Here is a 56,259-nt window from a genome sequence, read left to right as displayed (position 1 = left end):
GGTCAGGGCGACTGCGGCCCGTCCGGCGATTCGGAAAGTGTTCATGGTTGGTCGCCTTTCTCGGATATCTGTTGGTGGCCATCTGGTGTTCGAACCGAGGCGGATCGGGCATATGCCTCGCGCACGGCGGGGACTAGTCGGATGGCGTCAGACGGCGCGGAACATTCCTCGACGAGTTTGAGTATGTTGCCGCTCCGCCGGTCAGTAGGCACGTCGCCTCCGCGCGCGGTGATCAGCGCGTGAAAGTGCCTGTGGTTTTCACCGAACACCATCAGATAGGTGGCGGGGGCGCCAGTGACCTCGGTGACCGCCGCGATTAGGTCGCGAGCGCGCCGTGCAAAGGTGTCGACTTCGGTATCGTCAAGGCCGACAAGGAGTTCGGCGTGCCGGCGGGTGCGCAACACGAACCAGCCGGGCACTTCCATCCCGGTAACGACCTCACCTGCCCACACGTCATCACGAAACACTGTGCGGGACTCATCAGCGTCCTCCATCGCGCACATCAGACAGGGCCGAACAACTGCGTCAGGCATCACGGAGCTCCTAGGGCAAAGCGGGGGCGACAGAGGCGGACTCTCAGGGCATGACGTGATCTGATCTCACGGCCAAGGAGGCTGCGCCGCAGACGCGCAGTCGACGACACGTGGCGGTCGGCGGCATCGATGGTGAATTCGGTCGAACATTGATGGAAGCATCGGTACCGTGGCCGCGTCGATACCAATCGGCCTCCCCGAAGCATTCAGCGGGCGGAACTATTCAGTGCGTACCGACGAGAACGGACATCGGGTCCGGAAGCCGAGCTTTCATAGACCATGCACGGTTGGTGAGTTCTTCGACGGGCATGCCGGCGCGACGGGCGGCAAGCATGACCTCGGGGTCGAAGGCAGGCCCGACTGCGTCTGCGGCGTACTCCGGCCCGAGCATGTAGTCGGTGGCCTGCTGGGGTTCGGCGAAATTGTCGATCTGCATCTCTACGAATGTGCCATCCGGGTCCCGATAGTAGAGCGAGGTCGTCACGCCGTGCGCGATGCAGACCGCGGGCACCAGGCCTTTGTCACGAAGCTGTTCGTACCGCGACAGGAGATCGTCCAAGTGATCGAAGGTGTAGGCGACGTGATGCACGCCTGCAGTGGTGGGTGTCTTACGCTCAGGTGCGTTGGGCGGCCTCAGCAGGGCGACGCGATGATGCTCGTCGTCGAAGGTGATGAAGCACAACGCCTGGTCCTGGTAGACGACATGGCCGTCGAGAACTGAGCAGTACCAATCCCGCATCTGCGCGGGCTGCGCTGTTTCAAATACGACATGTGCGAATTTCGGTGCGGCAGACATAGTGGTTCACTTCCTGGACTGGTGCGCTGGGCACCGGTGAATCTGGTGAGCATCGATGACGCTGTCCGCAACGCAATCGAATCACCAACGAGGTGCAGCCCGTGATTCGACCTCGGTCAGTGCTGTAATCCGGCTCACTCCGGGGCAAGAACGACACTAAAGGGGCGCCGCGAATCTGAATATCCGGATCACGCCGCGCTTCGTCCTGGAGGCGAACTTCCACGCCCGCAAGGCGTGCCGCAACCTCGAGCCGCGGCCCTCGGCTCAGTACCTGTGTTTCTCTCCGAGGCGAACACCGAGCGTTCGAGAAGGCGGTTCGGCGAACCTCTGCTCGTAGTAATGGGCGAACCGGCCGAGGTGATTGAAACCCCATCGGAATGCGACCGCGCTGACCGTGCAGCCGGGTTCGTGTTTGAGCAGATCGGCGCGCACTCCGTCGAGTCGCAGGTTCCGCACATACTCGGTCGGGCTCATCTCGAACCTGTCGAGGAACAGCTTCTGTAGCTGCCGCACTCCCACCCCCGCGGCGCCCGCGAGGTCGCCGACCGTGTATTGAGCACCTGGGGCTGCCTCGAGGAGGCCGAGAACTCTGCGTACCGCTGCGGGATTGTCGGAACCATCGCCACTGTCGCGGATCGCCTGAGTCATCGAATGCCGCTGATTCAGCAGCAGTCCACTGATCAGCGCCCTTTCTAGATGACCGGCCTGCGCGACCTGCGCCGAAGCCGGAATCGGCCCCGGATCGCTGATGGTATCCAGGAGCAGTTGCAGCGTGGACGCCCACCGCTTACCTGCGGTAGTGGTCAAATCAAAACCGATGTCGAAGCGCACTCGACCGTTGACGGGACGTCCGAGTATCTGGCCGAGTTCCTGTTCGACTGCTCCCCGGTCGATCTTGATGGCGAGTTGTGTGTTGTCGGCTTCCCATCGCGAGAGGAACGTGTGCTCGCCGGGAGTGTAAACGGCAGCCAGCTCAGGGGTCGCCACCACAGTCTGGGGGCCGCAGCTCGTGTGCAGTGAACCCGTGAGCGGTACGTCGATGTGATAGCCACTGACAGCGCCCGGATCGATGAGGACATCGGTACCGAACCGGACAACTCCCACCGTCATGTGAGTCAGACGCACCGCCAACATTCGAGCATCCGACAGGCGTTGGGCGCCGCTCACCATCTCGAGCCGAGCGGGATAGAAGGTTTCGTTGACACTGGCCCGATAAGCGTCGAAGTCGTCCGTGGCGCAGTAGATTCCACGCCGACCACGTGTCGTCTGATCTGACCACGCCGCTTCGGGCAGATTAACCATGGTGTCTGCACTTCCTGATGTTCGCGACTCCTAGGTCGAACAGTCGGCGCCTAGAGTCCCCCTTATGCAGTCTACTTCGCAGGGCGGACCACCCAGGGCGCGTACCGGATAGCTCTGTAGTTGTGCCGCCAATTAACTTTCGAGTCAACAGTGATCTGGTTCGAATACTAACGCCGTATTGCAGGCACGTCATGCACCGCAATGGAAAATCGAGGACTTCATGCGCATCGCCAACCTCGTCGACCGCGCCGCTCTTGTGGTCGGCGAGCCTGGAGCAGAGCGGGCAGTCGATCTGGCCATCGCGTCCGGCGGCCGGTTAGGTCCCGCACTTCCAGATATCTATCTGGCCTGGGATGACGTGGTCGCGTGGGTGGCGGACCGAGGATTGGTCAACGACAAGCTAGGTGGTGTCGAGGTGGACAGGAGTGCGCTGGGGGCTCCATCACCGGCTCCGCGGCAAGTGTTCGCTGTGGGGTTGAACTATCACCAACACGCGGCTGAGTCAGGATTTGACTCACCTACGACGCTTCCGCCGATCTTCACCAAGTACGTCTCCAGCTTCTCCGGACCCGACTCTGAAGTCGCCATTCCCGCCGGCGGCAACGTCGACTGGGAGGTGGAGTTGGTTGTCATCATGGGCCGCGAGGCCAGCCGGATCGATGCCCAAGACGCCTGGCTGTACGTGGCGGGTTTAACGGTAGGGCAGGATATTTCGGAGCGCATATCGCAGTTTCGCGGTGCAGCAGCGCAGTTCGGCCTCAGCAAGTCGTTCGCGGGCTTCTCCCCGCAGGGGCCTTGGCTAGTCACACCGGATGAGTTGGCCGATCCCGACGACTTGGAGTTGGGTTGCGCTATCAACGGCGAGGAGCAACAGAAGAGTCGCACGAGCGACCTCATCTTCTCGGTTGCCGCAGTGATAGCAGCGTTGTCGGAAACGGTAACTCTGTATCCAGGAGACGTGATATTCACCGGGACGCCCGCAGGTGTCGGCGTCAGCCACCAGCCGCCGCGCTTCTTGCAACCCGGCGATTCTCTGCACAGCTGGGTCGGCGGGATCGGTGAGCTGAATCAGACGTTCGTCGAGGATTCTGCATAGCAGTAGATCGTGATGCGCCTGCATCACCACGTCAAAGCCGAGCCCGACGCCTTCGGAGGAAGTGACCCTATGACTGTGACTATTCCGTCGATCGACCCGCAGACCGCGAGAAGCAGCATTGCTACCGCCACGCTGCGGGAAATCGAGAGCCGCGTTCTCTGGTTGTCGACCTCGATGATTCATCACGCCAACCGGATTCGGCCCAATCCCACAGGGCTCAAGGTGGGTGGCCATCAGGCGTCGTGTGCGTCGATGGTCTCCATCATGACGTCGCTGTGGTTCGAGCAGCTGCGTCCGGGCGACCGTGTGTCGGTCAAGCCGCATGCTTCACCGGTGCTTCACGGCATCAACTACTTGTTGGGCGAACTGGAGGAGTCGTACTTGACGACCTTGCGCGATTTCGGAGGGTTGCAGTCGTACCCCAGTAGGTCGAAAGATCCTGATCCGGTCGACTATTCGACGGGTTCAGTGGGCATCGGCGCTACCGCCCCGATCTGGGGCGCCATAGCCCGCCGGTATGTTGAAGCCGCGATCGGCGGCGCCGGGACAGGCAGGCAGTACTCACTTGTCGGTGATGCTGAACTGGACGAAGGCGCGGTGTGGGAAGCGGTCCTCGACACTTCTGTTGCTGAGCTCGGCGAGATCGTCTGGATTGTCGATCTCAACCGACAGTCGCTGGACCGGGTGGTGCCGAACATCGCCGCCGGTCGGTTGGAAAGCATGTTCTCGGCTGCCGGTTGGCAGGTGATCACGGTCAAGTTCGGCAACCTGCTGCAGTCCTTGTTCACTCGACCCGACGGGGTAGAACTGCGCAGCAGAATCCTCGAGATGACCAACCCGGAATACCAGCGACTGCTCCGGTGCAGCGCCGACGAAGTGCGGGTTCGGCTGCCCGGCGGCGGCGCCGGTGCCCAAGCTATCGAGAAGCTCATCGAGGAGCTCGACGACGACACTCTGACCGGGGCCATCCGCAACCTGGGTGGACACGACCTCGACGCGCTACGAGCCGCATACGCCCAAATCGATGACACCCGCCCGACGGTCATCATCGCCTATACAATAAAGGGCTGCGGCCTGCCCACCCAGGGGCACCCACAAAACCATTCGTCGCTGCTGACTCCGGCCCAGTACGAGCAATTTGCCGCCGAACTCGGTATGGATCCTGCGAACCCGTGGAAGCGGTTCGACGCCGACAGCGCGGCAGGTGAAACCTGTGATTCCACGGCACGATGGCTAGCTCGGGAAGCGGTCGAACTCAGCACGCCCCCTACGGTGCCGCTAGATATCGGACGCACGCCATCGGGCGTCTCCACAACGCAAGCTGCGTTGGGTCGGACGCTGATGGACCTCACGCGTCAAGCCCCTGAAGCAGCCAAGCGTGTTGTCACCGTCAGTCCCGATGTCAGCTCAACGACCAATCTTGCCGGCTGGCTGAACAAGGTGGGGTCTGGTCACCCAACGAGCGGCACAACTGGTTCGCAGACGATGCCGAGACCATCATGCACTGGCGGGAGAGCCCCGCGGGGCAGCACATGGAGTTGGGGATCGCCGAGACGAACCTGGTCGGGTTGATCGGGGAACTCGGCGCAACATGGAGCCGTTGGGGCGAATCCTTGTTTCCGATCGGGGTGATGTACGACCCGTTCGTCGAACGCGCCCTGGAGCCCTGGTCGTACGGAATCTATGCCGGCGGCCAATCGATCCTCGTCGGTACGCCGTCTGGGGTGACATTGGCGGCCGAGGGTGGCGCGCACCAGTCGATCAAGACACCCTCTATCGGCCTCGAGCAACCCGGCTGCGTCAGTTACGAACCAGCGTTCGCCATAGACGTGGAATGGACTCTGCTCTCGTCCATCGGGCGCCTCGGCCGCCCCGACGGCAATTCGTCCTATCTGCGCTTGTCGACCCGCCCCGTGGACCAAACCCTGGCCGCGATACCCACCGATCCCGCGGCCCGGGAGCGCCGGCGCCGCCAGGTGATCGCGGGGGCGTACACCCTGCGCCACAGCGACACCCCGGTCGTCGCGCTGGTCGGCATGGGGGCGATGATCACCGAAACCATCGCTGCCGGTGACCGTCTCGCCGAGCAGGGCATCGCCGCCGACATCGTGTGCGTCACCAGTCCGGGCCTGCTGTTCGAGGCCTCTCAGGCCCGTCGCGCGCTCTCGAAGCGTACATCGTGGATTCTCGATCAAGTGTTTCCCGCCAATCGGGCAGCCCCGATGGTCACCGTCCTCGACGGCCACCCGCACACGTTGGCGTTCTTGACTGGCATAAACAACGTTCCAGGTGCCGCGCTGGGCATCAGCGAATTCGGCCAAGCCGGATCCCTGCACGACGTCTACCGGTACCACGGTGTTGACACCGACAGCATCGTGCGCGCTGCCCTGGATCTGGTCAGCTGACGTGAGCCGAAACCACCCACGAAGAAGACAACACTGATGTCCCCGATCACTACCCAGGCGGGCACCACGGTGGCGTTACCCGCTCTCGGGGAGGACGTCACAGAAGCCACAGTCATTCGATGGTTGAAGACAGTGGGCGAGAGCGTCGAGGCGGAAGAGCCACTGCTCGAAGTAGCCACCGAGAAGGTCGACACCGAGATCCCCTCTCCGATCGCCGGCATCCTGCTCGCGATCCTGGTCGCGGAGAATTCCCCGATCGAGGTGGGAGGAGCGGTCGCCATCATCGGTGGCAACGCTGCCGAAGAAGCCGATGACACCGAAGTCGTAGTCGAGGGACCCGCGGGGAAAGTCGCCACCGAATTCGCGCCGGTCTCGGTCGCGGGTGCCGATCGCGTGGAGAAGCTGCCGAGGATCCGCCGGACCATAGCCCGGAGGATGGTCGAGTCACTGCACACCGCAGCACAATTGACGACAGTGGTCGAGGTTGATGTCACAGCGATCGCATGCCTGCGGTCCCGGGAGAAGGACGCGTTTCAACAACGAACCGGAATCAAGCTGTCGTTCCTGCCGTTCTTCGTAGCGGCGGCGGTCAAAGCGCTCGAAGCGCATCCTGTGATCAACTCGTCGCTCAACCCGGAGTGCACCGAGGTGACCTACCACGGCGCCGTGCATCTGGGCATAGCAGTCGACAGTGACAAGGGCCTGATGGTCCCCGTGATTCGAGATGCAGCATCGTTGAGTATCACCCAGCTCGCGCAGCAGATCGGCGACTGCGCCGACCGTGTACGCACCGGAAGCATACGCGTCGATGACCTCGGCGGAGGCACCTTCACGGTCACCAACACCGGCAGCCGAGGGGCACTGTTCGATACCCCGATCCTCAATCAGCCACAGTCCGCAATCCTCGGGATCGGAACCGTCATCGAGCGTCTTGCGCCAAAACGCGGTGAAGCCGGCGATCTGCAGATCGACGTCTGCTCGATGGCGTACCTCTCCTTGTCTTACGATCACCGCATCGTGGACGGCGCCGACGCGGCACGCTACCTCGGAACCGTGCGGCAGCGGCTTGCGACCGGATACGACACGGCCGCACTACGGTGAGTTGTTTTTCCCTGTCTGACAGCGTGCTTCACACCATCGAGAACCGTCGAAATAGAGAGATAGTGAAGGAACAGCCATGAAACATGCATTATGGGCAGCTCGACTTCTCACCGGTTCCACCTACGCAATTCTCGGCTGGGATGCGCTGCGTACGCCTGGCGGGCGTACGCAGATGGCCGCTCCCCTACTGGATGCGCTCCGAAGAATCCTTCCGCTACCCGAGGACGAACTGATGGTGCGTGCCAACGCCGCGGTGCAGACCGTCGGTGGGGTCACGCTGGCCGCCGGAGTCTATCCCAGACTCTCTGCATTGATGTTGGCGGCGTCCCTGATGCCTACTACCGCTGCAGGGCACGCCTTTTGGTCGATCAACGATCCGGCGGCGCGCAAATTGCAGCGCGTGCAGTTTCACAAGAACACGGCCATGCTAGGCGGCCTTCTCTTTGCGGCACTCGAATCACCCGTGAAGTGAAACCGCGGCTGAGGGTGAGCCCAATGCCGAGTTGCCGACACGAGCGCTGTCAAGGACAGCGAGCAAGGAAGTAAACGCGTGATCCATCGAGACGAAAAACACACCACCACTAGGCCGCCATACCGTGGATCTTGGATTGTTGCAACGGTTTCCGAGTCGGATCCTCCAGCCACCAACCGGATTGATCCCTTCTCTCCTGAGTCCGAGCGCGAGGTGTCCGCGAGAGTGTTAGGTGACCGCATTCATGGCCTGTGACTGACTGCTTCTGCCGCCAGGCGGACCCAGCTTCCGCCCGTCAATAGGGTGTTCAACGCTAGCGCCGACATTTCCAACACTACATGGCCGACCAGTCCCCCACTGGTGAGATGCCACCGAATGCTTAACCGGTTCGGTGATAGCCAGCGGCTGAGTTCCGCAACTGCCAAATCTGATCAGGGCAGAGGATTCCGACCGCGTTGGAGACTACGTAGTTTGCCGCCTGCTCATCGTTGGGAAAGACGTCACGTTTGGTACCGGTAACCACATCCGCATACGACACTCCTCGGCTGACCTGATTGCAGATCCCCCAGCCATATCCGAGCGCGTCATTGTTCGGGAAGTCGAAGGACCGTCGGACCATCACGTTGTAAACGTATTCGACTTCGGGCGCCGGCACCGCGAACGCCGGAGGAGAACATGTCAGGCCTGCGAAGGCCGCCGCGAAAGCCGCTACCAAGAGTCCGATTCGCCGATCCGTCCGCTGCATCTGATCAGACTGTCAGATGAACCGACAGCACAACAGTCCAACAGCGTTGTACATTGTGGAGTAGGCTCCCCCGGACTCGTCGAAGAGTCGATGCGGTGAGAAGTTCTATCTGACTAGGATCTACAGACTGTCGCGGGACATTCAGCTAGACCCAGGTGGCGCCTGACGACTCAGCACTGGAGGTCGATGTGCTCGCATCTGAAGCACTCCGCTAAGGCATGCGACATGCCCTATCGCCGCGGAGCACCCGTCCGAATTACAGACGTTTGCACCGGCGCTCCCAGCCCTAACCAGGCTCTCCGACGTTGCACCGACGGTCCGAGCCTTTGACACTCGGATTGAGCGCTATGGCGGCGTTTTCGACCCAACGGCTATCTCAGCGTCTGTCCAAGACGTCGTCGTGAACTCCGCTCGCACTCCAGCAATGATCCACTGCACGGTACGAAAGAGGTCGGCGGTCGAAGTGGCAGTCTCGCCGCCACCGAAGGTGTCGTCATGGCTGACGGACCGTGTCGAGCGAAGCGCGTCGCTGACGGTGACGTTGACGAGACAACGGCAGGCTGCGGTCGCGGCACCTTCTGGAAGCCCCTCACGTGTCGCGAGTCTCGCGAGATCCTTACTCTGCCTACTGAGCATCTGGACGTCGTGATCGGTGAGCAGCTCGGTCAGATGCGGGTGTGCGCGAAGCGCTCGATGGAGTTCGGTGCACCATTTCCACGCAGTCGTCTCCCAGGTGTCGAGTTCTCGGACCCTGATGTTCATGCGCGAAACATGGATACGAGCCACACCGCGAAGTAGGACGTGTTGAGAACCGACTCGCTTGTAGAGCGTTCGTGTGGAGATCTTCAGTTCGTCCGCTAGTCGTCGCACCGTGAGCGCGGGCAAGCCTTCAACATCGATGATCTCGCGCGCACGGTCGCAGATGCCGGTGAACGTAATCGACGGCTGGGGCCCGCGATGACTGCGCTGGGAATCGCATGCAGGCAGGTGTTTCGCTACGAATCGCTCGAGCTCAATCTCGGTTTCGCTCAATTCATCAGCCTGTCCGCTCATTCGAGGGTCCTCTGCCGACCAGGATGCGGCCGGTGGGGGCGTCGTCGTCGACGGCGCGGTGGTGGACGGCGGGCTCGCCCCCGAATTCGTGGGCGGCGTACTTNTGGGTGCCTTCGNGGNCGTCGCGGATGGCTTCCTGCGCGGCGGGCGGCAGCGTGTGCATGATCTCGCGGACCCGGGCCTGACGGCGACCGACCGCCTGGCGCTCCGGCATGCCCGGTGTCGCCTGGATCTGCGGCCGTACACCCTCGATCTCACGCTCGGGGCGCAGCAGGCCGATCAGCGACTTGAGGAACACCGACTTACCGGTACCGGACGGGCCGAGCAGAACGCTGACCTCACCCGCGGGGAGGTCAAACGTCACGTCGTCCCAGATTCGCTGGGGACCGAAGGACTTTTCTAGACGCATCCGAGCCCGCACGGGTCCGTTGGAGGCGCGAATTCTGCGTTGGGCGCGGCGGGTAGCTGAGTCGTCAAGTCGACGTCCCCGTCGAGTTCGGGGGCGATCGGCATGAAACGACAAAGAACAGTCACCGCCAGGGCGCAGGGATCCTCCGAAACGTCGGCGCTGGCCGGGACGGCCACGAAAACGGCTGCGCCCCAAATCGCTAACGACGTTGCAGCACCCACCACGGTACCTCGTCTCACGATCACCCCTTTCTTGCGAGCGCCGTCGTCATGTCCTCGGCCATCGCTGCGAGCTGCGGTCCCCACGTCCCCCAGTCGTGTTCACCGGCGGTTGGAATGTCGAAATGACCGTTGTGTCCCTGCGCCGTCCGGTAGCCGGTGTAGAACGTCTTGTTGCTGCCCTGCGCCTGATCGCAGTGGCCGATCATCGCGGCGGGATCACTACACGTCGTCGTTGAGGGACTGAAGATCCACAGCCGGGTATCGTTGTCGATCAGCAGCTGAATGTGCGAGTAGGGGTCGTGCCACTTCCACCGGCCCAGCTGCGGGGCTCCCCACATGTCCTGGGTGTTGATCCCGCCGAACTGAGCCATACCCGCAGCGATCGCGCCGTTCATCGCCGTTGCGGACGGGGTCAGGAAACCCGACAGGGATCCGGCGTACGTGTACCTCTCCGGGTGAAAGGCCGCCAACGTCAACGCCGCAGTGCCGCCTTGAGATGCGCCGACGACTCCGTGGCCTCCTGGAGCCAGCCCCCTGTTCGCCGCCAACCAGTTTGGTAGCTCATCGGAGAGAAACGTCTCCCACTGCTTCGATCCGTCCAGTTCCCAGTTGGTGTACATGCTCCATCCGCCACCCGCTGGTGCAGCCACCGAGAACCCCTTGCCCGCAAGTGTATTAAACGCTCCCGCTCCGACCCAGTTGCTGACGTCCGGCCCGGCGTTGAACGCGTCCAACAGGACTACCATGTGTGGACCGCCAGCCTGAAACGCGACGGGAATGTCGCGCCCCATCGCGAACGACGGGACCATCAGCATCTCGGCGGCTGCGGCCTTGACCTCCGCGGCCGACCACAGACTTACGGCGATGACAACGGCGAACAAAGTCCGCTGCAGAGCAACTAGCTTTCTCATGGAACGACTTTCAGCGCCGATATGATGTGCGACCGCGGCTTCACCGGCGGATATTCGGGAGGCGGGCATACGGCGCGTAACACCCACGAAAACCATGGAATAAATACTCGATCTCGCCACTGGCGACGTAATCGGGGTTGGGATCCATCCCGCCGGCTCCTTCCTCGAAAAGCAGATCATGTGGCACGTGTTCTGCAACAAGTTCGACCGCGGCTCCCACGAGTGGAGTCACCTCGTATCAGGTCGCGACGGCTTCTCTCCTGGGGCGATCATTCAAAGCAACGGCGACGTCGCGCTGACGTCGGATCATGACGCGCGGTTCGATCTGGACGATGCGCGTTGGCCTGTCGCGAGGTGTGGCAACTGTGTCTCCTTGGGCGGCGGATACGACATACGCTACTCCACGATAGTTGGATGTTAGACTATTTGGCAATCACCAATCGCTTCGAGGGGAGCGATACGTCGCCCAGCGCAACGCGCAACGTCAACAAGCCGCGGCAGGACGTCAGTGAACGGTGACCGTGCCCGCCGCGCCGTCGACGGTGACCACGGTCCCGTCGACGATCCGCTTCGTTGCGTTCTTCACTCCTAGCACGCAGGGGATACCGAGCTCCCGACTCACGATCGCCGCGTGACTCATCGCCGAGCCGACGTTCACCACCACCGCTTCCGCAGAGGTGAAGATCGGCGTCCAGCCTGGATCGGTCAACGGTGCGACCAGGACCTCGCCCGGCTCCAAGTCACCCGCGTCCTCGGGATCGTTGATGACGCGGGCCACGCCCGTGGCCACACCCGAGCACGCCGGCAGGCCGGTGAGGACGTCACCGGCAACGGCAACATCGATGACGGGGTCCTTGCGGCGCACCCAGGTGGTGATCGGAGGCACGTTCCCCGTTTCGATGATGAAGGGCGGCTCCACCTCGGAGAGCTCGTCAAACCACGCCCACCGCTCGGCAACGAGATCCGCGAACCCACCCGGATCGGCGATCAGTCCGTCGAGTTCGCCCTCGCGGAACATCACGATGTCGTCGGGGCGGCGAAAGTGACCGAGCGCCGCATAACGACGGCCCAATTCGACCATGGGAAGCCGAGCCTCGTGAAGCACGCGAACCGTATTCGTCTTGCTCTGCTCACGTGCGGTTGAATACAGGACCACGGATCGCACCGCCGCTTCGAGTGCGCGCAGCTGGTCCGGTTCATCCACCAGCTGGGTGCGCACATGCGCCATCGCCTGGTCGCGCTCGGCACGGAGCCGTCGGCCCTGAGCCGCCGGGTTCTTCTCCTCCGGCTGCAGCCGCATCCGGTCGATCATTCCCAGCGGGATTGCCGGGAAGGATTCCCAAGTCTTGGCATTGGCTTCCCATTCCTGAGTGGATCGGGACCCGAACCGGTACAGCAGGTCGTCGAATCCTGTCATGAAAGCCCGTGCCTCAGGAGCGCCCGAATCGCGCAGCCGCATCTCGAGTTCAACTGGCCCGAAATCGAATTCGGCAGTTAGCGTGATCGACTCGCGGATCATTCGGCTCAAGGTCCACATGGCTTCATTGGGCGCCGCCGAAGCGATGCTGCCAAGCCCGCTTGTGAGGGTGACCGCCAACGTGGGGTCCCCCAACGGTATCAACGCCTGGTCGAGAGCGCCGGCCACGACAGAACCTTCGTAAATCATGCGCAGATGCGTGCGCAGGAACGTCGGGGCATACGTCTGACGCATGATGGTGCGCTGCCGCGCGAGTAGTTCGTCATCGCGTAGCGTGCCGAGGTCGGGACGCTCGGCCCGCAACTTTTCGGCGAGTTGGCGGTGCTCTTCGAGGTCTGGTCGGCTCGTCTCCGCCATCACGCGGTCGATGGTGGCCAGTATCCTCTTGGCGAACTCGGGACGGTCGTCGTCGGGATGCGGAACATACGAGGGCGCTTTGACGTCACCCAAATAGGTTCGGTCCATGAGGTCGGGAGTGGCGCCGGGCATCCGCGCGCCGAAGGTCCGCGCGTGCGACAGGTTGAGATAGACGTAGCCATGCACCAAGCCTTGAATATCGATGGCGTCCGGCCGGAATTCGCCGACGTCGAAGGCCCCGAACTCCGCCAGTGCGCGTTGCCACTGCGCTTCGATGGCGGCACCGCCGATCATCGTCCAGAACAATGGCGTAGCCACGGTTCCGGACACCTCTGCAGCGTTGGCCCGTGTGTATACCGGCCAGCGGATGCTCAATTCGTTGTCAACGACCCACGGTTTGGTGACGTCCACGGCGACCCACGTCCCTCCTGGAAGCGATGACTCAATGTACAAGGACGGCGTCCCGAGCTGAGTTCACCGCGAGAGGGGCGCCCTGTCGCACTTGTTACCCGCTTGTGCGGACGTTCGATCGCTGCGATAGTAGTCGAGTACTAAATACTCTACTGCACGACTATCGAGACGGCGGACTCGACGGTGACCGGTGTCCGACATTCAGGAAGCAAATCACTCTGTCGGGTGACCGTGTTGCCGTAGCCATCGAGGCTCCGCACATGGCGCGGTGTATCGATTAGCGCTGCAATCCACTGCGGGGAGGCGCATGTCGGTCGACGAGGAGACCGCCCGGGTGTTCGTTGCCAACGGTCTGACCAGTGTCATCGTCGAGACGAACTTCTGTTCCGAAATCGACTGCCGGCAAGCGTAGCTCGGCGCCTTTACCAACCTCAAGGCACTTGTCGCAGCACACAGGGAAGGCGATTGATGACGACGACGAACGCTCCCACCGACCGATTCACTGTGCAGGTCACCTCGGTTCGCCAGGTAGCCGATGCAGTGCTGGAGGTGACATTCGGCCACCCTGCGAGGCAGTCGCTGCCGCCCTGGCACCCAGGCGCCCACATCGAGATCCAGCTGCCCTCCGGGCTTTCGCGGCAGTACTCGCTGTGCGGCGACGCATCGGATGAAGCGTCCTACACCATCGCCGTCCTGAGGGAGGAGCATGGCAGGGGTGGCTCTCGCGAGCTTCATCGAATCGTCTGCGCTGGATCTCAATTCGACGTCCGCGCCCCCCGTAATGACTTCACCCTGGTCGAGGCGGACTCCTACCTCTTCGTCGGGGGCGGCATCGGGATCACGCCGCTGATCCCGATGATCAACGAGGTCCAGAAGCGCGGCAGTCAGTGGTCACTCGTCTACGGAGGTCGTACCAGAACGTCGATGGCCTATCACGACCGGCTCCAGGCGCTCGGCAAGCAGGTGGACATATGGATAGAGAGCGAGCGCGGCTATCCGGACCTGACGTCGATCCAGGCCGCCGCACGACCGGGCACCATGGTCTACGCCTGCGGGCCGGGCGCGATGATCGACGCCGTCGCGAGGGAGTTCCCGCACCATCCGCACCTTGGTGGGCTGCACTTCGAACGGTTTGCCGCGAGCGGTCCGATCGACACCAGCGGCGGCGCGTTCGAAGTCGAGCTCCGACGGACCGGCGTGACCTTCGCCGTGGGCGAGGGCGGCTCGATCCTGCAGGAAGTCCACAAGGTGCTTCCCGACCACCCGTTCTCATGCGAGGAGGGCTACTGCGGGGAATGCGAGACGAGGGTTCTCGACGGGCAACCAGACCATCGCGACAACTATCTGACGGCCGACGAACAGGACACCGGCGACACCATGATGATCTGTGTCAGCCGCTGTCAGGGAACACGTCTGGTCCTCGATCTGTGAAGGCTACAAAGCAGATTCAGCGGCCGGCAGGTCTGGCGTACGGGCAGTTCGTCGTATGAGCTCGGCGCAGAATCCTGCAGGTGGTGGACACGACTCCGGGACGTCGAATAGTCTATTCCTATACTTTGTAGCGATCATCTAAATCGAGGAGTAACGGTGTCTCAGCCGACTGCGACCGGAACCTGCCCGGCGGCGACCATGGACGACCTTCTCGCCTTAAGGCCCGACGTCGTGCGCTGTCCGTATGCTGTCTACGAAACCGCCCGGCACGACGCGCCCGTCGAGTACAGCGAGCGACTCGGCGGTTGGGTCGTGACCCGCCACGACGATGTGCTCGAGGTTCTGCGCGACGCGACTTCGTACTCGAACCGGCTCGCCAGTGGGCCGAGCTCGGTATCCGGTCTGGCACAAAAGGTGCTCGAAAACGAGTCGCTGCCCGAGCGCACGCGCGTGGCGGCCGCCCGCCGCATAGAACTCAGCAAGTCGCGCGTGCTGCTGTTCTCCGACCCGCCGCTGCACAAACGCCAGCGCTCGCTCGTCAATGCCGGATTCACCCCGCGACGCGTAGCCGAACTGCACGACTCGGTCGAAGAGCTGGCTCACAGCCTTGTCGACAAAATGCCGGAAACCACAGCCGGTTTCGATATCGTTCCCGCATTCAGCACTCCGATTCCCATGACGGTGATCGCCACGCTGCTCGGCGTACCGCCGGAATTGATGGGCATGTTCAAGGACTGGTCCAACGCGTTCACCCGCGGTGTCGGGGCGCTGGAGCACGACAACGACGCAGTCGTCGAGATCTTCGATCAGGTCAACGCCTTCTACGACTACTTCACCGAAGAGATCTCCAAACGCCAGGAGAATCCAGTTGACGACCTGCTCAGTGACCTGATAGCCGCGCGCCTCGACGGCGAAGAGCCGCTGACCCTCGACGAGATGCTGCAGATGCTCGTCCAGTTTCTGGTCGCCGGCAACGAAACCACGACGAATCTGCTGACCTCGGCAGTGTGGAAGTTGGCGGACGACGCCGTGCTGCAGCAGCGGTTGCGCGAAGACCCCGCGAATCTCCCGCTGTTCGTCGACGAGGTGCTCCGCCTCGAAGCTCCCGTGCAGGGTGTGTGGCGGGTCGCGGTTGCCGACACGGAGATCGGTGGTGTCAGAATCCCCGCCGACGGTCTGATCTACCTGGTGACCGGCTCCGCCAATCGCGACTCCACGGCGTTCGAGCATCCGAACGAACTCGACATCGATAACGCGGGCAGTCGCCATCTCACGTTCGGCCGCGGCGAACACGTCTGCCTGGGAATGAATCTCGCCAAGCTGGAGGCCAAGATCGCACTCGGCGTCCTGCTGTCGCGAACCAAGGAGGTCCGCATCGCAAAACCCGATACCGACATCCCCTTCCACCGCAGCTTCGTGCTGCACGGTATTGGCTCGCTGCCGGTGACAATCACGCGGAGCTGACGTCCACGCTTCAGCCGCTTACCGTCAGCAGGATCGGAAGTCCGGGCTGCGCTTCTCGAAGAATTCGCGCGCTCCTTCGCGAGACTCCTGGGAGCGGAAGGCGAACGACTGACTGAGGGCTTCCGCTCCGATCGACTCGGTGAACGACCGGTCGAACGAGGCGTTGAGCTGTTGCTTAATCATCGAAAGAGCTCCCCGCGGGCCGTCGGCGAGTCGGTGCGACCACGCGTCCACGGCGTCATCCAGATCGGCTTCCGGCACGCAGCGGTTGATCAGCCCCATCGCCGCCGCTTCCGCCGCAGGTACCCGCGCGGCAGAGCTGACCCACACGGCGCATGAACGTCACCTCATCCGGAGCAATGGGCTCCGACAGATCCATTCCGGAACAGAACGCCCTTCCCGCGCCGGTGAGGACGAGCACTCGGCAGTCGGTGCCCGCCCCCAGCAGTTGCAACGCGTCAATGGCCTCGTCGACAAGCGTCTTGGTGATGCCGTTCTTACGGTGCGGCCGGTTCAACGTCAGCGTCGCCACGCCTCCGTCGCTGAGGTCGATGAGGACTTCAGGCATTCACGGCGTCTTCGAGCAGCATGGTGCTGAACCGGCGACGGTGAGCGTCAGGGGTGCCGAGGAGCACTTCGAGGGTTTTGGCGCGCCGAAAGTACAGGTGTGCATCGTGTTCCCAGGTGAATCCAATACCGCCGAGGATGTGCAGGGACTCGTCGGCTACGAGCATGGCTGCGTCCCCGCAGCGTGCCTTCGCCACGCTGGCTGCCACGCCGAGCGCGCGTGCGGCAGCAGGGGTCGGCGTCTTGAGGTACTGGTCTGCCGACTCGATGGCAACCTCCAAGCTGGAGCGAGCGAGTTCGAGTTCCATCAGAAGGCTCACCAGCTGATGCTTGATCGCCTGAAACTGTCCGATCGGTCGGTCGAACTGAACGCGCTCCTTCGCCCATGCGGTTGCGGCGTCATGGCACTGCTGTCCGATCCCGATCTGTTCGGCGGCGATCAGCACCAGGGCAAGGTCGAGGGCGACCTGCACCGGGATCTTGGAGCCGAGTACCGTCCCCGGTGCCTCAGTGAACTCGACGACGGACAATCCGCGCGTCAAGTCGAGGGAGTTCATGGTCGTGCGCTGCACCCAGGCATCGCTCGCATCGATGCTGACGACGACGTCGACGTCATCGCACCGCGCCGGCGCCAGGAGGATGTCGGCGTCCAGGCCGTCGACGACGAACTCTGCGCGCCCGCTGACGGCGACTCTGCGCCCGGGCGTGCAGGAACCGATCGCTGCGAGCGACGGGGTGACGTCGTATCCCTCCGGGGCGGGCCACGCCACCGCCGCGGTGACGGCCCCCGCCGCCAGTTCGCCCAGCAGGGAATGGGCCTCAGGCGTGTCGACCACGCGGAGTAACGCGGTCGCCATGCCCATGGACGACAGCGACGGGACCACCGCGAGTTGGCGTGCGAGTTCTTCGAGTACCACTGCGGCTTCGGCGATCCCGGCTCCCGCGCCGCCGTGTTCCTCGGCGACGAGCAGACCCGTCAGCCCCATCTGATCCGTCAGCACCTTCCAAAGTCCACCGTCCCGGCGGGGTGCATCGCCTTCGGTCAGGTGTCCCCGTGGCCCCGTCGCGGCGGCCTCGCGCACAGCCTCGGCGAGCGCGGCCCGCTCCCGTGCGTCAATCGCCATCACCGCCGCCTACACGTGCCGCGCGCGACGGGCGACCGGCGACTGCTCATCCCGGACGGGAAGGGCGACGGTTGCGGTCCCGGGCATCACATCGGCCCCGCGCTGGTTGCGCGCGAAGGTCGTCAGATCGATGACATGCTCGCCCTCGGGTGTTACGGACTTCCCGACGACCTCGCCACCAAGCGTCACCACATCCGATAGGTAGACGAATCCGCGGTATTGCGAACTGCATTCACGCAGCCAGCCGCTGTCACCCGACCAGTGCGTGAGGAGTTGAGTCTGCCAGCACTGGCGCTGGAACCCTACGTCGTACTGGAACGCCACTCCCATCGCGTTGGCCGCCGCCTTGTTGTAGTGCACAGCGTAGATGGGCTCACTGGAGCCCATCACCGGGTCGCGGAACGACCACGCGGGATGCGCCTGGTAGTCGGCGAGTGCTGCCGCGTGCGCCTTGAGCCGAGGGATGGGTGTACCACCGCCGGCGATGAAGGCCACCTCGTCGGTCAGGCCGATCGGCCCCTTGGTCAGAGTCTGGATCTGCTCGCCGACCTCGACATCCTCCCAGTAGCGGAACTCGGAGCCGCGAGGCTGCTCACGAAGCACCTGCTGCTCGACGGCGACAATCTCGTCCTCGGTCCACGGATGTGGAAGGATCAACTCAGGTTTCGACATGTCCACCGCGACGTTCTTGGACCGTGCTTTCGCCGAACCTCGTTCAAAATTTACTACTTGCCAATTGATTTCAGCGACAAGCTCGCCGCGCTGGTTGCGGTAGCTGTTGACGAAGTGATCGGTCACCATGCGACCCGCAAACTTGCTCGGGCGAGGCCCCGTGAAACCGTCGTATCGACAGGTCGCGGTGATCTTGTCGCCCCAGTAGACGGGCTGGTGAAAGTGTGCCTGGGTGGCGTTGTGGAACGCACCCAGTCCCGGCCACCCGAACTGGATGCCCGAGAAGCAGCCGATGACAAAGGACGGCGGCGCCACGGGGGCGCCGTAGTCCGACGCGGTGGCCTGGTCGGCGTCCGTCCACAGCGTGTTGACGTCGCCGATACCACCCGCGAACTTGACGACGGCGATGCGCGTCGCCTCCTCGTTGTTGATCGAGTGGTCGATGCGTAGGTCGACACCCGCCCGGGCCTTCATCGACTCGACCATCGCGTCGTCGATGACCGCCTCGGGCATCCGCGCTTCGGTGGTCTTGTCGACCTCGCCCGCTGCCCCCTTCGTGGTTGTCACTTCGACGCCTTACCGGGGTTCGCGGTCCAGGCGTTGCCGCCGCTGGGGATTCCCGCATCGGCAACGGCGCTGGCGAGTTCGTCTAGCGTCCAACGGCGTTCGGTCATCAGTTTCCACTCCGGATCCTTGTGCCACGGCGCAATGCGTTGCACACGTGATCCACCGACCAGGAACACCTCGCCGGTCAACGGGCACGACGGCGTCAGCAGGTAGCCGACGAACGGCGAAACGTTGCCGGGGGCCATCCGGTCGAACTCACCTTCTTTTGCCGCCAGGGCATCCCCGAACGCCCCTTCCGTCAGCCGGGTGCGCGCCTGCGGCAGAATCGCATTGACACGAACACCGTAGCGGTGCAGTTCCTTGCTGGACACCTGAGTCATCGAGGCGATCGCGGCCTTCGCCGCCGCGTAGTTGGCCTGGCCGGGGTTACCGAAGACTCCGGATTCACTGCTGGTGTTGACCACCGAGCCGGCGACATCTGCGCCCGCCTTGCTCTGCGCCCGCCAGTAACGCGCCACCTCACGCGTCATGAGGAAGCTGCCCCTCAGGTTGACCCGGACCACCAGATCCCAGTCGTCGTCCTCGATGTTGACGAGGACTCGGTCGCGGAGGATACCGGCATTGTTCACCAGGCCGTCGACTCGTCCGAAGGCGTCCAGTGCGGTCGCGACGATGCGCTTGGCTCCGTCAGAATCGGCGACGTCGTCGCCGTTCGCAACGGCTTTGCCTCCGGCCGCGATGATCTCGTCGGCCACGTGCTGCGCCGGTCCGGCGGCGGCTCCGCTGCCGTCCTGCGCACCGCCGAGGTCGTTGACCACGACGCTGGCGCCCTCAGCAGCGAACATCAGTGCGTGTTCGCGGCCGATCCCGCGGCCCGCGCCGGTGACGATCACCGTCCTGCCGTCAAGGTGTCCCATGGACCTCTTCTTTCGTAGTTGTTCACCGACACGAGATCGGCCGGGTTCATTCATTCCCGTTGCTGTACAGCGGTACTCAGGTTCGGCTCGACTTGTCCTTGGGTAACCCCAGCGAGCGCTCGGCAACGGTATTGCGGTGAATCTCGTCCGTTCCGCCGCCGATGCGCATCCCCGGGACGCTGAGCACCAGTTCGGACCAGGCGTACGACTGGGGTAATCCGGTGTCACCGACCAGTTTCGGGCCAAGTACCACGCTGACGAGATTGCTGAGCGCTTGGAGGTTCGCGGTCAATGCGAGCTTTCCCAGCGACATCTCCGGTCCGGGAACGCCGTTGGCTTTCAGATTGCGATCGGCTCTAGCTCGCATCGACTTCGCCGAGGTTACCCCGGAGTAAACCCGCGCAAACGCCTCGATGACGCCGGGGTCCTCTTCTCGTCCGAGGTCCACGATCCACGCCGCGAGGTCGTCCATTCGAAACAAGCCGCTACCGCCGCTAGAAGATCCACCGATGGCGCCGCGTTCGTACATGAGCATCGCGATGGCGACCGACCAGCCCTGCCCGATGTCACCAAGCCTGAATGCGTCCGGGACGTGGACGTCTTCGAGGAACACCTCGTTGAAGTCTGCGGCTCCGGTGATCTGGCGCAGCGGCCTAACGTCGACACCCGGTGTGCTCATGTCGACGACGAACGCGGTGAGGTTACGGTGGCGAGGTCCATCGGAGGTGCGCGTCAGCGCGATCCCGATATCCGAATAGTGAGCACCCGACGTCCAGACCTTCTGCCCATTGAGCGTCCAGGTCTGGCCGTCGCCGGACGCCACCGCCCGCGCCCGGACGGCTGCCAGATCCGAGCCCGCCGCCGGTTCGCTGAAGAGCTGACAGCCGATTGCATCCGCTCGCCGAAGCGCCCTCAGCCATCGACGTTTGGCGTCATCGGAACCGAATTGCGCCAACGTCGGCGCCACCATCCCGAGGCTCACGGACAAGGGCCCCTTCGAGGGAATCGTGAACTCGCGTTCCAGTACCGCGAAGGCCCGCTCATAGCTCACAGGCAGTCCCCCACCACCGAACTCCAGTGGACCCGTGATCCATCCGTAGCCGGCGTCGAACGCGGCCCGCTGATAGTCGACTGCCGACGCGATCTCCTCGTCCGTCGACCCGGAGAACAGGGCATATCGGGACTTGCCGGAGTTTGCGCGAGACGCAGCCCGTCCACCACACGCATCCTCCAGAAAGGTGCGAGCCCCACACAGGAAGTCCTCCAGCGTCGGAGTTGCCTTCGCAGTCACCATGTTCTCCACAGATAGTCTAGTCCTGTACGGTATATCACTAGACTATATAGGAATCAATAACAGTCGCGCTTATGAGGTCGGAGACGCCGGGCGCCGTCAGACGACGTCGATGAGGCGCTGCAACCGTGCCTGCGCTTCGAGATCCTCCGGATGCTCGTCCAGGTGGGTTCTCAAGCGGTCCATGACGTCGATCGCCACCGCACCGAGTCGATCGCGGTACTCGACATAACCGGCGAGTGTCTCGGTCGCCGGAGGCTGAGGAAGCGCTTCAGGCACCCAGGAGCCTGATTCGGTCAGGCAGGCAGCTAGGGCTGCCGCCTGCGATTTGAGGGCGAATGCACCGTCATCCCAGTCGATCTGGGCGAGCACGGCACGGATTTCCGCCAGACGTGCGCGGGTGTGATCGCTGGACAGTTCGGGGGCGATCGTGTCGGCCAGAATCTTTCGGATGCCCGCGATCAGTTCCGACGGTAGCGGCCTCATCGGGCACTCCTCAGGGGACGCGGACTCGAACTGGTGAGCCCCGTCTCACGCAACGCCGCCGCAATCACTCTTGTTGCGGGCGCAGCAGGGCGGTCCGTCGCCCCCTCGCAAAACGCCTTGACACCGGTGAGGGCGATCACCGCCAGCCGGAACACCGACATCACCTGCCAGAAATGCAACCGGCGAGGGTCCACCGTTTCACCTGTCGCCGCGGACCACACGCGCAGGAACTCGCCGACGTCCCATTGACCACTCAGAAAGTGCTCGCGCCGGTACAGCGAGCAGGTGTACCAGCCGAGATCGTCGTGTGTGTCGCCGAGATGCGCGAGTTCCCAGTCAAGTAGAGCGCTGATCCGACCCTCGTCGATCAGGATGTTCGCCGGACGAAAGTCGCCGTGCACCAGACACACTCGGTCCGGCGGCGGAGGCAGGTGTCGGCTGAGCCAGCTGATGGTCGTGCGCAACGCCGGATGCGGGCCGAGTTCCACGGCATCCAGTTCGGCTACCCACCGCCGTAGCTCCTCGCGGGCGGGGTCGTGCGACGGGTCGGGAAGTACCCTGTCGATCGCCAGGCCGGTCACGTCCACACTGTGAACGCCCGCCAGCAGTACCGGGAGCGTCCTCGCGAGCGTGAGCCGCCCGGCTGTTCCCAGTTCGAGCGGGTCGGATTCTCGCAGTACACCCCGATGGGCGCGACCGGGCAGTCGGTCGACGATCATTGCCGGCCGCGTCAATCGGCTGCCGTCATCGGAGACGTACACGTGTGCCACCGGCAGGTCGGTGACACTCAGCGCACGAAGCAACTCGAACTCCACGTCGCGATCGGTATCGACGACACCGCCCTGCGGAACACGCCGCATGAGCAGGGGCCGCCACACGGTGCCGGCATCGGTAGCCATCTCGGCGTCGAACGCCCAGTTCTCCTGCGAACTGCCGCCACCGAGCCGTTGCGGCTCGGTGATCTCTCGAACCCCGAACTCCGCCAGCGTGTCCTGCAAAGCACTGCGCATGCCGGTCACGTTTGCGAGGATCGCGGGGGTGGAAGTGCTTCCCGATACTTGCCGTACCCAGGTAGGACCATGTATTCGATCACGCCGTAACCCGTCTGACCTTCGTGGCGGACCTCGACGAGGTGGTCGGAACCGGCCTTGGCGTAACGGTAGAAGTTCGTTGCGTCGGTGAGGTCCCAACGATCGTGTTCGGTGGTCGAATCACCGCGCCACTGGCCCTGTTTCCACCCGTTCCAGCCCTCGTAGCCACCCCCGCGTAGGTGGGCCCTGCCTGGACGGGCCGTCAACTCGAGGTCGATCCGGTCGCCGCCGTGCAGCAGCAGCGACAGCGCACCACCGATCAGTGTCGGGGCGGGCGCGCCCTTCTCCCACTTCAGGTCGTGCTCGATACCGACTATCAATGGCGCCGCGCCGTCATGGCCGAACGGGTAGGCCAGCCCGGCGGACACGTGCACCGACCGACCGGGCTCGGACTCTTGCAGATAGATGTGCACGCCGAAGTCGGGCAGCTGCAACGGCGCGAACAGCAGAAGCTTCCACTCCGGCCGCTCCCCCGGCGGCTGCCCGTCCGCGCGCGGCAGCGGCCGAGTGCCCCAGGAGTGGTCGCGCTCGGCCCACCATCGGTCGGGGGTCACCGTCAACACGGTGCCATCGGGAGTGCGGATAGTGCCTGATGCACGACCGTGTTGCACGTAGCGAATCGCGTCGTACGTCGTCCGCGCCCGGCTGACCTGAAAGAACTTGCCCTCCAGAATCGGTTCGAAACTGCCTGCGAACTCGAGATCGAACGAGAGCCCGGAGTCGTTGTCGTCGAGCCGGAAACGCAGAGCGTGAAGTGGCCGTGTCACCTCGCACGACCACGGCCCCACGTTCATGGCATGCGACTCCGGCAGCAGGGAGCGCGACAGTCGCACGTTCGTCTGCTCACCACCGCGCGACAAACAGGCGAAGGCCTCCATGACGTCCTGATTCGGATATCGACCGAGGCCGAGCGTCAGCACCGTGTCACCGTCGCGGGTGTCCTGGAAACTGACCCAGTATCGCTCCCGCCACGACGGATCACTGGTCTCGACCATCGCATGTGGTAACGCGCTCTGATGGGTGAAGTATTCGTCAGCGCCGCTGAGGTGCATCGGCTCAACCCTTCTCGCACGAGGCCACGTAATCGGCTTTGATCGCCTTCTTGTTCAGTTTCTCGCCGGCGAGTGTCGGCAGTGCTGTGTCCGAGATCTGCCACAGCGTGGGAATCTCGAAGTACGCGAGAGCGCCGACGCTGTGTGCCCGCAGCGCTTCGGCATCCACGGGTTCGCCGACCCGGTGGGTGACGGCGGCCGCCAGTTCCTCGCCGAGGTCGTCGTGAGGCACGCCGAACACGGCCGCCTCGATCACTGACGGGTGGCTGAGCAGGTGCTGTTCGACGTGTGCACACGCGATGTTCTCGCCACCGCGAATGACGATGTCCTTGCTCCGGCCGTCGAGGAAGAGATAGCCGTCATCATCGAGGTGACCGAGATCGCCGGTATGCAACCACCCTTCGGCGTCGACGGCGCCGTCGTCGACGCCGATGTAGCGGAGCATCACCGTAGGAGCGCGTACCTGTACTTCACCGGAACCGGCGGCATTGGGGTCGGCGATGCGTACCTCGACGACGGGATACGGCCTGCCGACGGTGCCGGGCCGCGACTGCAGGTCGGCGTTGCCCGCTACCGTCATGAACCCGCCGGTCTCGGTCATACCCCAGGTGTTGGCCAGGCCGCGTTTCTCCAGTTGGGGCAACTTGGCGGTCATGCGCTTGAGGAGGGCGGGAGGAAGCGGGGCACCACCCAACGGGAAACTACGCAAGCTGCTGAGATCATGTGACCCGAATTCGGGATGCTCCAGTATGCGGATCGCCATGGTGGGGACTCCGCCCCATGTCTGCACGCGTTCGGTCTCGATGAGGCGCAGAATCTCGGCGGCGTCGAACCGGCCCGCCGTGAGCACCAGCCTGCCCCCGGTGATCAAGTTGGTCAGGAGATTCGACACCCCGCCGATATGGAACAGCGGTGTGCACAGGAGCGAAACCGACTGAGCATTCTCGGGATTCGCGTGCTGTGGCAGACGCCGCGAACGCGCCAGCAGATTGTGCTGGTTGGCGATCAGTGACCGGATCGACAGTTCCACGGCCTTCGGAGGGCCTGAGCTCCCCGAGGTGAACAACACCAGGCCCGGTGCGTCGACGTCGATGTCATCGACCGCCGCCGGTCCGCTCGCTACGCCATCGAACGCCCCGCCGAGATCCGCGATCGACGTCACCGTGCAGCCCGCCTGGAGCTGTTCGGGGGCATCGCTCAGCACCACCACCGGTGTGGTCACCTGCAGCGCGTGGTCGATTTCGGCAGCGCTCCACCACCGGTTGGCGTAGACCGGCACCGCACCAAGCCACCACGTAGCCCAGGTCGCGAGCACGAACTCCAATCGGTTGTGGCTGTGCAGCACCACCCGATCGCCGCGGCGCACCCTCGCTGCGGCCAGCTGCGCCGCGGCGCTGGGGACCGCGTCGCGGAATGCGCGGTGGGTTACGCGGCGGTCGCCCTGCACGAGGTAGTCACGACCGTCCCAGGTGTCGCTGCCGATCAGGAGCGACGGCAGCGAGGTAGGTGCCATCTCGTACACCAGGCCCGCGTGCCCGGCGTACCGGCCCTCAACAACCCGTTCGCCCCACACATGCGTATCGACCGGAGCCTCCATACGATTCAACGTCCCGTCCATCGTCCCTCTCGTTTCTCCATGAACGCCTGGACCGCCTCGACCGCGTCGGTGCTTCGGTTGGACAGAGCCTCGAGGTAGAACCCCGTGTCGAGCACCTGTTCGGTCGAGGCGGCAAGCGCCTTGTTCAGCGTGCGCTTCGTCAACTGCGTAGCGATGGGCGGCAACGCCGCCACTCGCTCCGCCAGCTCGAAAGCGGTGCTTGCTACGTCGTCAGCGGTGTCGACGAGGTCCGTCACCAGGCCTAGGTCGAATGCCTCCTGACCGGTGAGCGGTTCCCCCCAGAGCAGTCGCCGCTTCGCACGCAGCAGGCCCGCGCTGGGCGGCCAGGCGACACATCCACCGTCCCCGGCCACCAGACCCATGTGGACGTGCGGATCGCTCAACTTCGTCGTGGGAGTCGTCACCACGGCGTCCGCGGTGAAGACGAGGCTCGTCGACACTCCGAAGGAGTGTCCGTGCACGGCCGCCACCAGGGGTTTGGGAAAGTCTGCGAAAGAACGGAACAGCCGACGACCGTCGTCGACGTTGCGGATCAACGCGTTGAGGTCGGCGTGACCGTCAAGGATCGTCTGCATGTCGCCGCCCGCCGAGAAGTACTTGCCCGTCGATGTGAACACCGCGGCGCGGACATCGGTGTTGCGCGCTAGGTCGATGAGCGCACCCGGTAACTCGTTGACCAGTGTTTCGTCGAACGCGTTCAGTATGTCGGGACGGCTCAACCTCAGTTCCGCAACGTGACCACGCAGGTGGATGTCGACCGCGGTACGACTCATGGGGATTCTCCGTTCGAGATCATCGGGGCTAGACCCGTTCGATGATTGTCGCCGTTGCCATCCCGCCACCGGTGCACATCGTGACCAACCCGGTGCTCAGATCTCGTCGTTCGAGTTCGTCCAACACGGTCTGAAACAGCATGGCTCCGGTGGCACCGATCGGGTGGCCCAGCGCGATGGCGCCGCCGTTGACGTTGACCTTGTCCGGATCGATGGCCAGGTCGCGGATCACCTTCAGCGGCACCGCCGCGAACGCTTCGTTGATCTCCCAGAGGTCGATGTCGGTCGCGGCCATCCCGGCTTTGTCCAAGCAGACCCGCGCGGCCGGTCCGGGCGCTGTCAGCATGATGACCGGTTCCGCGCCGCGAACCGCGCCGGTCACAAGACGCGCCCGCGGCCTCAGTCCGTTCGCCGTGGCGTAGTCGCTGGAGGCAACCACCATCGCCGCGGCCCCGTCGACGACGCCCGACGAGTTGCCGGCATGGTGCACGTGCTGGAGGACGCCTGCTTCCGGGTAAGTGACCACGCACATCTCGTCGTAGCTGCGCCCGTCCTCACGGGGTTTGCCACCCGAACGCTCGAACGACGCGGGCAGTCCCGACAGCGACTCGACCGTAGTTCCGGGACGTAGGTGCTCGTCACGATCCAGGAGAACGTCGCCTTCGGAGTACACGGCGACCAGGCTGTGGTTGAACCGACCTTCCTTGGCCGCGACGGCAGCGCGTTCCTGGCTGGTGACCGCGAACTGATCCACGGTAGTGCGATCGAACCCCTCCAAGGTCGCGATCAGGTCGGCCGCGATGCCCTGGGGGACGAGCGGATACCGTTCCCGCAGTTTGCCATTGCCTGCGTCGAGTGGCCGTCCGTACGTGTGGCGCGACATCGACTCCACGCCTCCGGCCACGACGAGATCCTGCCATCCTGCGAGAACGCCAGTAGCTGCCGCCATCACGGCCTGCTGACCGCCTCCACAGAATCGGTTCACGGTCAGTCCCGGCACGGTCACCGGCCAACCCGCGGTGAGCACCGCGGATCGGGCGATGTCATTGGCGTGATCGCCCGCGTGTTCGCCGTTGCCCATGACAACGTCGTCGACGTCGTCAGCGGACAGGCCCCGTTCGACGAGAGCGCGTAGCACGGTTGCCAGCAGTTCCTGCGGGTGCACGGAGTGCAGCGCACCCGAAGCCTTCCCCTTGCCTCGCGGCGTGCGTACCCCGTCGATGATCCATGCTTCGCGCACGGTTCCTCCTCAGCTGATGGATTCGTTGTCGTCCGGTGAAAGCCGTCGCGTCACAGCGCGACCAGAGATTCACTCAAGTCTCCGGACCGCAACACCGCACCCAACTCGGCGTGCAGCTCGGCAGCGCCGCCCAGAAGCGGCTCTAGCGTGAGCGCACGCCGCAGATAGCGGTGGAAGTCATGCTCCCAGGTGAAGCCCATGCCTCCGAGGAGTTGTTGGCACACCGCGCGCGCCGAACGCGACGAGCGGATCGCCGCGGCTTTGGCGAGTGCCGCGCTTGGTCCGTCGGCGTTCTCCCACGCGGCGCCGGCGGACAACTCTGCGATCTGATGCCACAGATGGACATCGGCGAGTTGATGCTTGACAGCCTGAAAGGATCCCAGCGGCTGATTGAACTGCTCGCGGCTGCCGACGTGTTCGACGGTCATCCGCATCATCGCCGACCCCACGCCGACGAGTTCGTGTGAGAGCGCGCGGCGGCCGGCGGCCACCATCGCAGCCCACGCGGCCGTCGCGTCGGCGACGTCCACAGTCGTGCTCACCGACGCCGTCGCGGTGGCCCGCACCCACCCAGCAGCCGTGTCGAGGGGATCGCCCGGCGCATCGTCCGGAGCGTCACACATCACCAACGAGTGCCTGCCGTCGTCGTCGCGTAGCGCGACCAGGATCGGTGTCGTGCCTGCCTGCACGACGCCCGCGAGTTCGACGGTGTGCGCGTCCACGCGCGACCCGGCAGGCCGGCTGGTACCCGGCGGCGGTAGTACCACCCTGGCATCGATGCCGCCGAACTCTTCGCCCGCAGCGGCCAGCAGCACGGAGTCGAGTTGCGACCTAGGCAGCAGCAGCTCGCCGGCGAGGGTGAACAGCGACGAAACAGCCACTTCGGGCTCCTCGGCCATCAGTTCGTACCAGCCGAACTCGGCGACGACATCGCGCGCTCTCCCCGGCTGCGCACTCAGCGCGTCGCGAAGCGCATCGGTAATCTGGGCGGCGTCGGCGGCGTCCATGGGAGTGTCCTTCCGGTTCAGCGCGGTAGGCCGAGCAATCGCTCAGCGATGATGTTGCGTTGGATCTCCGCCGCACCGCCGTAAATCGACGAGGCGCGGCTGTAGAGGTAGTCGGTGCGCCACTCCTCGGCGATGTCACCACCGCCGAAGACGACGTCCGCGCCGAGAGCGGCTAAGACGCTGTCGAAGAGGAATTTCTCGGCGGTCGACATCGCGAGCTTGTCCAGCGATGTGGTGGCACCCACGGGACGACCGTCGGACAGCGCCCGGACCGTCCGGCGTGACAGCAGCCGCAACCCGACGAGCAGTTCGAGTGCTTCGCCGACTACGGCGGCACCGGTGGCGCCGCCGTCAGCGATGGCGAGGTCGTTGAGCCTGGTACGCAACCAGATTTGACGCTGCCAGGCGGCCGCGCCCCGCTCCCCCGCCAGCACGTGCATCGCGACGGACCAGCCCCCGTCGACCTCGCCCAGGAGCCGATTGTGCGGAATGAGGGCGTCGCCGAAGTAGAGCGAACAGAACTCCTCGTCGCCGTTCATGCTCCGCAGCGGGCTGATCTCGATGCCGGGGGTGTCCATATCGAGGAGGAACGCGGAGATACCGCGATGGGCCGAGTCTGGTGCACCGGTCCTTGCGAGGAGGACACATCGGTCCGCGAACTGCGCCCAACTGGTCCATATCTTCTCGCCGGTAACGCGCCACCCGTCGTCGACGCGCACGGCTTTCAGCCGTAGCGATGCGAGGTCGCTGCCCGCTCCGGGTTCCGAAAAACCCTGGCACCACGTTTCATCACCGCGCAGCAGTCGCGGCAGTACCAACGATGCGAGTTCCGGGCGTGCGAAGGCCGCCACGGCAGGGCCCAGCACCTCCTGAGTGGCGAAGGAGAACGGCGGCGGATAGCCGGCGAGTGCCAGTTCCTCACCGACGATGCTGCGCAGGATCGGTTTGCCGCCCAGACCGCCTACCTCCTCAGGCCAACCGAGCCGAATCCAGCCGGACTCGAACAACATTCGCTGCAGTGCACGAAGCCGTTCGAACACATGGGTGATGTCGCCGCCGTTGGTGCGGAACTGTTCGAGGTCCTCGCGTTGGTCGGCGAGCCAAGAGCGGAACGCGGTCCGCGATTCGTCGACCGTGGTGGGCAGTGTGTCCATCGTCGTTGGTGCGCTCATGAGCTCGCCACCTTGTCCGGAGCTCCGTTCGCACCCGTCTCCGCGCTGCTCCAGTCGGCCAGTACCGCTTCGGTGTCCTCACCCGCGAGCCGCGGTGGCGTGGGGGCTGCTGCCGGAGTGCGACTGAACCGCGGCGCGGGAGCAGGTTGGCTGACCCCTCCGACGTCGAGGAACCCGCTCCTAGCGCTGGTGTGGTCCGCATCGGCGACCTCCCAGGGCGCTAGCACCGGCGAGACGCACGCATCGAGTTCGGCGAATATCCGGGTCCATTCGGCACGGGTCCGAGTCGAGAACACCTCGGTGAACTTGGCGCGCATGGCATCCCAACCGTCACGGTCCAGTTGAGCGGGGATGCTCTCGTCACCGTGCAGCCCGAGGCCGATGAGCAACTGCTCGTAGAACCGGCGTTCCAGCGCACCTACCGCCATGTGCTCGCCGTCCGAGGTCGGATAGGTGTCGTAGAAGGGGGCGCCACCGTCCAGCAGATTCGTGCCACGATCGTCGGACCAATGGCCCTCGGCGCGGACACCGTGGATGAACGCCGTGAGGAGCGCGGCCCCGTCGACCATGGCCGCATCCACGACCTGACCGCGCCCTGAGTTGGAGCGCTCGTGAAGCGCGGCGAGAATCCCGACGGCGAGCAGCATTCCGCCACCGCCGAAGTCGCCGACGAGGTTGAGCGGCGGAAGTGGACGTTCTCCACTGCGGCCAATCGGTTCCAGCGCTCCGGCCACCGCGATGTAGTTGATGTCGTGGCCGGCCTTGGCGGCTAGCGGACCGTCCTGACCGTAACCCGTCATCCTCGCGTAAACCATGCCGGGATGTTCAGCGAGCAGCTCGTCGGGTCCGAGGCCGAGCCGTTCCATGACCCCCGGCCGGAATCCTTCGACGAGGACGTCGGCGGACCGCGCCAGCCGCCGTACGAGTGAAACCCCCTGCGGTGTCTTCAGATCGGTGGCAATCGACCGCCGGCCGCGCTTCAACGGGTCGACGGGCCGGCGCGGCGTAGGGCCGGGGCGGGCGGGGCGATCGACAGTGACGACATCGGCACCGAAGTCGGCGAGCATCATGCACGCAAAAGGTGCCGGCGCGGCGCTGGCGATCTCAAGTACGCGCACCCCGTGCAACGGACCCACGCTCACGCGGCACGCGCTTCGAGAATGTGCACCGCGCACGCGGATGCCAACCCGATCACATGCGTCAATCCCACTTTGGCACCGGCGATTTGACGGTCGCCGGCCTCGCCTCGGAGGTGTGTCGCCACCTCGTAGAGATTCGCGATGCCGGTCGCACCGATCGGGTGCCCCTTGGACAGCAAGCCGCCCGACACGTTGACCGGAATCGTGCCATCCCGAGTGGGTGCGCCCGAGTCGATGAACTCGCCCGCGCCGCCGGGACTGCAGAGCCGGAGATTGTCGTAGTGGATCAGCTCGGCCGTAGCGAAGCAGTCGTGCAGTTCGACCAGGTCGAGATCACCGGGCCCGATGCCTGCCGCCTCGTACGCCTGGTCCGCGGCCAACCGGGTGAGCGTGTTGACGTCCGGTTGGACCTGCCCGCTCGGGGTCCAGGGGTCGGACGTCATCACCGATGCGGACACTTTCACCGCACGGCGGCGCACATCTGGATCGAGCGTTTTCAGCTTGGCGTCGGACACCAGGACGACCGCGGCGGCGCCATCGCCCGTCGGGCAGCACATCGGGAGCGTGTTGGGGTAGCTGATGACCTCGGCGCCGAGCACCTCCTCAATCGCGAACGGCTTCTGGTACTGCGCAAGGGGGTTCAGCGTGGAGTGCTGATGGTTCTTCACCGCAACCTTCGCGAACTGCTCGGCGGTCACCCCATGCGCCAAGGCGTATTCGGTGCCCGCCTGAGCGAACACACCGGGCATTAGGCCGGTACCGAGCATGCCCTCGGTTTTCACGACGGCGCCGTAGCGCCCCTTCGGTGTGAACACCTTCTTGGCGTCGGCCTTCTTGGCGGCGCCGCCCAGCATGCCCATCTTGCCCATCTTCTCGACGCCCACGGCCATGGCGATGTCACACTCGCCGGACTTGAGGCCCATCATCGCCACACGTACGGCGGTGGCGCCCGTCGCGCACGCGTTGACGACGTTGTACACGGGGATGCCGGTCTGCCCGATCTGCTTCTGCAACCGCTGGCCGTTGTGGGAGTTCGCCTCGTAGACGTTCCCGAGCGCCAGCAACCCGATGTCGGCCATCTGCTGCCCGGAGTCGGCGAGCGCGCCGAGGGCTGCCGACGACGCGAGGTCGAGCAGGTCGCGGTCGGGGAATCGTCCGAACTTGGTCATCGACGTGCCGATGATCCACACGGATTCGCTCACCTCAAGCTCCAATCGGTTCGTAGCCGAACGCGACTGCGACGGTGCCGTCGTCGTCGGTACCCACGTCGTAGACGACCAGTCGCACCTTGGTCTCGGGATGGATCGTGGCCGGGTCGCTGACCCCGAGGAGATTGGCCTTGACCACACCGCCGCCGGTGAGTTCGACGACCACGGAGGTGAAGGGCCCGGACTTCGCACCGCGCTGGACGATCGTGTATGCCCTGACCACGCCCTCGTTGGACAATCGGCGTGACGTGAACTCCGACGACGAGCACCTGGCGCAGGCGTTGCGGCGATCGAAGTACAGCGCTGCGCACTGCTGACACTCGTGGGCCTCCAGATGAGGATCCTCCCCGAGCACCAAATAGTCGACTGCCGGAATGTTCTCTGCCATTGGGCCTCCGCACTTTCTCGGCAACGCTGCCGTTGGTCGCCAACACAATGGTAGATTACTCGACTATCGATATCCCGACAATCTTAACGTCGGGGACAACCCGCGTCGTGTTGTGAGGAGGCCCCGTGCCCGAGTCCAGTCCCTTCGACCCCAGCGTCGTCGGCGCTCGCTCCGCGCCAAAGACGGTGACGTGGAGTTCGCGAGACTGCATGCTGTACGCACTCGGCGTCGGCGCCGGAGTCGACGACCTCGCATACACCACCAACAACACGCACAACGTTGACCAGAAAATGGTTCCCACGATGCCGGTGACGCTGGGGGTCGACTTCAGCGTCATCAAACGCGCCGGCCGAATCGATTGGACCAAGGTGCTGCACGCCGAGCAGCGGGTCGATCTTCTCGGCACCATTCCGACAGAGGGCGAAGCGGAGGCGGTTACCGAGATCACCGAGCTGTGGGATAAGGGCAAGGCGGCACTGATCGTCGCTCGCACCACCGGCTCGATCGCGGGAGAACCGCTGTGGCACAGCTCTGCAAGCCTGTTCATCCGAGGCGCCGGCGGCTGGGGCGGAGAACGCGGGCCGGTGTCCTCGGCGCCGACGCCTGAAGCCGACGGACCCGTGAAGACGATCACCTATCAAACCCGTCCGGACCAGGCTCTGATCTATCGGCTGTCCGGCGACTACAACCCGCTGCACTCGGACCCGGCGTTCGCCGCACGCGCAGGGCTGGATCGACCAATCCTGCACGGGCTCTGCACGTTCGGTTTTGCTGGTCGGGCGGTGCTCGAGGTGCTCGGTGACGACGCGGTGATCACCTCGATGGCAGCCCGGTTTGCCGCACCCGTATGGCCGGGCGACAGCCTCAGCATCGACATCGCACAGCCGGACGACACCACCGTCGTCTTCGGCATGCGCGGCCGGGACGGCGGCGAGGTACTCACCGGTGGCCGTGCCACGTACCGGATGTGAGCCTACGATGAGGACCCCCGGGTGGCAGCCACTTCTCGACCGCATCGAGGCCGAACAGGATCCGACACGCAAGGCGAACTTGCAAATCGTCGCGCGGCACGTCGTCGAAGAGGTGGCCGGGAACACCGAGGCGCTGATGGCCACGCTGGTGGCCGACCCCCATTACTCGGTGTGGGGCGCTTCCGACAGCAAAGGACCCACCGGATACGAGGCCGTTATCGATTGGTATAGACGTCTGCAAGCCGCGGGCCGTAATCGACTCGACTACGTTATCCACCGAGTGGTGGCAGACGAGCATTGCGTGGTCACCGAGGGCGATTTCCAGTACGCCATCCCCGGACGCGAGCTGGAGGCCACCGACACCGAGGCGGGTGACCCCGTCGTCGCCGGCGAGTACTACCTCGTCACACACCGCACTGCGGTCATCTGGCCGATAAGTCGCGACGGGCTGATCGAAGGCGAGGACATCTACGCCGGCGAACGCCATCGCGTCAGAAGACATCTCGCTCCCGGCGAACTCCCTCACCTGGGACCTCCGGAAAGGCCTCACGGATGACGGAAACTTCCGCTTCAGAGGCCCCGCTTCCCGACTCGATCGGGCTTCTGGTGGGAGACGAGCCCGGCGAGTTGACCCCGACGCGGTCCGCCACGGAGCGCGGTCTCATCGCGATCGGCGCCGCCGGTGCGCTCATTTTCCGACATTCAGGGAGCCGATTATGACCTCACTGCCACAGTCGATCTCGTGCTTCTTCTCCGCCGTCAACGCGCGTGATGCGGATGCGCTCGGTGCCGTCGTCACCGCGGACGTAAAGTATCACCTCATCGTGCCTCATCCACCGGTGTGCGGGCGCACCGCGGTCGTCGAAGCCCTGCGGAAGTCGCTGCAGGAAGCCGACCGGGTCGACTGGGAGGTACTGTCATGGTCGGCAACAGACGACTTGGTGTTCATCGAACGCCTCGACCGCTTCTGGTTCGGAGACCGCGAAGCGGCGATCGAGTGCACCGGGGTGTTCGTGCTTCGCGACGGATTAATCTCGGAAATACGGGATTACGCGGACCTGGGAACGTGGCGAACCCGTAAGTCGGCCGCGCTCAATCGGTGAGCCGGCGGCCAACCTTCATCGTCACGGGTGTCAACTCAGCCCTGCCGACTGCCGTCACGCCAACGCCGACTACGTTCAGCGCGACGCCGGATTGGTGACGAGTCGGTGGGCGTTGCGCGGCGCCATGATCCACCCGCAGAGGTGCAGGTCGGCGTCGAACTTATCCCCCGCGAGCCAGTGACCGTCGGCGGCGTAGAAGCCGACCCCGCCGTCGGCGCGGGTGATGCGCACCCGGTCTTCGTCCCGCTCGTAGAGATCATTGCTGTACGGGTGCACGATCCCGTTCACGGCGCTGCCTCACCCAGGTACCGGTCCAGCAAGCGGTGCATCCACTTGAGATTGTCCTCCTGGTAGGAGGCGAACGTCACCGTGGGATTCACCGCGCTCTCCAGCCCGCGCTGCACGCGCTCCATGTTGCCGCAGTCCTGATCCAGGACGTTACCCAGCATCCCCAAAGGGGAACTACTGAAAGGAGTTTCGGCGTCAAGCACGACTTCCTCTGCGGGGGGCTGTCGCTCACCCACCACGGGAGCGATCAGGAAGACCTCCATGATGCACGTGCGGTGGTCGTCGCCGTTGGGCCGGAAGCGGTACACAATCTTGTGCACCCCGCCCCACGGCAACATGTTCGGAAACACCGTGTAGGTGAAGTTGTCGACCAACTCGGCGTCGCACCAGTTCTCAACCCCGTCGCCGAGCAGCCCGCGCCATTTCTCCCGCGTCGTCCGCACGATGAACGATCGCGCCGTTTCCCCCGGCAACGGTGTCACCGGCAGCGGCTCATCGACACGAACGTCCATGGTGGACCGCAGCATCTCCTCGGTGGACGGATCCCACGGCATCATCGGACCGACCACCTCGGAAGGGGTGATGAATCGCGCGAAGTTGTCGTAGACGTCGACCTGGCACGCGCCGAAAGCCGCGTAGGGCACCGTCTGCGGGTGAGTGGCGGGCGCATGCCAGCACTCCATGAAGGCTTCCTGCGCAACCTTCCAGTTGGCCCGGATGACCTTCGACACGTGCGCCTCGACATAGCGGTCGTGGCCGTACCAGGTGGCAAACTGCTCGACGACGTCGCCCAGGAACGATTCGAGGGGTTCGGCATCGGGATCGGGGTTGATGAACACGAACCCCGCCCAGACGCCGACGCGGCACTGCGACAACGCGAATGACTCCGGAGCTACGTGTTCGAACTCCCACGGCGCGGGGATCCGCTTCAGCTCACCGTCGAGCGTCCACGCGATACCGTGGAACGCGCATCGGATCTCCGAGCACCGGCCCGCATAGTCTTTCAGAGCACGGCCGCGGTGTGGGCAGGTATTCGGAAAGGCCCGGATCGTGTCTGGCGCCGTTCTGATGACGAGGTAAGACCGACCCGCGATGTCGTACACGATGTGGTCGCCGATCTCCGGAATGTGCTCTTCGCGGCAGGCGAACTGCCACACACGAGTCCAGAGCTTCGCCTTCTCCCGTTCATGCCAATCGCGGGATACGTAACGGTCTGTCGAGGCCTTGTGGAAGTCAAAGTTTCCCGGCGACGCCTGCAGCAGATGTTTGGGCACCTCGCGGGTATCGAGCGCCAGCACGTCCTGGTAGGTGACGCGGCGGTCGCCGACGTCGAGCCGTTCCCCCATGACCGCCTCCGTTGAAGTCCTCTCGGTGTCGCTATCGCTCGTCCGGCTCACGCTACTCGTTTCTCTTCAAGTATCCGGAATCATCGACCTGACCTTTTCGACGATGCGGTCCACAGTCGGATAACCCGAGAGCGACTTCGAGAACGGCACCGGGGTGTACGCCGAACCGACCCGAAGCACGGGAGCGAGCAATTCGCCGAACAGGCGCTCGTTAAGGCGCGCCGCGATCTCCGCACCGGGCCCGACGAACTCGGTGGCCTCGTGAACCACGACGGCGCGGCGGGTGCGCTCGATCGACGCCTCGATCGCGGCCAAGTCCAGCGGGACGAGGGTTCGCAGGTCGATGACCTCGGCCTCGATGCCGACCTCGGCAAGCGCCTCGGCGGCGTGAAGGCATACCGACACCTGCGTCCCGTACGTGATCAGCGTGACGTGGTGGCCGGCGCGAAGGGTGCGGGCCCTGCCGAACGGTATCGCGTGCCTGCCCGCTGGGACCTCCTCCTTGGTGCTGTACAGGAGCCCGGAATGCTGTATCAGGAGGCTGGGATCGGGCGCTTCGAGGGCGGTCGTCAACAGTCCCTTTGCGTCCGCCGGGCTCGAGGGGTACAGCACGTTGATCCCCGGCGTGTGCATGAACCACGCCTCCAGCGATTGCGCGTGCTGTGCGCCGAAGTGACTGCTGCCGATGGTCGTCGTCACGACGATGGGGGACGGTGTCGTGCCACCCGTCATGTACCGGAACTTCGCGGCGTGGTTGACGATCTGATCCATGGCGAGAGTGATGAAGTCGAAGAACATGATCTCGGCGACGGGACGGTAGCCGCCGAGCGCCAGCCCGACCGCGGCTCCGGCGATCGCCTGTTCGGATATCGGCGTTGCCCTGACTCGGTGCTCGCCGAATTTCGTGGACAAGCCCTTGCTGGTCTTGAACACACCGCCGATCGGGTCGGCGACGTCTTCGCCGAGAACCACGATCTTGTCGTTGCCCTCCATCGCGACGTGAAACCCGGAGTTCAGGGCCGCGGCCATCGTCATGGTCTCGAAGCTAACCGGTTCGTCGGTGTTCGCGCGCTCAGTCATGATGCAGACTCCTCACCCATGTGTCATCGGCGAACACGTCGGTGTACAGGTCGGACGTCGCGGGCAGCTCGCACGCCGCGGCGTAGGAGAAGGCGTCCTCTACGACGTCGCGGGCACGCGTCTCGATCCTCACCACCTGCTCCTCTGTGAGGTGGCCGTGTTCTATCAGCCACGCGCGGAAGGTCGGAGCGGGATCGCGTTCCATGGCGCTCTTGAGCTCCCCTTCCGGCACGTAGCTGAAGTCGGCCGTGCCGGTGTGCCCGGTCAGGCGGTAGTGAATGAACTCGAGGAACGTCGGACCGTCGGCCGCGCGTGCTCGCGCCACGGCTTCGGTGAGTGCAGCGTGCGCCGCCATCGGATCGAAGCCGTCAACTTTCTGCGCGCGAATGGAATACGCGGCCGCGCGTGCAGCCAAATCGGTGTTGGCGGCGTACGACGCCAAGGGCGTGTGCTCGCCCCACTGGTTGTTCTGGCAGACGAAGACCAGCGGCAGCTTCCATAGGCCGGCGAAGTTCATCGCCTCGTGGAAGGCACCGATAGACGTAGCGCCGTCACCGAACGTCACGACCGTGGCTCCGCCCGCGTCGTCGAGTTGGGCGGCCATTGCCAACCCGGCCGCTATAGGGAGGCCAGAACCGACGATTCCAGTGGTCGCCGTGAACCCGATGGCGGGATCCTGCAGGTGCATAGGACCGCCTTTGCCCCTCGACAGGCCGGCCCGACGGCCGTACATCTCGGCCATGATGGCGCGCAACGGTGTGCCCTTGGCAAGGGCATCACCGAGATTGCGGTACGTCGATACCAGTCGGTCGCGAGGGGTGAGCACCTCGCCGAGAGCGGCGCACACCGCCTCCATGCCCCGCACCGGATAGAAGGCTGCCTGCAGCCGCCCAGCTTTGGATTCGGCGACCGACTTCTGGTCGGCCAACGCCGTGGTCAGCATGAGCGAATACATTCGGCTCAGCGACTCGGCATCGACGACGGTTGCCTCGCTCAAGTCCGCACCTCCTGGCTTCGGCGCATGTTCGTTGACCTACGCGCTGCCTCGTCACCGGCGATACGGCCGAAGCCACAGGCGTTCGCCAGTGAATTGCCGCTTCCGATATAGGTTTTGATGATTCCGCCCGTGCATTCTCCGGCGGCATACAATCCGGCGATCGGCTGACCGTCGGCGCCGACGACCCGCGCTCGGTCATCGATGCGGAGGCCACATGCGGTGAGATTCACGGTGAGTGCACGAACCTCCACCGCGTAGTACGGCGCGGTGGTCAACGGCAGCAGGAACTTGCCGGCTTTGCCGTGGTCGTCGTCGGAGCCAGCCGATGCGAAGCCGTTGTAGCGTCCGATCTCGCCGGCCAGCACGCCCTCCGTCATACCAATCGCCCGCTCGAGCCCCCCGACGGTGTCCGCTCGATGCACCTTCCGACCGCCCTCCGCGAGATGGGCGTCAATGACGTCGGCGTTGTAGTTCTTCGTGCGGAAGGGGGGATGGTTGGGCCAGACCTGTTTGTAGGAATCGCGGTAGCGGCTCGTGAGCTCGGCAGGCGGTCGCAACGCGGCGTCGTCGAAGACCACGTATCCGCGATCCCCGTGCGCACGTAGCACCTGGTCCATCAGCCCATAGGGGGCCGTCTCGTCGACCATTCGCCGACCGTCCGTTCCCACCAGAACCGCCCACCCCGGCAGGAACGCCTCGTTGAGCCGGGCGAGCCCGGGGTCAAGTGTTCGCAGCCCGCGATCGAAGCCGGTGACCTGGGCTCCGATCGCGTCGGCGAAGCCGAAGTGGTCGCCGCGCGAGGAGTCCGCGCCGATGTACCAGCTCCAGCCGGGTTCGTACGCTGAGGGGAAGTACTTCGCGAGCAGGTCGTCGTTCGCGCCGAACCCACCCGTGGCGACGATGACGGCCGCCGCCGTCAGCGTCTCCAGTCCTGCCTGGACACCAACCACGCCGCCGTGGTCGCCCTGCACGAGCCGCTCGACCCGCTGGCCGAGTGCGAACTCGACGCCTGCGGACCGGGCGGCGGACTGCAGTGCGCCGATCAAGGCTTGGCCACCGCCGTCGACACAGTGCGAACGCGCCTTGCGCTCGTCGCCGCCGAAGATGAGTCGATCGAAGAAGGGCACGTCGTGAGCGGCGAGCCAGTCGATGGTCTCTCCGGTGCGCAGCGCCCAACGTTCGACCGGTCCCCTGGCCACGTCCCAGCCGTTCAGGGACAGGTACTCGTGGACGAGGTCCACGGGATTGTCCTCGATTCCGGCGGCGCGCTGCAACGAGCTTCCGCTGCCCATGATCACGCCACCCGACAGGCGGCTGGATCCGCCGACAACGGCTTCGGCGTCCACGACCAGAACCGAAGCCGCGCCGGCCTCGACGGCGGTCACCGCCGCACACAGTCCCGCAGCTCCCGATCCGATGACGATCACCTCGAAGTCGGTCATCGAGTCACATTCCTTCCACAGTGGCCGGCGTGCGATCGCCGGTGGTTAGGTGCATGGTGTCGTTGAGGCACAGCACGCTGCGCGCGCCCGAGCGGCTGGCCCGGACAATGGTCAACGAAAGCTGTCGCGGGAGTGGTAGGGCCCTCTCGGGCACGTCCAACACGTCAGCCACCAATTCGCGCACCGAGCCGGCGTCGCAGAGCACCGCCACGTTCGTCCCCGCCCGATTGCGGATGAGGCTGTCGAAGTCGATCACGGGCACGGTGCAGGCCTTGATGCCGAGTCGGTCGGCGACCAGATGTGCTTCGCGAGAGTTCGACTCGATCGACACCGCCTCCGCGCAACGCCGTGCGGCCAACCTGTCCGTGACGCCCTCCATTTCACGGCGCGGCGGAACCCGACGCCCGTCGATGCTCACGACAGCCAACTCCACGGTGCTCCTTCAGACGCGTACCCCAACGCAGATACTCTATTACTGAACTATTTATCTGTCGAGATCGACCGGAGCCGTCTCGTTGAGACTCTGCAGTCGCCACCGGCCGCCGTCGAGGTCATATCGGTGCAGTGACGCGTACGACGGGTCCATGACCTGGATGCGTTCCGGTGTTCCGAGTACCTGGCAAGTCCAGGCATTGATCACCCCGCCGTGGCAGACCGCGAGCACGCGTTCGCCGGGATGGTGCTGCGCCAGTCGGTCGATTGTGTTCCGGATGCGGGCATGGAACGCCTCCGCTGTCAGGCCCCACGGCGAGAGGTCACCCGCGTCGTAGTGCCGCCACACGGACGCCTGCCCGTCGTCGTAGTGCACGTACGGCGTGCCGTGATCGAACTCCACGAGGCCGTCGTTCTCGATCGGCGCAAGGCCGAGGGCATCGCCGATGACCTGTGCCGTTTCGCGGGCGCGCCGCTGCGGGCTGCAGTACAGGCGATCGACGCCTCTTGCGAGGACGAATGGGGCGGTTCGTCGAGCCTGCGCCCAGCCGCCGTCGGCCAGGCCGGGATCCAGCGCATCGAGATCGCCACGTATGGGTTCGCCGTGGCGCATCAAGGTCAGGTGCACCCGTCCACATCCTCACTAGAGTTGTGACCCGTCTCTCAAGTAGACTACTTTAGTCTACTACTGAATCATCGGACACTAGATTAATGTTGCGCAGCGTGCCAACTGAAGGAAACCGACGTGACTACTGAACTCGCCGTTCTGCAGGCCGCTCGATTGAAAGGGCGGCTTTCGCCCGAACTCGCCGCGGCGTCCGCCGGTGTCGACCTCGCCAACGCGACGGAGACCTTGTCGGCCTTGCGAGATGCCGGCCTGGTCAAAGGTGAGCCCTCGGTGCGGCTGACACCCGAGGGCCGACAACGCCTTGCCGAGCTCGTCGAGGCGGAACGAGCCAAGGTTGATAAAAAGGCTCTCACGGTCCTCTATGACGAGTTCGACCACCACAACACCGACCTCAAGCAGATCATCAGTGACTGGCAGCTCAGAGACGGCGAACCGAACGCCCACGCCGACGAGCAGTACGACCAAGCGGTCTTGGATCGTCTTGCGACGCTCGACTCAGGCTTTCAGGGTTTGGTTGCGCGAATCGCCGACATGGCGCCGAGACTCCACACCTTTCAGGCGCGTTTCACGAACGCGCTCAACCGAATTCAAGCCGGTGACGTCAGCTTTGTAGCGCGCCCCATCACCGACAGCTATCACACCGTTTGGTTCGAGTTCCACGAGGAGCTCATCGGCCTGCTCGGCCTGAGCCGAGAGCAAGAGGCGGCCGCCGGCCGCGCCGTTTGAAGAAAGCTGACGCAATGACCCTGATCTGGCTGGGAGATGCCGCCGACCTCGATCCCGCCCTCGTGGGAGGAAAGGCCCGCAGCATCAACAGGATGCTCTCCCTCGGGATGCCAGTGCCACCGGCGTTCGTGTTATCCACGCAGTACTGCCCCTCGGTCAACGCCAACGACGGGAAACTCACCGACGACGCGCTGGCATCACTCCGTGACGGCCTGCACCGGCTCGAGCGGGACACACAGCGCCGGCTGGGCGATGCGCGGCGCCCGCTGCTGGTGTCGGTCCGATCGGGTGGAGCGATCAGTATGCCCGGAATGATGGACACGGTGCTCAACCTCGGTATCACTGACACGGTCGAGAATCGGTTGGCCGAACTCACCGGGGACCCGGCGTTTGCAGCGGACACCCATCGCCGTTTCGCGGAGCAGTTCGAACGCGTGGTCGGAGCGCCCCCCACAGGCGACCCGTGGAAGGACCTGGCTCTCGCCGCCGAGGCGGTGTTCGCCTCGTGGGACTCGTCCCGAGCGAAGTCGTACCGCACCCACCACGGCATCAGCCACGAGGGCGGCACCGCGGTCACTGTGCAGGCCATGGTGTTCGGCAACTTCGACGATGCGTCGGGTACGGGCGTGCTGTTCACCCGCAATCCCCTGACGGGGGAGCCCGATCCGTACGGCGAGTGGCTGCCGCGTGGACAGGGCGAGGATGTGGTGTCGGGACGGTTCGACGCACTGCGCCTCACCGAGCTGGAGCGCCAACTCCCCGACGTTCACAACCAACTTCTCAGCGCTGCAACAACTCTCGAGCAGTACGGACGCAACGCACAGGACATCGAGTTCACCGTGGAAGCAGGCAAGCTATGGCTGCTGCAGACCCGAGCCGCCAAGCGATCCCCACAAGCCGCCGTGCGCATCGCCGTGCGGCTAGCGGAGGAGGGCGTGATCGACCGCGCCGAAGCCGTGGCGATGGTGACACCGTCGCAGCTCATGGCCGCAACTGCACCGCATGTGGACCCCGTCGCCAAGCTGGATGCAACGATTCTGGCCGCGGGGCTGCCTGCGTGTCCCGGCGTGGCGACCGGCAGGGTGGTCGGCGACTGCGAGGAAGCCGAGGATTTCAGCGACGACGGGGTGGACGTGGTGTTGGCCCGACCGACGACTGATCCTGACGATGTCAGCGGCATGGTGGTGGCCGTAGCCGTCATCACCGAGATCGGCGGTTCGACGAGCCACGCAGCGGTGGTCAGCCGGGAGCTGGGCAAGCCGTGCGTGGTCGGCTGCGGCCAGGGCACGTTGACCGACCTGCTGGGACGCACGGTTACGGTAGACGGTACGAGTGGTGAGATCTTCGACGGCGTGCTACCGCTCGCCGACTCACACAGCCCCGAGCGCGACGCCGCTCAGACCCTCCGCGAATGGGCCAAGGATGCGACCAACCGGGTGAGGCAATGACATTCGCGGCTCAGATCGCGCGCGAACGTCGCACCGAGATCGCCGTCCGCGACCGGACGCGATCACTGAGCTGGGCTGAAGCCGACGACCATCTCCGCCGCACCACTCGCGCATTGCAAAAGGCGGACCTTGGCGAGCGGAAGCGCGTGGCCGTACTCGCGGGCAACTCCGTCGACACGCTCCTGGCGTACGTCGCCTGCACCCTCGCGGGCGCATCGGCGGTTGCAGTGAACTCGCACCTCACAGCGTCCGAAACCGCCTACATCCTCCGTGATTCCGGCGCCGCGCTGGTGTTCTGCGACACCGCCACCGCGCACGTCGCGGCGGAGGCCGCCGAACTCTCAAGCATCGACGCCGTCATCTGTTGGGGTGAGGGTTCGGTACCGGGACGAGTGACCAGGTGGTCGGACTGGGCCGATGACCTCACCGAGCCCCGCACGGATGTGACGCCGAGGCGCACCGTGGTCTACACCTCGGGCACCACGGGTCGGCCCAAAGGAGTGGAACTACCCCTGACCTCCTGGGTCGGCGGCGAAGACATCGCCGCCCATCTGGCTGGCTTGGCGCGCAACCGCATGGTCGACTACGGTCGCCATCTCATCGTCGGTCCCATGTATCACTCGGGTCCACTGAGCGGCACGAGACTGTTCGCGGCCGGCGTCCCCGTGACCGTGGTGAAAAAATTCGATGTCGACGAGATTCTGGCCGCGATCGAACGCGACCGGATCGGCTCGACCATCATGGTGCCCACGCACTTTCAGCGTCTGTTGGCCGCTCCCGAAGAACACCGCAGTGCGACGGACACCTCATCGTTGCGGTACGTGCTTCAGGTCGGCGCGAAGTGCCCGGTCGCCGTGAAGCAGGCGATGATCGACTGGCTGGGACCCATCGTCTGGGAGAGTTACGGCGCAAGTGAGGTCGGCACCACGTGCATCATCAGCGCCGAGGAGTGGCTGCAGAGGCCAGGGTCCGTCGGTCGCGCGGTCGCACCATTCGCCGCGTACATCCGCGGCGATGACGGCCTCCCGCTACCACCGAACACCGAAGGGCCGCTGTGGTTCCGCGATACGACGGGGCACGGCGTCAACTACCTGTCCGGCGCCGGTAGCGGATCCGATTTCACTCTCGGCGAGATCGGTCGCATGGACGAGGACGGGTACGTCTGGATCACCGACCGGTTATCCGACATGGTGGTATCGGGAGGTGTGAACATCTACCCGGCCGAGGTCGAGCAGGCCCTGCTACGGCACCCTGATATCGCCGACATCGCCTGCGTCGGTGTTCCTCACGACGAGATGGGCGAACAGTTGGTCGCTCTGGTCGTTCCGGCGGCCGATCGACAACCTTCGTACGCCGATCTCGTCGATTTCGCCCGAACGCTGTTGGCCGGGTACAAGCTTCCCAGATTGATATATCTCATTCAAAGCTTGCCGCACACGGCCGTTGGCAAGGTGGACAAGCGCGAGCTCCGACGGCTCCTCGCGATCTCTGCCGCTGAGCTCTCGCCTCTAACCAAGAAAGTGGGTGCGACACGATGACGACGCACGGACGGACAGCAGTAGTGACCGGCGCCGGGCGTGGTATCGGTGCTGCCATCGCCAGGAGACTGGCCAGCGATGGATTTCACGTCGTTGCAGTTGATCTCGACGGCGAGCTGGCCGAACAGACCGCTCAGGCGGTGGCTGGAACGTCGGCCCAACTCGACGTCACCGACAAGGACGCCGCGGTCGCGTTCGCGTCGACGTTGTTCCGGGTAGATGCGCTGGTGAACAACGCGGGGATCTTTCCGCCTGCGCCGATCGCCGATGTGGACCCCGCCCAGTTCCGAAAGGTGATGGACGTCAACGTATTGGGCCCGTTGATCATGACCCAGGCGTTGCTACCGTTACTCACCGAGGCCGCCGGCGCAGCCATCGTGAACATCGCGTCGATCGCCGCCAAGTTGGTCACCCCTGGCACTGCGGCGTACTCGCCGTCGAAGTCCGCGGTGGTATCGCTGACCAAGTTGTGTGCAGTGGAGCTCGCGAACCGCGGAATACGGGTGAACGCGATCGCCCCCGGTGGAGTACGCACCGAGGGTACGGCGACGGTGTCGACCGATGTCGAGCGGGAGGCGCGTTTCAACGCCCTCGTCCCCGCCGGACGACGTGCAGCCCCCGACGACATCGCGGATGCGGTGCCCTTCTTCCTGAGCAGCGATTCCCGCTACGTGACAGGCCAAGTGCTCTACGTCGACGGTGGATTGAGCGAGGCCACGATCAACTACCTTCGCGCGGCCCAGAGCGCCCATTGACCCCCGGGCAGCGAGTCTGAGCCCGGCCGGAAGGGACGATGGACACACGGCTGGTCGGCTGCGGAATCCGGAGGAGTTCGTCGCTTGATGCGCCGTGAACGCATCGAGGTATCCGGTGGTGCGTTGCTGTGACTGGACCCGCGGGCCCGTCGGGCACACGTCAACTCTCTCCCCCGCCAGGTAAGTAGCGCGGCGTTGACTTAGACCGCAGCTGGCCGCTCCGCAGTGTCGGCAGCCCGATGCAGCACCCGCACCAGATTGTTGCCGCCGTCGACCAGAATTCGATCGCCCTCGTGCACAGTGCGGGTGCCCTTTTCCGTGCCGATCACATAGGGAATCCCCAACTCTCGCGCGACAACCGCGCCGTGGCTTGCGGATCCGCCGATGTCGATCACCAACGCCTCGGCGAGCGTCATCAGCGGCGCCCAGCTGGGATCGGTGAAACGACACACCAGGATGTCACCCTCCTCGAGCTCAACGTCCTCAGCGGGATCGAGCACCAGTCGCGCCCGTCCCTCGACGGCGGCACCACCGCTGGCGGCACCGCTGAACTCGATACCGACCCCGGACTGCTCGGACTCCCGCTCAACGGGGATCGGCATACCGGTGAACGCCAGCGGCAACACCATCGCCTTGTACTCGGCGCGATTGGCCCGACGGACCTCGACGATCTCGCGCGGATTGGGCACTGCACCCCGTACGAGCGCCTGGCATTCTTCGATGGTGAACATGAACACGTCGTCGACGCTGTGGAGCACACCGTTCTCGACCAATTGCGCTCCGACCTCACGGGCAGCGTGGCGCGTCAAGTCCAAGGCCATCAGATAGCCGGCTTTACCGATCTGGAGGGTCCTGACGATGTTTCGCATGCGCGCCACCAGCCACCTCACCGCGGGTCGCTGCACAGCCGGTGTCGCGGCGAGCAACCGCTGCTCGGCCCGCAGTCCTGCCGCTTGCGCCTGCGCGGCACGATCAGATGGACGTTCGCCGCGCTGCGCCGTCGCAGCCGCTAGCGCTCGAATCGGAGCGGGGTTCTCCCGCCACACCGTGGTGAATGGGTTACCTTCGTTGGGGCCGTGATAGCCCCAGCTCCGCATGAACAATTCTTCGGTGAGTTGCCCCTGCCCGAGCCGCCAGAGATCGTCTGCCATCCGCGTTTCGTTGACATCGCCTACACCGGAGAGCAATTCAACAGCGAGAGCCTGGCCGCCCGCTTTCTCCGCCACACCGGTCACCGCGCTCTGCCCGCCTTGGAAGATGAAGCGGACAACGCAGTGCACCTTGAAGATCTGCTTGAAGGCCTCTCGTCCCGCGACCAGGCGGTCGATCGGCTGATCGCGCAGTGCGCCCGGCGGCCCGAAGACCGTCGCCGTCCACTTCTTGTAGATCACGTCGTGGCGATCACGCAACCGCTTACCCGTGCGCAGCAACGCATACGGTGCGCGCACGAGTAGCGCGGGCACCCGCGTCAGCGATCCCTTGTACTGCGGCGCATCCGGGCGGACACTGCCCATCAGGTCGCGCTCGAAGTCGTCGCCGTCCACTCCGGGCAGGTCGGCCATGATGCGCCTGATGGCATCGACATTGAGAGCCTGTCTCCCGTAGAAGCACGACAGGCCGCGGTCGTTGACGTCGGGTGACACGGTGACTCGCCGTTTCGGGATGACTCCGAGCGCGTACATCGAATACAGCCAGCCCAACTCGGCGGACTCCTCCCAGACGCTCCAGCACATCGGCGACATCACGTCAGGACACGCCTCGCCGAGGTTGGTCGTCGTCCAGTACCGATCAGGCTCCGAAGTGCCGCGGATCGGGTCTGTCACGGTGGTGTTCAGGGTCGTTCTCCTTCTAGCGGCAGGACGGCGGTCCGCTGAGTGACCGTAGGGCTGGGTTCTGTCCTCGGACACGTACAAACTCTGCGTCCTCGGTCGGCTTGTAGTCGAGCTTCAAGGGGTCGCGATTGAGGACGAGCTTCAGCACGCCCCTGGGTGGCGCCGCTCACCGGCGCTGGTGCCGATCCGGTGAGTGTCATTGCTCGTCCTTCATTCATAGTGACCTGAGCCACATACAAGGAAAGAGGCCCGGTACTAAAAAGTCAAGTACTCATTAGATGAGAATGCGATTAAATAGGACCTGACAGCTGCAAGCGTGACGATCTAGGAAGTTGCGAGGTAAACTTTTGGGCACTAGACAACCAAGCAGGGAGGGCCGTCGTGGCGGTTGCGCCGAAAGCGCCTGACACCATTACTGATCCGGTGGACTGGGCGAAGCACTACTGGGAACAGCAGGAACTCGACGGCGACGAGCATCGCTTTCTGGCCATGACGTCCCTGCTGCGGTACCAGCGGATAGTCACCGATGCCGTGGACACGGAACTTAAGGCCCACGGATTGAACATGACGGACTACCTACTCCTCATGACCCTTCAGCTTTCCGAAACCGGCACCCGGCTGATCTCCAGCCTGGCGCGGAACCTCCTCGTCCACGCTACGACGGCCACCTTGGCGACGGATCGTTTGGAACAGCGGTACATGTTGGCCAGAAGTCCGCACCCCACGGACCGGCGCGCCACGTGTGTCACCATCACCGAACTCGGGCGAGAGACGGCCAACAACGCGACGCGCGCACTCACTGCCATCGACTTCGGGATGACGGGCAGCACCGCCAAGGACGTGGCGCAATTGCGTGCGGCACTGAAGGCGATGCGTCAGTCCGCTGGAGACGCCTAGAATTCAAGTCTGTTGATCGCCAACTGATTGTATTGCGAGCGCAATATGGGCGCGTTGGCGCGCGCAGCGAGGCGGCAGGTTCTCGACCGAAGCCTCCTGCCACAGACTGAGGCAGTTCCGGATGCAATGCGTGGCGCGGAGCCGCCGGCAGCAGCGCAGCCGAAGACGTTAGCGCTCCCAGTTGGGTCGATGCTGCGGACGTTGAGCTACGCCGGCTTGCCGTAGACCGCAACGACGACCGAGCGGTCGAGGCTGTTCTCCGACCACACTCCGATCTGACTATTCGCGCAGTCCGACATGATCGCCATGTACTCGGGCCTGTAGTACCACTGATTCAGGATCTCGATGCCGCTGATTGCCAAGGCGGGATTGATGGCCACCGTCAGCGCGGCGATTCCGCGGAACCCGGCTGCTTCCGCGCGGCTTTGGGCAGTCGATCCGTCAGAGCCCAGATCGCCGGCGAGGGCCCGATTTGTCAGCACATCATTCGTATGCCACTGCGCGGCTAACCTCAGCTGGGGATTGACTTTGATATCGGTGCTACAGCCATGCTGCCGCTGGATGGTGTAGACATTCGCGACCACGCTTTGGTTCAACCGCTTGTTATCCGCCGCCGCGGGAGCGGCAGCCACACTGGAGCTCAGCGTCAACACACCGATCACCACCGGCAGGTAGTGCCCGGGGCTTTGAGTCAGTCGCATTGGTCCTCCATGGTGGGTGCACTCTAGACGGGGTCGAAAGCCGAGATCAGCCATCGACCGCCCATCCGGTCAAGTGAGACTTTGACGCTCGATGCGGTGCTGGTGGGTGCACTATCGCCGACGGTCACCGTCTGATTGATGAACAGCAACACCTGCGCATGGGTCGAACTCACTAGTTCAGCACCGCGGGCGACCACATTGGCAATCGAGGCAATGCGCTGCTCCCTCGCACCCGGTATCACCACGTCGCGGATCAGCGTGTCGTAGCTGTTACGGAAGTCGCCGGTCAATCGATCACGTGCGGCATTCAGATCGTTGTCCACCGTGTCTGGCTTGTACGACAGCAGAGCAACACCACCGTCGGCGGCCGCCTGCACTGCGGCTGCCCTCGCGCTACCCGCGGCGTCAGCCTCGCCCACTTGCCATTTCAAGAATCCGCATACCAGACTCAGCAGCAGAACCAGCGTCGGTAACAGCCCGAACACTAGGATCCGCGCCCCCGCGCATCTTCCCTTCGGGGAAGCGTCCACGGTCGCGTCGTCGGCCGCGCTCGACGTGATGTCGACCTCATCCACGAGGTCCTCGCCCTGACTAACCACCACGGCTTCGCCTTTCACTCTGAGCGTGCAAGCTAGTTAAGAAAAACACTGTCAGGCAACAAATTCCACGTTCCCCACCTTGGCGGTATCCCCGATTCTCTGTACTGTCACCCGCATTCGCCATGCGCGCGGCTGAGGATCCTCGGCGCCCGCGACGGTGGTCTTGACCTGTACCGCAACGACGACCTGTGCGTGATCACCGTCGACGGATTCGAGCCCAGCGGCTGTCACGGTCCCCTCGCTGGTAGACCTAGCCTTTCGGACGGCATCGCGAAACGCGTCGGCTCGCACGCTGAAATCGTCGTAGAAGGTGCCGGTCGAAGAGTCGAGAATGCGTTGAACGTCGCCGTCGACCGAGTTGTAGTCAATCGTGGAAAGATTCGTCGCTGCCTGGCGTCCGACTTGTACGAACATCTCGTCGACGTGTTGCGCGTTGCGCTCGACATCAATCTGATGGACTAAGTAGCTCGCCAGAGCGGCGAGCGCAATAGCCGCCGCCGTCAGGGCGACGGCGGCCAGCCGAACCGTCGTCGCGGATTTCAAGATCGGTTCTTCGGCGACCTCGGCGAGTTGGCCTACGGGTTGTTCGGTATCAGCATCGACTGCCACGTCTGTTCCTTCGGTTGCTGAGCTAGGTCGGATTGTGTGTACACCCGGCCGTCGGCCCCGACATAGGTACCGGTAGCGGGGTCATACGTGGCGACCGCTATTGGGGCCGGTGGTGAACTCGGCGGAGGCGGCGCCGGCACCGCTGCAGCGGCCGGCGCCTCACCCGGAGCCATCTGAGGAATGCCCTGATCGGTGTACGTCGCGTTCGGATCGCCCTTCCAAGCGGTTCCCTGGTTGAGAGGAACGAACTGCTCGTTGCTTTCGCACATCTCAACCGTCGGTGCGCGCTTGCCCGGGAACCTCAGGCAGGGATAGTTGCGTGCTCCGCGCACAGCCACGGGTGAATCCTGGGGGATCCGGCAGTACAGGTCGCCGGCGATGCGGTCGGGTGAGTCCTGAAAGTTCGGGGTCCGCATCTGCTGCGCGGGCAGGAATCCCGTAGTGCAGGGCCGCGGCAGATTCAGGTTCAGGTTGAAGTCCAGATAAGTACCCCGGTAGTCCTGCTTGGTGTTCATGTTCGCGACCACGCCGGCGGAATCGGCGGCGGTTCCAGCCGGCAACAACACCAGTAGCTGCTCGATGGCAGGTTGATACGCCACCGCGACGTCGCCCACGCTGACGAGATTTGCCAGCAGAACAGGCAGCGTCGGTTTGAGCCGCTGCATGAGCTGGCGAGCCTGTTCGGCAGCTCCTGGGCCGTGACTGAGCAACCCAGACAGCGAGTTGTCCGCGTCACGGACCTGTCCAGATACCTCGGCGAGGCTCTGGGCCCACGCCTTGATCGCGTCGGTACTCTCGGCCTGAGTGTCCAAAACCGGTTTCGCGTTGTCGATCAGGCCAGTGAGTGCCTCAAGGTTTTTCGCCGCATCGATCGACAGCGTCGTGCTGCCCCGGACCAGTCTCGCCAAATCGGGACCGAGGCCACCAAAAGCCGCGTAGCTCTCGTCGACGACGGTCTGCAAATCGTGTCGCGGAATCGCCTCGAGACCGCGATTGCTCGCGTCGAGCAGCGAGTTGATGTCAGGCGGCACCGTCGTGTCCGCGACGGCGATGACGTCGCCGTCCTTCAGCGGCGCCGCTGTTCCGTTTCGCGGCAGCAGCGCGATGTACTGCTCACCGATCGCCGACTGACTGTGCACTTCCGCGACGAGGTCCGAAGGGATCGACACATCTGAATCCAGCGACAGCACAGCCTCGGCGCCGTTATCGGTCAGTCCGACAGACTTGATTCGGCCGACCTCCGTTCCGCGATACGTCACGTTCCCGTCCGGATACAGACCACCGGTCTTGTCCAGTTCCACCGTGACCGTGTAATGCCCGATGCCCAACAACAATTCGGGAAGCCTGATGATGTTCGTGACAACGATGAAACCCGTCATCGCGGTGATCATCGCCACCAAAGCCAACTGCCACTTGATCTTGCGAGTCAGGTGCATGTCAGCGTCCCTGATCGAAGTGGTACGGCGCCGTCAGCGGATTCGCGGCGGTGTACGGACTCGGCATCTGCCCGATGGTGCGCCCCCACTGGATCTCCAGTTCGGTCAGATCGCCCTCCCAGCGGGTACCGGTGAAAAAGCCCGAATCGATCCGGCTCAAGGTGAGGTCTATGATCGCGGTGAGGTTGGCGTAGTCGCCGCGGATCCAGTTCGCAATCGTCCCCTTAGGCCACGGGTAGGTACTCAGATAGCCCAGAGAGCGCGTGAGGGCGGGTCCAGCGTCAGCAAGCGACTTCAGCACCGGTGCGAGGTCCTTGAGCTCCTGAACCAACGACTCCTTGGTCTGGTTCGAAATGTCCGCCGCCAGGGCGCTGAACTTGCCGAATGAGTCGAGCGCAGTGACGAGATTCCCCCGCTGCTCGGCTACGACGGCGAGCGCATCGGGGATCGTCCGGAAAGCTCGATCCAGGACGGGCTCGTCCTCGGCGAACTGCCGCACGAGGGCGTTGACGCTCTCGTTCGCCGCGATGATGTCCTCCGTCTGGTCGTTGATACGCGTGACGAAGGTGTCGAGCTGTTCGATCAAGCTGCGCAGGTCGTCTTCCCGTCCCGCGAAGGCGACGCTGAGTTCGCGTGTGATGTCCTGGATCTGGCCCACGCCACCCCCGTTGAGCAACAAGGACAACGCGGAGAGCGTCTGTTCAGTGGTGGGAAAGTATCCAGCGGAGCTCAGTGGTATCAGCGACCCTTCGTGCAGACGACCCTCCGCCGGCACGTCGGCCGGCGGGGTGAGCTCGACGTGCAATGAACCCAGCAGGCTGGTCTGGCCGATGCGCACGGACGCGTTGGCTGGCACAACAACATCGCCGTTGAGGCGCATCGTGACCAGCGCGTGCCATCCCTGGCGCTCGATATTGGTCACCGTCCCCACATTGACGTCACCGACACGCACGCGGGAATTCTCTTGGATGTAAGCCACATCCGGCATCTGGGCCTGGATGGTAAAGGCCCCGTTGCCGCCGCCCTCGGTGCCGGGTAGAGGCAGGGAGTTCAAGCCCTGCCATCCACACCCGGACGCCGTGACCATCACACAGAATGTGAGGACGCTCAACCCGGTATGCCGCGTCACGGCTGCGTACCTCCGGGAATCATCAGGCCGGGCAGGCCGGCAGCGGGGTCATTGGAAACCGGAGTCGGTGGAGTCGGTGCGGCTTCAGCGGGCAGCAGCGGCTCCGTCATGGCGGGACTCCCAGTAGGTGGTGCCTGCGCCGGGGGCGGCGTCTGCGGCGGCGCGGGTGGAACGAAATCGGGACGCATCCAGTCCTCGCTGTAGGTCACTTCGTTCGGTCGAGCTTGAGTTCCCACAATGGGATTCAGTCCGACCGGCAGGAAGTTGTACTGACGGTTCTTGATGATGGGCGCCAGGTATTGAGCGCACAGCCGCGCCGACTGCTCGGCGCCCTGACGCGACGCCGCCTGAATTGCGCCACACAGGAAGGAAATCGGATTGGCAAAGTTATTGAGCACGAGCGCGCCCGTCTTCGCGCCGGCGGCGGGTTGGTAGATATTCAGGAAATTCTGAAAGGCGTTCGGAGCCACGTGCAGCGTCTGCTTGATGTCGCCGAGACTGTCGGACACAGCAGTCGTGACCGATGCCAGTCGGTCGGTGGTAACACCCACCGCTTCGCGATTGTCTGCGAGGAAGCCCTGTACCTCAGTGACCGCGCCGTTCAGGTCGCTAATCGCACGTCCGACCTCGTCCGGGTCATCGGCGAGCAGCGACGTGACCGCGGCCAGATTGCGGTTGAGCGCGACCATTAGATCGGTGCTGTTGCGCAGTGCACTCACCAGCACCGAGAGGTTCTTGATGGTGGAGAACAAGTCGCCGCTGTGATCGCCCAACGCTGAGAAGGCTTGAGCCAGCTGAACGACCATCTCGTGAATATTCTGGCCTTCACCACGCAGGTTTCCCGCCGAAGTGTTGATGAATGCACCCAGCGTGCTGACACCGCCAGGCTCGGTGGGCTGCAGTGTGTCGGTGAGCTTCTCCAACTGCTCACGCAGGTCGTCCCATTCCATAGGCACAACGGTGCGATCCTGCGGGATCACTGCACCATCGGTCATCGCCGGCCCCGAGGTGTAGGCCGGTGTCAACTGGATGGCACGCGCCGTGACGAGCGCCGGAGACAGAACCGCCGCACTCGCGCCAGCAGGGACCTTGAACTCGTTGTCGACCCAGAACGCGATCTTGACTTTGTCGGGTTGCGCTTCGATCGAATCGATCTCGCCGACTCGCACACCGAGAATCCGCACATCATCCCCGACGAATAGGCCGTTGCTATTGGCGAAGTAGGCCTCGATGTGGGTCCGCGCGACACCGATATGCCCCTGCAGGACAAGGACACTCGCGGCGGCCAACGCCACGATGAGGGTCGCGGCGATTGCGATGCGTGTACCGCGGGGGGTGGTCACGGGTACTCCTCTGCGGGCGTGGTGCCGGAAGCCGGCGCGGGATCATGGGGATCATGTGAATAGATCGGGGCAGGTGTCGGCTCCGGCGAAGGTTGCGGACCAACTGGCTCCGCCGGCGGGCCAGGCGGAGGGCCGCCGGGCGTGGGTGCGGGGGCCGGGTCGCGGTACGGGTAGCACCCCGTGGGACCCGGCAGCGGTACCCCTGGCGGCCCGCACCCCAGGTCACCGGGATTTCCGGTGATGGCGTCGGGCAGGTTCCGTCTCGGCTCACCGCCTTGCCCGGTGCGGGGAAACGGCACCGGAAGTGGTGGCGTCGCCGCCTGACCGACCTCTGGGTCGGTCCGCTCCGACGGCAACAACACGTTGGGGTCGACACCCAGATCGGAGAACGCCGCATCGATGAAGGGTTGCACGAATTGCCCCGGCAGGAGGTTGGCAATATAGGCCTTGAAAAAGGGTCCCGAGGCCACCGATTCTCCGAGCGACATCGCATAGGAGTTCAGGTACTTGATGGACTGCTGCAGACCGGCCCGACGGTTGTCCACGATGGTCAACACGGCGTTCAGCTTGTCCAGCGCCGGGCGCAAGGTGGTCTTGTTGTCGGCAACGAACTCCGAAACCTGCTGCGCAAGAGCGGAAATGTTCCCGGAGAGTTGATCCAGGCTGTTGCTCTGCTCCCGTAGCGCCGCCAGTAGATTGTTCGTGTCGTTGATCAGCGCGACGACCTTGTCGGTGCGTTCCGCGAGCACCGTGGTGGCCTTGTTCGCATTGGCCAGCAGACTTCGCAGTTCGTCGTCGCGTTCGGCGAGCACCTGAGAGAACCGACTCAGGCCGTCCACTGCGGCCTTCAGTTGCGGGGGGGTGTCCTTGAACGTCTCCGATACTGTCGCAAGCGCATCCGAAACACCGGTCGTGTCGAGGTTCTGCACCGTCCTGGACAAGTCGCCGAGTGCATCGGGAAGTTGATAGGGCGGTGTCGTGCGGTCTGCAGGTATCGGTCCGGACAGGTCGCCGTCCCCGCGGGGCATGATCTCAAGCACCTTCGCGCCGAGAAGGCTCTTCGTCTTGATGGCCGCCTCGGTGCGGTCCCCCAGGTGCACGTCTTCATCGAGATCGAAGGTGATCAGAACCTGCGCACCTTCGAGCTTGATATCGGAGACCTTGCCAGATTTGAAGCCAGCCACTTGAACGGCCGCTCCTGTTTGAAGGCCTCCGGCCTCGCTGAAGTAGGCGCTGTGCGACCGCTCGCCCTGGATGAGCGGAATCTTGTCGTATTGCAAGGCCGTCACGGCAATTATCGCGCAGGTGCCGACACCGAAGGCGCCGATCTTGATTGGATTGCGTTCTGCGAAGGACTTCACTTAGGTGCACACCTTCCGGTGTTCTGGCCGGCCACTTTGACGTAGACGGGCTGCCCACCTTTGCCATTGAGTTTCAAAACCGCGTCGCACAAATAGAAGCTGAAGAAGTCCCCGTACATGCCCTGCCTGCTCAGGATCTTGTAGGTCTCGGGCAGCGTGTTCAACAAGTCGTCGAAGTACTCATGGTCGGCGACGATGATCGAAGTGGCTCGGTCTGATTGCGCGACAGCCTCCTTAAGCGGCGGTCGAGCCTGCGCAAGAAGATCGGCGATACTGCCGGCGGCCTCGTCGGAGTACGCGATCGCATTGGTGACGTCACCTCGGCGATCTGCGAGAGTCTCAACCACCTGTGCGATCGAGTCCACTGCTTTGCCGAATTGACCGCTCTGCTCGTTGAGGGATGAAAGCACGGTGTTGAGGTTCGTGATCAGTTCACCGATTAGCTCGTCACGGTCAGCGAGCGTGCTCGTCGCCGTTGCGGCTTGAGCCAGGAAGGAGCTTATGGTGGTGCCTTCACCCTGCAACGCCTGGATCAACTGCGCCGACAGCGCGTTGACCTGGTCGGGGTCGAGCGCCCTGAACAGTGGGCGGAAGCCACCCAGCAAGGTGTCGAGGTCGAGTGAGGGCTCGGTGCGATCGGTTGGAATCATCTCTCCAACCGATAGTTTGGCGAGGCCGCCAGCCCCCTCCCCGAGTGACATGTATCGATCGCCGAGCAGGTTCTCCCATCGAATGCCCGCGCGCGTCCCTTCGGTCAGCACCACCGATTGGTCAGTGGAGAACTCCACCATGGCCGTCGCCTCGGGGGTGACGGAAATGCTTTTCACCTTGCCGACCTCGACACCGGCGATGCGAACGAAGTCGCCTTCCTCGAGGCCCGTTACGTTGGTGAACTCGGCTCGGTACCTAACCTCGCTGTGGAAACGCAACGATGCGAACACCATCATGACCGCAAAGGTTGCTGCAAGGCACACCACGGCAAAGATTCCAAAGCTCACCAGTGCGCCGCGAATGTTGTTTCTCACGGCTGGGNCTCCTGAGCAGTTGCGGGCGGTGCCGGGGCNGNGGGCTGNNNTACACATCTGCCGATGCACACGATACA

General features: G+C 64.3%; 54 protein-coding genes and 3 pseudogenes (1 of these 57 only partly in view). 14 read left to right on the top strand and 43 right to left on the bottom strand.

Features of this window, described 5'->3' with window-relative positions; all coding sequences use genetic code 11:
- The 4 genes from BEMPMBAN_RS23150 to BEMPMBAN_RS23135 all read right to left on the bottom strand — a co-directional run.
- On the bottom strand, positions 1 to 45 hold the 5' end (the start) of the coding sequence (locus BEMPMBAN_RS23150; RefSeq protein WP_159233603.1) for a hypothetical protein. Its footprint begins 198 nt before the window's first position; only the first 45 of its 243 coding nucleotides appear in the window; its start codon is at positions 43 to 45; its stop codon lies beyond the left edge, outside the window.
- Positions 42 to 533 (bottom strand): hypothetical protein, encoded by a 492-nt coding sequence (locus tag BEMPMBAN_RS23145; protein ID WP_200846092.1) that lies wholly within the window; start codon positions 531 to 533, stop codon positions 42 to 44. The genes BEMPMBAN_RS23150 and BEMPMBAN_RS23145 overlap by 4 nt, the downstream gene beginning before the upstream one ends.
- 223 nt (positions 534 to 756) lie before the next feature.
- Positions 757 to 1,329 (bottom strand): VOC family protein, encoded by a 573-nt coding sequence (locus BEMPMBAN_RS23140; RefSeq protein ID WP_159233602.1) that lies wholly within the window; start codon positions 1,327 to 1,329, stop codon positions 757 to 759.
- Between the two features lie 264 nt (positions 1,330 to 1,593).
- Positions 1,594 to 2,631 carry an AraC family transcriptional regulator gene (locus BEMPMBAN_RS23135; protein WP_159233601.1) on the bottom strand — a complete coding sequence of 346 codons (1,038 nt, stop codon included), beginning with the start codon at positions 2,629 to 2,631 and terminating at the stop codon, positions 1,594 to 1,596.
- A 220-nt stretch (positions 2,632 to 2,851) separates the two neighbouring features.
- Here BEMPMBAN_RS23135 and BEMPMBAN_RS23130 point away from each other — a divergent pair, with 220 nt between their 5' ends.
- From BEMPMBAN_RS23130 to BEMPMBAN_RS23115, 4 genes and pseudogenes are all read left to right on the top strand, one after another.
- On the top strand, positions 2,852 to 3,727 hold the full coding sequence (locus tag BEMPMBAN_RS23130; protein ID WP_159233611.1) for a fumarylacetoacetate hydrolase family protein: 876 nt from the start codon (positions 2,852 to 2,854) through the stop codon (positions 3,725 to 3,727).
- A 69-nt stretch (positions 3,728 to 3,796) separates the two neighbouring features.
- Positions 3,797 to 6,132 (top strand): annotated as a pseudogene (locus BEMPMBAN_RS23125) (transketolase-like TK C-terminal-containing protein).
- Positions 6,133 to 6,168: 36 nt separating this feature from the next.
- On the top strand, positions 6,169 to 7,233 hold the full coding sequence (locus BEMPMBAN_RS23120; RefSeq protein ID WP_159233600.1) for a 2-oxo acid dehydrogenase subunit E2: 1,065 nt from the start codon (positions 6,169 to 6,171) through the stop codon (positions 7,231 to 7,233).
- A gap of 76 nt (positions 7,234 to 7,309) precedes the next feature.
- Positions 7,310 to 7,705: a DoxX family protein gene (locus BEMPMBAN_RS23115; protein WP_159233599.1), complete on the top strand. Its 396-nt coding sequence runs from the start codon at positions 7,310 to 7,312 to the stop codon at positions 7,703 to 7,705.
- 379 nt (positions 7,706 to 8,084) lie between these two features.
- Here BEMPMBAN_RS23115 and BEMPMBAN_RS23110 read toward each other — a convergent pair whose 3' ends face one another.
- From BEMPMBAN_RS23110 to BEMPMBAN_RS23090, 6 genes and pseudogenes are all read right to left on the bottom strand, one after another.
- Entirely contained in the window at positions 8,085 to 8,324 is a 240-nt protein-coding gene (locus tag BEMPMBAN_RS23110; RefSeq protein ID WP_234897661.1) for a DUF732 domain-containing protein, read from the bottom strand.
- 471 nt (positions 8,325 to 8,795) lie between these two features.
- Entirely contained in the window at positions 8,796 to 9,503 is a 708-nt protein-coding gene (locus tag BEMPMBAN_RS23105; RefSeq protein ID WP_159233597.1) for a TetR/AcrR family transcriptional regulator, read from the bottom strand.
- Positions 9,487 to 9,759, bottom strand: a pseudogene (locus BEMPMBAN_RS33265) (ABC transporter ATP-binding protein); the annotation flags it as partial. The pseudogene BEMPMBAN_RS33265 and the gene BEMPMBAN_RS23105, both read right to left, overlap by 17 nt.
- Positions 9,760 to 9,912: pseudogene (locus tag BEMPMBAN_RS33260) on the bottom strand (ATP-binding cassette domain-containing protein); the annotation flags it as partial.
- A gap of 241 nt (positions 9,913 to 10,153) precedes the next feature.
- Positions 10,154 to 11,044: an alpha/beta hydrolase-fold protein gene (locus BEMPMBAN_RS23095; protein ID WP_159233595.1), complete on the bottom strand. Its 891-nt coding sequence runs from the start codon at positions 11,042 to 11,044 to the stop codon at positions 10,154 to 10,156.
- Positions 11,045 to 11,549: 505 nt separating this feature from the next.
- Positions 11,550 to 13,196: a PEP-utilizing enzyme gene (locus BEMPMBAN_RS23090; RefSeq protein WP_234897657.1), complete on the bottom strand. Its 1,647-nt coding sequence runs from the start codon at positions 13,194 to 13,196 to the stop codon at positions 11,550 to 11,552.
- 561 nt (positions 13,197 to 13,757) lie between these two features.
- Between BEMPMBAN_RS23090 and BEMPMBAN_RS23085 the strand changes: the two genes are divergently transcribed.
- Both BEMPMBAN_RS23085 and BEMPMBAN_RS23080 read left to right on the top strand, forming a co-directional pair.
- A complete protein-coding gene (locus BEMPMBAN_RS23085; protein WP_159233593.1) occupies positions 13,758 to 14,720 on the top strand; it encodes a PDR/VanB family oxidoreductase in 963 nt (320 codons plus the stop codon).
- A gap of 156 nt (positions 14,721 to 14,876) precedes the next feature.
- Positions 14,877 to 16,184 (top strand): cytochrome P450, encoded by a 1,308-nt coding sequence (locus BEMPMBAN_RS23080; protein ID WP_234897656.1) that lies wholly within the window; start codon positions 14,877 to 14,879, stop codon positions 16,182 to 16,184.
- A 24-nt stretch (positions 16,185 to 16,208) separates the two neighbouring features.
- Here the strand turns inward: BEMPMBAN_RS23080 and BEMPMBAN_RS32815 are convergent, their stop codons facing one another.
- From BEMPMBAN_RS32815 to BEMPMBAN_RS23000, 17 genes are all read right to left on the bottom strand, one after another.
- Complete coding sequence (locus BEMPMBAN_RS32815; RefSeq protein ID WP_234897655.1) at positions 16,209 to 16,466, bottom strand: enoyl-CoA hydratase/isomerase family protein; 258 nt, start codon at positions 16,464 to 16,466, stop codon at positions 16,209 to 16,211.
- Positions 16,423 to 16,752, bottom strand: a complete 330-nt coding sequence (locus tag BEMPMBAN_RS32810) for an enoyl-CoA hydratase/isomerase family protein (protein WP_234897654.1) — start codon at positions 16,750 to 16,752, stop codon at positions 16,423 to 16,425. The genes BEMPMBAN_RS32815 and BEMPMBAN_RS32810 overlap by 44 nt, the downstream gene beginning before the upstream one ends.
- Positions 16,745 to 17,875 (bottom strand): acyl-CoA dehydrogenase family protein, encoded by a 1,131-nt coding sequence (locus BEMPMBAN_RS23070; protein WP_159233592.1) that lies wholly within the window; start codon positions 17,873 to 17,875, stop codon positions 16,745 to 16,747. Before BEMPMBAN_RS23070 ends, BEMPMBAN_RS32810 begins: the two co-directional genes overlap by 8 nt.
- A gap of 9 nt (positions 17,876 to 17,884) precedes the next feature.
- Positions 17,885 to 19,114, bottom strand: coding sequence for an FAS1-like dehydratase domain-containing protein (locus tag BEMPMBAN_RS23065; RefSeq protein WP_234897653.1), 1,230 nt, complete (start codon positions 19,112 to 19,114; stop codon positions 17,885 to 17,887).
- Complete coding sequence (locus BEMPMBAN_RS23060) at positions 19,111 to 20,031, bottom strand: SDR family oxidoreductase (RefSeq protein ID WP_159233591.1); 921 nt, start codon at positions 20,029 to 20,031, stop codon at positions 19,111 to 19,113. Before BEMPMBAN_RS23060 ends, BEMPMBAN_RS23065 begins: the two co-directional genes overlap by 4 nt.
- Positions 20,032 to 20,107: 76 nt before the next feature.
- Positions 20,108 to 21,325 carry an acyl-CoA dehydrogenase family protein gene (locus tag BEMPMBAN_RS23055; RefSeq protein WP_159233590.1) on the bottom strand — a complete coding sequence of 406 codons (1,218 nt, stop codon included), beginning with the start codon at positions 21,323 to 21,325 and terminating at the stop codon, positions 20,108 to 20,110.
- 96 nt (positions 21,326 to 21,421) lie between these two features.
- Positions 21,422 to 21,808 (bottom strand): hypothetical protein, encoded by a 387-nt coding sequence (locus tag BEMPMBAN_RS23050; RefSeq protein WP_159233589.1) that lies wholly within the window; start codon positions 21,806 to 21,808, stop codon positions 21,422 to 21,424.
- On the bottom strand, positions 21,805 to 22,818 hold the full coding sequence (locus BEMPMBAN_RS23045; protein ID WP_159233588.1) for a phosphotransferase family protein: 1,014 nt from the start codon (positions 22,816 to 22,818) through the stop codon (positions 21,805 to 21,807). Before BEMPMBAN_RS23045 ends, BEMPMBAN_RS23050 begins: the two co-directional genes overlap by 4 nt.
- Before the next feature lie 5 nt (positions 22,819 to 22,823).
- Positions 22,824 to 23,951 (bottom strand): Rv3169 family protein, encoded by a 1,128-nt coding sequence (locus BEMPMBAN_RS23040; protein ID WP_159233587.1) that lies wholly within the window; start codon positions 23,949 to 23,951, stop codon positions 22,824 to 22,826.
- Positions 23,952 to 23,955: 4 nt separating this feature from the next.
- Positions 23,956 to 25,548, bottom strand: a complete 1,593-nt coding sequence (locus BEMPMBAN_RS23035) for a class I adenylate-forming enzyme family protein (RefSeq protein WP_159233586.1) — start codon at positions 25,546 to 25,548, stop codon at positions 23,956 to 23,958.
- Positions 25,549 to 25,553: 5 nt separating this feature from the next.
- Positions 25,554 to 26,342: an enoyl-CoA hydratase/isomerase family protein gene (locus BEMPMBAN_RS23030; protein ID WP_159233585.1), complete on the bottom strand. Its 789-nt coding sequence runs from the start codon at positions 26,340 to 26,342 to the stop codon at positions 25,554 to 25,556.
- Between the two features lie 28 nt (positions 26,343 to 26,370).
- A complete protein-coding gene (locus tag BEMPMBAN_RS23025) occupies positions 26,371 to 27,507 on the bottom strand; it encodes an acetyl-CoA C-acyltransferase (protein WP_234897660.1) in 1,137 nt (378 codons plus the stop codon).
- 125 nt (positions 27,508 to 27,632) lie between these two features.
- Positions 27,633 to 28,589, bottom strand: coding sequence for an acyl-CoA dehydrogenase family protein (locus BEMPMBAN_RS23020; RefSeq protein WP_159233583.1), 957 nt, complete (start codon positions 28,587 to 28,589; stop codon positions 27,633 to 27,635).
- Positions 28,590 to 28,606: 17 nt separating this feature from the next.
- Positions 28,607 to 29,761: an acyl-CoA dehydrogenase family protein gene (locus tag BEMPMBAN_RS23015; protein ID WP_159233582.1), complete on the bottom strand. Its 1,155-nt coding sequence runs from the start codon at positions 29,759 to 29,761 to the stop codon at positions 28,607 to 28,609.
- Entirely contained in the window at positions 29,758 to 30,903 is a 1,146-nt protein-coding gene (locus BEMPMBAN_RS23010) for a CaiB/BaiF CoA transferase family protein (protein WP_159233581.1), read from the bottom strand. The genes BEMPMBAN_RS23015 and BEMPMBAN_RS23010 overlap by 4 nt, the downstream gene beginning before the upstream one ends.
- On the bottom strand, positions 30,900 to 32,102 hold the full coding sequence (locus tag BEMPMBAN_RS23005; RefSeq protein ID WP_159233580.1) for a thiolase family protein: 1,203 nt from the start codon (positions 32,100 to 32,102) through the stop codon (positions 30,900 to 30,902). The genes BEMPMBAN_RS23010 and BEMPMBAN_RS23005 overlap by 4 nt, the downstream gene beginning before the upstream one ends.
- A 1-nt stretch (position 32,103) precedes the next feature.
- The gene (locus BEMPMBAN_RS23000) at positions 32,104 to 32,496 is read right to left on the bottom strand and encodes a Zn-ribbon domain-containing OB-fold protein (protein WP_159233579.1); all 393 of its coding nucleotides are present in this window, start codon (positions 32,494 to 32,496) and stop codon (positions 32,104 to 32,106) included.
- A 125-nt stretch (positions 32,497 to 32,621) separates the two neighbouring features.
- Between BEMPMBAN_RS23000 and BEMPMBAN_RS22995 the strand changes: the two genes are divergently transcribed.
- The 3 genes from BEMPMBAN_RS22995 (at position 32,622) to BEMPMBAN_RS22985 (ending at position 34,570) form a co-directional block, all read left to right on the top strand.
- Positions 32,622 to 33,467 (top strand): MaoC/PaaZ C-terminal domain-containing protein, encoded by an 846-nt coding sequence (locus BEMPMBAN_RS22995; protein WP_159233578.1) that lies wholly within the window; start codon positions 32,622 to 32,624, stop codon positions 33,465 to 33,467.
- A gap of 7 nt (positions 33,468 to 33,474) precedes the next feature.
- Positions 33,475 to 34,023, top strand: coding sequence for a nuclear transport factor 2-like protein (locus BEMPMBAN_RS22990; protein ID WP_159233577.1), 549 nt, complete (start codon positions 33,475 to 33,477; stop codon positions 34,021 to 34,023).
- A gap of 160 nt (positions 34,024 to 34,183) precedes the next feature.
- Positions 34,184 to 34,570 (top strand): nuclear transport factor 2 family protein, encoded by a 387-nt coding sequence (locus tag BEMPMBAN_RS22985; RefSeq protein WP_159233576.1) that lies wholly within the window; start codon positions 34,184 to 34,186, stop codon positions 34,568 to 34,570.
- A gap of 75 nt (positions 34,571 to 34,645) precedes the next feature.
- On the opposite strand, the gene BEMPMBAN_RS22980 is transcribed toward BEMPMBAN_RS22985, so the two are convergent.
- The 7 genes from BEMPMBAN_RS22980 to BEMPMBAN_RS22950 form a co-directional block, all read right to left on the bottom strand.
- Positions 34,646 to 34,858, bottom strand: a complete 213-nt coding sequence (locus tag BEMPMBAN_RS22980) for a hypothetical protein (RefSeq protein ID WP_159233575.1) — start codon at positions 34,856 to 34,858, stop codon at positions 34,646 to 34,648.
- Entirely contained in the window at positions 34,855 to 36,204 is a 1,350-nt protein-coding gene (locus BEMPMBAN_RS22975) for an aromatic ring-hydroxylating oxygenase subunit alpha (protein WP_159233574.1), read from the bottom strand. The genes BEMPMBAN_RS22980 and BEMPMBAN_RS22975 overlap by 4 nt, the downstream gene beginning before the upstream one ends.
- Positions 36,205 to 36,270: 66 nt before the next feature.
- Positions 36,271 to 37,284, bottom strand: a complete 1,014-nt coding sequence (locus BEMPMBAN_RS22970; protein ID WP_425295004.1) for an alpha-ketoacid dehydrogenase subunit beta — start codon at positions 37,282 to 37,284, stop codon at positions 36,271 to 36,273.
- A complete protein-coding gene (locus tag BEMPMBAN_RS22965) occupies positions 37,277 to 38,281 on the bottom strand; it encodes a thiamine pyrophosphate-dependent dehydrogenase E1 component subunit alpha (protein WP_234897652.1) in 1,005 nt (334 codons plus the stop codon). The genes BEMPMBAN_RS22970 and BEMPMBAN_RS22965 overlap by 8 nt, the downstream gene beginning before the upstream one ends.
- Positions 38,278 to 39,723: an FAD-dependent oxidoreductase gene (locus BEMPMBAN_RS22960; RefSeq protein ID WP_159233573.1), complete on the bottom strand. Its 1,446-nt coding sequence runs from the start codon at positions 39,721 to 39,723 to the stop codon at positions 38,278 to 38,280. The genes BEMPMBAN_RS22965 and BEMPMBAN_RS22960 overlap by 4 nt, the downstream gene beginning before the upstream one ends.
- Before the next feature lie 4 nt (positions 39,724 to 39,727).
- Complete coding sequence (locus tag BEMPMBAN_RS22955; protein WP_159233572.1) at positions 39,728 to 40,156, bottom strand: hypothetical protein; 429 nt, start codon at positions 40,154 to 40,156, stop codon at positions 39,728 to 39,730.
- A 51-nt stretch (positions 40,157 to 40,207) separates the two neighbouring features.
- Positions 40,208 to 40,783 carry a histidine phosphatase family protein gene (locus BEMPMBAN_RS22950; RefSeq protein WP_159233571.1) on the bottom strand — a complete coding sequence of 192 codons (576 nt, stop codon included), beginning with the start codon at positions 40,781 to 40,783 and terminating at the stop codon, positions 40,208 to 40,210.
- Between the two features lie 117 nt (positions 40,784 to 40,900).
- Here BEMPMBAN_RS22950 and BEMPMBAN_RS22945 point away from each other — a divergent pair, with 117 nt between their 5' ends.
- The 4 genes from BEMPMBAN_RS22945 to BEMPMBAN_RS22930 are packed head-to-tail and all read left to right on the top strand — an operon-like array spanning position 40,901 to position 45,250.
- Positions 40,901 to 41,509 (top strand): winged helix DNA-binding protein, encoded by a 609-nt coding sequence (locus tag BEMPMBAN_RS22945; protein ID WP_159233570.1) that lies wholly within the window; start codon positions 40,901 to 40,903, stop codon positions 41,507 to 41,509.
- A gap of 14 nt (positions 41,510 to 41,523) precedes the next feature.
- Complete coding sequence (locus tag BEMPMBAN_RS22940) at positions 41,524 to 42,957, top strand: pyruvate, phosphate dikinase (protein ID WP_159233569.1); 1,434 nt, start codon at positions 41,524 to 41,526, stop codon at positions 42,955 to 42,957.
- Positions 42,954 to 44,495, top strand: coding sequence for an AMP-binding protein (locus BEMPMBAN_RS22935; RefSeq protein ID WP_159233568.1), 1,542 nt, complete (start codon positions 42,954 to 42,956; stop codon positions 44,493 to 44,495). Before BEMPMBAN_RS22940 ends, BEMPMBAN_RS22935 begins: the two co-directional genes overlap by 4 nt.
- On the top strand, positions 44,492 to 45,250 hold the full coding sequence (locus BEMPMBAN_RS22930) for an SDR family NAD(P)-dependent oxidoreductase (protein ID WP_159233567.1): 759 nt from the start codon (positions 44,492 to 44,494) through the stop codon (positions 45,248 to 45,250). The genes BEMPMBAN_RS22935 and BEMPMBAN_RS22930 overlap by 4 nt, the downstream gene beginning before the upstream one ends.
- 200 nt (positions 45,251 to 45,450) lie before the next feature.
- Here the strand turns inward: BEMPMBAN_RS22930 and BEMPMBAN_RS22925 are convergent, their stop codons facing one another.
- On the bottom strand, positions 45,451 to 47,073 hold the full coding sequence (locus tag BEMPMBAN_RS22925) for a PEP-utilizing enzyme (protein ID WP_234897651.1): 1,623 nt from the start codon (positions 47,071 to 47,073) through the stop codon (positions 45,451 to 45,453).
- A gap of 390 nt (positions 47,074 to 47,463) precedes the next feature.
- Between BEMPMBAN_RS22925 and BEMPMBAN_RS22920 the strand changes: the two genes are divergently transcribed.
- Positions 47,464 to 47,979: a MarR family winged helix-turn-helix transcriptional regulator gene (locus tag BEMPMBAN_RS22920; RefSeq protein WP_159233566.1), complete on the top strand. Its 516-nt coding sequence runs from the start codon at positions 47,464 to 47,466 to the stop codon at positions 47,977 to 47,979.
- A 206-nt stretch (positions 47,980 to 48,185) separates the two neighbouring features.
- On the opposite strand, the gene BEMPMBAN_RS22915 is transcribed toward BEMPMBAN_RS22920, so the two are convergent.
- From BEMPMBAN_RS22915 to BEMPMBAN_RS22880, 8 genes are read right to left on the bottom strand one after another with little or no spacing between them, the layout of a single operon-like run.
- Complete coding sequence (locus BEMPMBAN_RS22915; protein WP_159233565.1) at positions 48,186 to 48,680, bottom strand: CAP domain-containing protein; 495 nt, start codon at positions 48,678 to 48,680, stop codon at positions 48,186 to 48,188.
- A gap of 23 nt (positions 48,681 to 48,703) precedes the next feature.
- A complete protein-coding gene (locus tag BEMPMBAN_RS22910) occupies positions 48,704 to 49,297 on the bottom strand; it encodes a hypothetical protein (RefSeq protein WP_159233564.1) in 594 nt (197 codons plus the stop codon).
- Positions 49,298 to 49,330: 33 nt separating this feature from the next.
- Complete coding sequence (locus BEMPMBAN_RS22905) at positions 49,331 to 49,888, bottom strand: Rv1363c family protein (RefSeq protein WP_234897650.1); 558 nt, start codon at positions 49,886 to 49,888, stop codon at positions 49,331 to 49,333.
- Positions 49,855 to 51,324 carry an MCE family protein gene (locus tag BEMPMBAN_RS22900; RefSeq protein ID WP_159233563.1) on the bottom strand — a complete coding sequence of 490 codons (1,470 nt, stop codon included), beginning with the start codon at positions 51,322 to 51,324 and terminating at the stop codon, positions 49,855 to 49,857. The genes BEMPMBAN_RS22905 and BEMPMBAN_RS22900 overlap by 34 nt, the downstream gene beginning before the upstream one ends.
- 1 nt (position 51,325) lies before the next feature.
- On the bottom strand, positions 51,326 to 52,411 hold the full coding sequence (locus BEMPMBAN_RS22895) for an MCE family protein (protein WP_159233562.1): 1,086 nt from the start codon (positions 52,409 to 52,411) through the stop codon (positions 51,326 to 51,328).
- 38 nt (positions 52,412 to 52,449) lie between these two features.
- Positions 52,450 to 53,796 carry an MCE family protein gene (locus BEMPMBAN_RS22890; RefSeq protein ID WP_159233561.1) on the bottom strand — a complete coding sequence of 449 codons (1,347 nt, stop codon included), beginning with the start codon at positions 53,794 to 53,796 and terminating at the stop codon, positions 52,450 to 52,452.
- Entirely contained in the window at positions 53,793 to 55,157 is a 1,365-nt protein-coding gene (locus tag BEMPMBAN_RS22885) for an MCE family protein (RefSeq protein ID WP_159233560.1), read from the bottom strand. Before BEMPMBAN_RS22885 ends, BEMPMBAN_RS22890 begins: the two co-directional genes overlap by 4 nt.
- Positions 55,154 to 56,182 (bottom strand): MCE family protein, encoded by a 1,029-nt coding sequence (locus BEMPMBAN_RS22880; protein ID WP_234897649.1) that lies wholly within the window; start codon positions 56,180 to 56,182, stop codon positions 55,154 to 55,156. The genes BEMPMBAN_RS22885 and BEMPMBAN_RS22880 overlap by 4 nt, the downstream gene beginning before the upstream one ends.
- Between the last annotated feature and the right edge of the window lie 77 nt (positions 56,183 to 56,259).

The organism is Mycolicibacterium austroafricanum (assembly GCF_902705885.1).
Taxonomy (GTDB): domain Bacteria; phylum Actinomycetota; class Actinomycetes; order Mycobacteriales; family Mycobacteriaceae; genus Mycobacterium; species Mycobacterium vanbaalenii_A.
The sequence above is the reverse complement of the archived record's forward strand: the minus strand, read 5'-3'. Positions and strand labels throughout refer to the sequence as shown.

What these genes read in the sequence shown, in the direction of transcription:
- BEMPMBAN_RS32815 (WP_234897655.1), bottom strand. Translation starts at nt 16,466, where the DNA reads ATGGGGCTGATCAACCGCTGCGTGCCGGAAGCCGATCTGGATGACGCC.
- BEMPMBAN_RS23085 (WP_159233593.1), top strand. Translation starts at nt 13,758, where the DNA reads ATGACGACGACGAACGCTCCCACCGACCGATTCACTGTGCAGGTCACC.
- BEMPMBAN_RS22935 (WP_159233568.1), top strand. Translation starts at nt 42,954, where the DNA reads ATGACATTCGCGGCTCAGATCGCGCGCGAACGTCGCACCGAGATCGCC.
- BEMPMBAN_RS22960 (WP_159233573.1), bottom strand. Translation starts at nt 39,723, where the DNA reads ATGACCGACTTCGAGGTGATCGTCATCGGATCGGGAGCTGCGGGACTG.
- BEMPMBAN_RS23050 (WP_159233589.1), bottom strand. Translation starts at nt 21,808, where the DNA reads ATGAGGCCGCTACCGTCGGAACTGATCGCGGGCATCCGAAAGATTCTG.
- BEMPMBAN_RS22915 (WP_159233565.1), bottom strand. Translation starts at nt 48,680, where the DNA reads ATGCGACTGACTCAAAGCCCCGGGCACTACCTGCCGGTGGTGATCGGT.
- BEMPMBAN_RS23000 (WP_159233579.1), bottom strand. Translation starts at nt 32,496, where the DNA reads ATGGCAGAGAACATTCCGGCAGTCGACTATTTGGTGCTCGGGGAGGAT.
- BEMPMBAN_RS23115 (WP_159233599.1), top strand. Translation starts at nt 7,310, where the DNA reads ATGAAACATGCATTATGGGCAGCTCGACTTCTCACCGGTTCCACCTAC.
- BEMPMBAN_RS23135 (WP_159233601.1), bottom strand. Translation starts at nt 2,631, where the DNA reads ATGGTTAATCTGCCCGAAGCGGCGTGGTCAGATCAGACGACACGTGGT.
- BEMPMBAN_RS23140 (WP_159233602.1), bottom strand. Translation starts at nt 1,329, where the DNA reads ATGTCTGCCGCACCGAAATTCGCACATGTCGTATTTGAAACAGCGCAG.
- BEMPMBAN_RS32810 (WP_234897654.1), bottom strand. Translation starts at nt 16,752, where the DNA reads ATGCCTGAAGTCCTCATCGACCTCAGCGACGGAGGCGTGGCGACGCTG.
- BEMPMBAN_RS23030 (WP_159233585.1), bottom strand. Translation starts at nt 26,342, where the DNA reads ATGAGTCGTACCGCGGTCGACATCCACCTGCGTGGTCACGTTGCGGAA.
- BEMPMBAN_RS22990 (WP_159233577.1), top strand. Translation starts at nt 33,475, where the DNA reads ATGAGGACCCCCGGGTGGCAGCCACTTCTCGACCGCATCGAGGCCGAA.
- BEMPMBAN_RS23120 (WP_159233600.1), top strand. Translation starts at nt 6,169, where the DNA reads ATGTCCCCGATCACTACCCAGGCGGGCACCACGGTGGCGTTACCCGCT.
- BEMPMBAN_RS23110 (WP_234897661.1), bottom strand. Translation starts at nt 8,324, where the DNA reads ATGGTCCGACGGTCCTTCGACTTCCCGAACAATGACGCGCTCGGATAT.
- BEMPMBAN_RS23070 (WP_159233592.1), bottom strand. Translation starts at nt 17,875, where the DNA reads ATGGCGATTGACGCACGGGAGCGGGCCGCGCTCGCCGAGGCTGTGCGC.
- BEMPMBAN_RS22940 (WP_159233569.1), top strand. Translation starts at nt 41,524, where the DNA reads ATGACCCTGATCTGGCTGGGAGATGCCGCCGACCTCGATCCCGCCCTC.
- BEMPMBAN_RS22930 (WP_159233567.1), top strand. Translation starts at nt 44,492, where the DNA reads ATGACGACGCACGGACGGACAGCAGTAGTGACCGGCGCCGGGCGTGGT.
- BEMPMBAN_RS22895 (WP_159233562.1), bottom strand. Translation starts at nt 52,411, where the DNA reads ATGGTCACGGCGTCCGGGTGTGGATGGCAGGGCTTGAACTCCCTGCCT.
- BEMPMBAN_RS22975 (WP_159233574.1), bottom strand. Translation starts at nt 36,204, where the DNA reads ATGGGGGAACGGCTCGACGTCGGCGACCGCCGCGTCACCTACCAGGAC.
- BEMPMBAN_RS23095 (WP_159233595.1), bottom strand. Translation starts at nt 11,044, where the DNA reads ATGAGAAAGCTAGTTGCTCTGCAGCGGACTTTGTTCGCCGTTGTCATC.
- BEMPMBAN_RS22985 (WP_159233576.1), top strand. Translation starts at nt 34,184, where the DNA reads ATGACCTCACTGCCACAGTCGATCTCGTGCTTCTTCTCCGCCGTCAAC.
- BEMPMBAN_RS22900 (WP_159233563.1), bottom strand. Translation starts at nt 51,324, where the DNA reads ATGCACCTGACTCGCAAGATCAAGTGGCAGTTGGCTTTGGTGGCGATG.
- BEMPMBAN_RS23035 (WP_159233586.1), bottom strand. Translation starts at nt 25,548, where the DNA reads ATGGAGGCTCCGGTCGATACGCATGTGTGGGGCGAACGGGTTGTTGAG.
- BEMPMBAN_RS23145 (WP_200846092.1), bottom strand. Translation starts at nt 533, where the DNA reads ATGCCTGACGCAGTTGTTCGGCCCTGTCTGATGTGCGCGATGGAGGAC.
- BEMPMBAN_RS23040 (WP_159233587.1), bottom strand. Translation starts at nt 23,951, where the DNA reads ATGCACCTCAGCGGCGCTGACGAATACTTCACCCATCAGAGCGCGTTA.
- BEMPMBAN_RS23020 (WP_159233583.1), bottom strand. Translation starts at nt 28,589, where the DNA reads ATGGACGCCGCCGACGCCGCCCAGATTACCGATGCGCTTCGCGACGCG.
- BEMPMBAN_RS23015 (WP_159233582.1), bottom strand. Translation starts at nt 29,761, where the DNA reads ATGAGCGCACCAACGACGATGGACACACTGCCCACCACGGTCGACGAA.
- BEMPMBAN_RS23045 (WP_159233588.1), bottom strand. Translation starts at nt 22,818, where the DNA reads ATGCGCAGTGCTTTGCAGGACACGCTGGCGGAGTTCGGGGTTCGAGAG.
- BEMPMBAN_RS23060 (WP_159233591.1), bottom strand. Translation starts at nt 20,031, where the DNA reads ATGGGACACCTTGACGGCAGGACGGTGATCGTCACCGGCGCGGGCCGC.
- BEMPMBAN_RS23105 (WP_159233597.1), bottom strand. Translation starts at nt 9,503, where the DNA reads ATGAGCGGACAGGCTGATGAATTGAGCGAAACCGAGATTGAGCTCGAG.
- BEMPMBAN_RS23055 (WP_159233590.1), bottom strand. Translation starts at nt 21,325, where the DNA reads ATGGTGACTGCGAAGGCAACTCCGACGCTGGAGGACTTCCTGTGTGGG.
- BEMPMBAN_RS23130 (WP_159233611.1), top strand. Translation starts at nt 2,852, where the DNA reads ATGCGCATCGCCAACCTCGTCGACCGCGCCGCTCTTGTGGTCGGCGAG.
- BEMPMBAN_RS22970 (WP_425295004.1), bottom strand. Translation starts at nt 37,284, where the DNA reads ATGACTGAGCGCGCGAACACCGACGAACCGGTTAGCTTCGAGACCATG.